Origin of the sequence: Amycolatopsis sp. NPDC051061 (genome assembly GCF_040682935.1) — a bacterium.
Lineage (GTDB): Bacteria > Actinomycetota > Actinomycetes > Mycobacteriales > Pseudonocardiaceae > Amycolatopsis.
This window is the reverse complement of the sequence record NZ_JBFBBZ010000020.1, coordinates 108119-163543: the sequence shown is the minus strand read 5'-3', so window position 1 is coordinate 163543 and position 55425 is coordinate 108119. Positions and strand designations below refer to the sequence as shown.

Annotated in this window: 57 protein-coding genes and 1 pseudogene (2 of these 58 only partly in view); 38 read left to right on the top strand and 20 right to left on the bottom strand. The window is 72.0% G+C overall.

Annotated elements, in window-relative coordinates:
• The 3 genes in view from AB0N03_RS26555 to AB0N03_RS26545 are tightly spaced (each overlapping or abutting the next) and all read left to right on the top strand, a layout consistent with a single transcriptional unit that may run on beyond the window.
• Positions 1-1209 carry the 3' portion of an extracellular solute-binding protein gene (locus AB0N03_RS26555; protein ID WP_364377050.1) on the top strand. It extends 216 nt beyond the left edge of the window, so only the last 1209 of its 1425 coding nucleotides appear in the window; its start codon lies off the left edge, out of view; it ends in the stop codon at positions 1207-1209.
• Positions 1206-3218 (top strand): ABC transporter permease subunit, encoded by a 2013-nt coding sequence (locus AB0N03_RS26550; protein WP_364377048.1) that lies wholly within the window; start codon positions 1206-1208, stop codon positions 3216-3218. The genes AB0N03_RS26555 and AB0N03_RS26550 overlap by 4 nt, the downstream gene beginning before the upstream one ends.
• Positions 3215-4483 (top strand): mandelate racemase/muconate lactonizing enzyme family protein, encoded by a 1269-nt coding sequence (locus tag AB0N03_RS26545; RefSeq protein WP_364377046.1) that lies wholly within the window; start codon positions 3215-3217, stop codon positions 4481-4483. Before AB0N03_RS26550 ends, AB0N03_RS26545 begins: the two co-directional genes overlap by 4 nt.
• Here AB0N03_RS26545 and AB0N03_RS26540 read toward each other — a convergent pair.
• Positions 4480-5220, bottom strand: coding sequence for a ribonuclease activity regulator RraA (locus tag AB0N03_RS26540; RefSeq protein WP_364377044.1), 741 nt, complete (start codon positions 5218-5220; stop codon positions 4480-4482). The two genes, AB0N03_RS26545 and AB0N03_RS26540, sit on opposite strands and share 4 nt — an antisense overlap.
• 291 nt (positions 5221-5511) lie before the next feature.
• On the opposite strand from AB0N03_RS26540, the gene AB0N03_RS26535 reads away from it, so the two are divergent.
• The 11 genes from AB0N03_RS26535 to pqqE all read left to right on the top strand — a co-directional run bounded on the left by AB0N03_RS26535 (position 5512) and on the right by pqqE (position 16626).
• On the top strand, positions 5512-6138 hold the full coding sequence (locus tag AB0N03_RS26535; protein ID WP_364377042.1) for a TetR/AcrR family transcriptional regulator: 627 nt from the start codon (positions 5512-5514) through the stop codon (positions 6136-6138).
• Between the two features lie 239 nt (positions 6139-6377).
• A complete protein-coding gene (locus AB0N03_RS26530) occupies positions 6378-6941 on the top strand; it encodes a hypothetical protein (protein WP_364377081.1) in 564 nt (187 codons plus the stop codon).
• A 1-nt stretch (position 6942) separates the two neighbouring features.
• Complete coding sequence (locus tag AB0N03_RS26525; RefSeq protein ID WP_364377040.1) at positions 6943-8361, top strand: NAD(P)/FAD-dependent oxidoreductase; 1419 nt, start codon at positions 6943-6945, stop codon at positions 8359-8361.
• Positions 8362-8604: 243 nt separating this feature from the next.
• A complete protein-coding gene (locus AB0N03_RS26520) occupies positions 8605-9978 on the top strand; it encodes a LytTR family transcriptional regulator DNA-binding domain-containing protein (RefSeq protein WP_364377038.1) in 1374 nt (457 codons plus the stop codon).
• A 16-nt stretch (positions 9979-9994) separates the two neighbouring features.
• Positions 9995-12073: a catalase/peroxidase HPI gene (katG, locus tag AB0N03_RS26515; protein ID WP_364377036.1), complete on the top strand. Its 2079-nt coding sequence runs from the start codon at positions 9995-9997 to the stop codon at positions 12071-12073.
• Positions 12074-12196: 123 nt separating this feature from the next.
• Positions 12197-12658, top strand: coding sequence for an MSMEG_3727 family PQQ-associated protein (locus AB0N03_RS26510; protein WP_364377035.1), 462 nt, complete (start codon positions 12197-12199; stop codon positions 12656-12658).
• 13 nt (positions 12659-12671) lie between these two features.
• On the top strand, positions 12672-14372 hold the full coding sequence (locus AB0N03_RS26505; protein WP_364377033.1) for a PQQ-dependent dehydrogenase, methanol/ethanol family: 1701 nt from the start codon (positions 12672-12674) through the stop codon (positions 14370-14372).
• A 37-nt stretch (positions 14373-14409) separates the two neighbouring features.
• Positions 14410-14505 (top strand): pyrroloquinoline quinone precursor peptide PqqA, encoded by a 96-nt coding sequence (pqqA, locus tag AB0N03_RS26500; RefSeq protein WP_364377031.1) that lies wholly within the window; start codon positions 14410-14412, stop codon positions 14503-14505.
• A 69-nt stretch (positions 14506-14574) separates the two neighbouring features.
• On the top strand, positions 14575-15261 hold the full coding sequence (gene pqqC, locus AB0N03_RS26495) for a pyrroloquinoline-quinone synthase PqqC (RefSeq protein WP_364377029.1): 687 nt from the start codon (positions 14575-14577) through the stop codon (positions 15259-15261).
• A 2-nt stretch (positions 15262-15263) separates the two neighbouring features.
• Positions 15264-15551, top strand: coding sequence for a pyrroloquinoline quinone biosynthesis peptide chaperone PqqD (pqqD, locus tag AB0N03_RS26490; RefSeq protein WP_364377027.1), 288 nt, complete (start codon positions 15264-15266; stop codon positions 15549-15551).
• Positions 15544-16626, top strand: coding sequence for a pyrroloquinoline quinone biosynthesis protein PqqE (pqqE, locus tag AB0N03_RS26485; protein WP_364377025.1), 1083 nt, complete (start codon positions 15544-15546; stop codon positions 16624-16626). The genes pqqD and pqqE overlap by 8 nt, the downstream gene beginning before the upstream one ends.
• On the opposite strand, the gene AB0N03_RS26480 is transcribed toward pqqE, so the two are convergent.
• Positions 16583-17629, bottom strand: coding sequence for a sodium:proton exchanger (locus AB0N03_RS26480; RefSeq protein WP_364377023.1), 1047 nt, complete (start codon positions 17627-17629; stop codon positions 16583-16585). The two genes, pqqE and AB0N03_RS26480, sit on opposite strands and share 44 nt — an antisense overlap.
• A gap of 168 nt (positions 17630-17797) precedes the next feature.
• Here AB0N03_RS26480 and AB0N03_RS26475 point away from each other — a divergent pair, with 168 nt between their 5' ends.
• From AB0N03_RS26475 to AB0N03_RS26465, 3 genes are all read left to right on the top strand, one after another.
• Positions 17798-18217: a DUF1232 domain-containing protein gene (locus AB0N03_RS26475; RefSeq protein WP_364377021.1), complete on the top strand. Its 420-nt coding sequence runs from the start codon at positions 17798-17800 to the stop codon at positions 18215-18217.
• Between the two features lie 398 nt (positions 18218-18615).
• The gene (locus AB0N03_RS26470; protein ID WP_364377019.1) at positions 18616-19191 is read left to right on the top strand and encodes an SDR family oxidoreductase; all 576 of its coding nucleotides are present in this window, start codon (positions 18616-18618) and stop codon (positions 19189-19191) included.
• A gap of 65 nt (positions 19192-19256) precedes the next feature.
• On the top strand, positions 19257-19808 hold the full coding sequence (locus tag AB0N03_RS26465; protein ID WP_364377017.1) for an isochorismatase family cysteine hydrolase: 552 nt from the start codon (positions 19257-19259) through the stop codon (positions 19806-19808).
• A 1-nt stretch (position 19809) separates the two neighbouring features.
• Here AB0N03_RS26465 and AB0N03_RS26460 read toward each other — a convergent pair whose 3' ends face one another.
• Complete coding sequence (locus AB0N03_RS26460; protein ID WP_364377015.1) at positions 19810-20907, bottom strand: ROK family transcriptional regulator; 1098 nt, start codon at positions 20905-20907, stop codon at positions 19810-19812.
• A 59-nt stretch (positions 20908-20966) separates the two neighbouring features.
• Here AB0N03_RS26460 and AB0N03_RS26455 point away from each other — a divergent pair, with 59 nt between their 5' ends.
• Complete coding sequence (locus tag AB0N03_RS26455) at positions 20967-22202, top strand: MFS transporter (RefSeq protein WP_364377013.1); 1236 nt, start codon at positions 20967-20969, stop codon at positions 22200-22202.
• Between the two features lie 13 nt (positions 22203-22215).
• Here the strand turns inward: AB0N03_RS26455 and AB0N03_RS26450 are convergent, their stop codons facing one another.
• Positions 22216-22476 carry a hypothetical protein gene (locus AB0N03_RS26450; RefSeq protein WP_364377011.1) on the bottom strand — a complete coding sequence of 87 codons (261 nt, stop codon included), beginning with the start codon at positions 22474-22476 and terminating at the stop codon, positions 22216-22218.
• Positions 22477-22492: 16 nt separating this feature from the next.
• Here AB0N03_RS26450 and AB0N03_RS26445 point away from each other — a divergent pair, with 16 nt between their 5' ends.
• Positions 22493-24655: a DUF6351 family protein gene (locus AB0N03_RS26445; RefSeq protein WP_364377009.1), complete on the top strand. Its 2163-nt coding sequence runs from the start codon at positions 22493-22495 to the stop codon at positions 24653-24655.
• A gap of 43 nt (positions 24656-24698) precedes the next feature.
• On the opposite strand, the gene AB0N03_RS26440 is transcribed toward AB0N03_RS26445, so the two are convergent.
• Positions 24699-25019, bottom strand: coding sequence for a DUF6223 family protein (locus AB0N03_RS26440; protein WP_364377007.1), 321 nt, complete (start codon positions 25017-25019; stop codon positions 24699-24701).
• Between the two features lie 201 nt (positions 25020-25220).
• Here AB0N03_RS26440 and AB0N03_RS26435 point away from each other — a divergent pair, with 201 nt between their 5' ends.
• The 5 genes from AB0N03_RS26435 to chrA are packed head-to-tail and all read left to right on the top strand — an operon-like array spanning position 25221 to position 29366.
• Positions 25221-26330: a histidine kinase gene (locus AB0N03_RS26435; protein ID WP_364377005.1), complete on the top strand. Its 1110-nt coding sequence runs from the start codon at positions 25221-25223 to the stop codon at positions 26328-26330.
• Positions 26327-26989 (top strand): response regulator transcription factor, encoded by a 663-nt coding sequence (locus tag AB0N03_RS26430; RefSeq protein ID WP_364377003.1) that lies wholly within the window; start codon positions 26327-26329, stop codon positions 26987-26989. The genes AB0N03_RS26435 and AB0N03_RS26430 overlap by 4 nt, the downstream gene beginning before the upstream one ends.
• A gap of 46 nt (positions 26990-27035) precedes the next feature.
• Positions 27036-27800, top strand: coding sequence for a MarR family transcriptional regulator (locus AB0N03_RS26425; protein WP_364377001.1), 765 nt, complete (start codon positions 27036-27038; stop codon positions 27798-27800).
• A 7-nt stretch (positions 27801-27807) separates the two neighbouring features.
• On the top strand, positions 27808-28200 hold the full coding sequence (locus AB0N03_RS26420) for a VOC family protein (RefSeq protein ID WP_364376999.1): 393 nt from the start codon (positions 27808-27810) through the stop codon (positions 28198-28200).
• The gene (chrA, locus tag AB0N03_RS26415) at positions 28197-29366 is read left to right on the top strand and encodes a chromate efflux transporter (protein WP_364376997.1); all 1170 of its coding nucleotides are present in this window, start codon (positions 28197-28199) and stop codon (positions 29364-29366) included. The genes AB0N03_RS26420 and chrA overlap by 4 nt, the downstream gene beginning before the upstream one ends.
• A gap of 8 nt (positions 29367-29374) precedes the next feature.
• Here the strand turns inward: chrA and AB0N03_RS26410 are convergent, their stop codons facing one another.
• The 5 genes from AB0N03_RS26410 to AB0N03_RS26390 are packed head-to-tail and all read right to left on the bottom strand — an operon-like array spanning position 29375 to position 32319.
• Entirely contained in the window at positions 29375-30100 is a 726-nt protein-coding gene (locus AB0N03_RS26410) for a methyltransferase domain-containing protein (RefSeq protein ID WP_364376995.1), read from the bottom strand.
• Positions 30097-30450: a metalloregulator ArsR/SmtB family transcription factor gene (locus AB0N03_RS26405; protein ID WP_364376993.1), complete on the bottom strand. Its 354-nt coding sequence runs from the start codon at positions 30448-30450 to the stop codon at positions 30097-30099. Before AB0N03_RS26405 ends, AB0N03_RS26410 begins: the two co-directional genes overlap by 4 nt.
• Before the next feature lie 41 nt (positions 30451-30491).
• Positions 30492-30899 (bottom strand): arsenate reductase ArsC, encoded by a 408-nt coding sequence (locus AB0N03_RS26400; RefSeq protein ID WP_364376991.1) that lies wholly within the window; start codon positions 30897-30899, stop codon positions 30492-30494.
• On the bottom strand, positions 30896-31960 hold the full coding sequence (arsB, locus tag AB0N03_RS26395; protein ID WP_364376990.1) for an ACR3 family arsenite efflux transporter: 1065 nt from the start codon (positions 31958-31960) through the stop codon (positions 30896-30898). The genes AB0N03_RS26400 and arsB overlap by 4 nt, the downstream gene beginning before the upstream one ends.
• Entirely contained in the window at positions 31957-32319 is a 363-nt protein-coding gene (locus AB0N03_RS26390; RefSeq protein WP_364376988.1) for a metalloregulator ArsR/SmtB family transcription factor, read from the bottom strand. Before AB0N03_RS26390 ends, arsB begins: the two co-directional genes overlap by 4 nt.
• Before the next feature lie 84 nt (positions 32320-32403).
• Here AB0N03_RS26390 and AB0N03_RS26385 point away from each other — a divergent pair, with 84 nt between their 5' ends.
• Positions 32404-32883, top strand: a complete 480-nt coding sequence (locus tag AB0N03_RS26385; protein WP_364376986.1) for an ArsI/CadI family heavy metal resistance metalloenzyme — start codon at positions 32404-32406, stop codon at positions 32881-32883.
• A gap of 56 nt (positions 32884-32939) precedes the next feature.
• Here AB0N03_RS26385 and AB0N03_RS26380 read toward each other — a convergent pair whose 3' ends face one another.
• Entirely contained in the window at positions 32940-34133 is a 1194-nt protein-coding gene (locus AB0N03_RS26380) for an oxygenase MpaB family protein (RefSeq protein WP_364376984.1), read from the bottom strand.
• A gap of 217 nt (positions 34134-34350) precedes the next feature.
• Between AB0N03_RS26380 and AB0N03_RS26375 the strand changes: the two genes are divergently transcribed.
• The gene (locus AB0N03_RS26375) at positions 34351-35508 is read left to right on the top strand and encodes a TetR/AcrR family transcriptional regulator (protein ID WP_364377079.1); all 1158 of its coding nucleotides are present in this window, start codon (positions 34351-34353) and stop codon (positions 35506-35508) included.
• 47 nt (positions 35509-35555) lie between these two features.
• A pseudogene (locus AB0N03_RS26370) lies at positions 35556-35726 on the top strand (LysR family transcriptional regulator); the annotation flags it as partial.
• Between the two features lie 76 nt (positions 35727-35802).
• Here AB0N03_RS26370 and AB0N03_RS26365 read toward each other — a convergent pair.
• On the bottom strand, positions 35803-37260 hold the full coding sequence (locus AB0N03_RS26365) for a PLP-dependent aminotransferase family protein (RefSeq protein WP_364376982.1): 1458 nt from the start codon (positions 37258-37260) through the stop codon (positions 35803-35805).
• Between the two features lie 46 nt (positions 37261-37306).
• Here AB0N03_RS26365 and AB0N03_RS26360 point away from each other — a divergent pair, with 46 nt between their 5' ends.
• The 4 genes from AB0N03_RS26360 (at position 37307) to AB0N03_RS26345 (ending at position 40429) form a co-directional block, all read left to right on the top strand.
• On the top strand, positions 37307-38524 hold the full coding sequence (locus AB0N03_RS26360) for an MFS transporter (protein WP_364376980.1): 1218 nt from the start codon (positions 37307-37309) through the stop codon (positions 38522-38524).
• 11 nt (positions 38525-38535) lie between these two features.
• Positions 38536-39117 (top strand): NAD(P)H-binding protein, encoded by a 582-nt coding sequence (locus tag AB0N03_RS26355; RefSeq protein ID WP_364376978.1) that lies wholly within the window; start codon positions 38536-38538, stop codon positions 39115-39117.
• A 61-nt stretch (positions 39118-39178) separates the two neighbouring features.
• Positions 39179-39862, top strand: coding sequence for an alpha/beta fold hydrolase (locus AB0N03_RS26350; protein ID WP_364376976.1), 684 nt, complete (start codon positions 39179-39181; stop codon positions 39860-39862).
• Between the two features lie 9 nt (positions 39863-39871).
• On the top strand, positions 39872-40429 hold the full coding sequence (locus AB0N03_RS26345; RefSeq protein ID WP_364376974.1) for a helix-turn-helix domain-containing protein: 558 nt from the start codon (positions 39872-39874) through the stop codon (positions 40427-40429).
• 19 nt (positions 40430-40448) lie between these two features.
• Here the strand turns inward: AB0N03_RS26345 and AB0N03_RS26340 are convergent, their stop codons facing one another.
• The 7 genes from AB0N03_RS26340 to AB0N03_RS26310 all read right to left on the bottom strand — a co-directional run bounded on the left by AB0N03_RS26340 (position 40449) and on the right by AB0N03_RS26310 (position 47454).
• Complete coding sequence (locus AB0N03_RS26340; protein ID WP_364376972.1) at positions 40449-42026, bottom strand: long-chain-fatty-acid--CoA ligase; 1578 nt, start codon at positions 42024-42026, stop codon at positions 40449-40451.
• Between the two features lie 89 nt (positions 42027-42115).
• Positions 42116-42556: a hypothetical protein gene (locus AB0N03_RS26335; protein WP_364376970.1), complete on the bottom strand. Its 441-nt coding sequence runs from the start codon at positions 42554-42556 to the stop codon at positions 42116-42118.
• Positions 42557-42779: 223 nt separating this feature from the next.
• On the bottom strand, positions 42780-43685 hold the full coding sequence (locus AB0N03_RS26330) for an acetamidase/formamidase family protein (RefSeq protein ID WP_364376968.1): 906 nt from the start codon (positions 43683-43685) through the stop codon (positions 42780-42782).
• A gap of 69 nt (positions 43686-43754) precedes the next feature.
• Complete coding sequence (locus AB0N03_RS26325) at positions 43755-44072, bottom strand: NIPSNAP family protein (protein WP_364376966.1); 318 nt, start codon at positions 44070-44072, stop codon at positions 43755-43757.
• 24 nt (positions 44073-44096) lie between these two features.
• A complete protein-coding gene (locus AB0N03_RS26320) occupies positions 44097-44582 on the bottom strand; it encodes a nuclear transport factor 2 family protein (protein ID WP_364376964.1) in 486 nt (161 codons plus the stop codon).
• Positions 44579-46351, bottom strand: coding sequence for a CocE/NonD family hydrolase (locus AB0N03_RS26315; protein ID WP_364376962.1), 1773 nt, complete (start codon positions 46349-46351; stop codon positions 44579-44581). Before AB0N03_RS26315 ends, AB0N03_RS26320 begins: the two co-directional genes overlap by 4 nt.
• Positions 46348-47454: an FAD-dependent monooxygenase gene (locus AB0N03_RS26310; protein ID WP_364376960.1), complete on the bottom strand. Its 1107-nt coding sequence runs from the start codon at positions 47452-47454 to the stop codon at positions 46348-46350. Before AB0N03_RS26310 ends, AB0N03_RS26315 begins: the two co-directional genes overlap by 4 nt.
• Before the next feature lie 104 nt (positions 47455-47558).
• Between AB0N03_RS26310 and AB0N03_RS26305 the strand changes: the two genes are divergently transcribed.
• The 5 genes from AB0N03_RS26305 to AB0N03_RS26285 all read left to right on the top strand — a co-directional run bounded on the left by AB0N03_RS26305 (position 47559) and on the right by AB0N03_RS26285 (position 51120).
• Positions 47559-48470 (top strand): LysR family transcriptional regulator, encoded by a 912-nt coding sequence (locus AB0N03_RS26305; protein WP_364376958.1) that lies wholly within the window; start codon positions 47559-47561, stop codon positions 48468-48470.
• Between the two features lie 61 nt (positions 48471-48531).
• On the top strand, positions 48532-49305 hold the full coding sequence (locus AB0N03_RS26300; protein WP_364376956.1) for a maleylpyruvate isomerase family mycothiol-dependent enzyme: 774 nt from the start codon (positions 48532-48534) through the stop codon (positions 49303-49305).
• Positions 49306-49504: 199 nt separating this feature from the next.
• Positions 49505-49972, top strand: coding sequence for a hypothetical protein (locus AB0N03_RS26295; protein ID WP_364376954.1), 468 nt, complete (start codon positions 49505-49507; stop codon positions 49970-49972).
• Between the two features lie 42 nt (positions 49973-50014).
• Positions 50015-50461 (top strand): peptidase inhibitor family I36 protein, encoded by a 447-nt coding sequence (locus tag AB0N03_RS26290; protein ID WP_364376952.1) that lies wholly within the window; start codon positions 50015-50017, stop codon positions 50459-50461.
• Between the two features lie 320 nt (positions 50462-50781).
• Complete coding sequence (locus tag AB0N03_RS26285; RefSeq protein ID WP_364377077.1) at positions 50782-51120, top strand: UBP-type zinc finger domain-containing protein; 339 nt, start codon at positions 50782-50784, stop codon at positions 51118-51120.
• A gap of 65 nt (positions 51121-51185) precedes the next feature.
• Here AB0N03_RS26285 and AB0N03_RS26280 read toward each other — a convergent pair whose 3' ends face one another.
• Entirely contained in the window at positions 51186-54074 is a 2889-nt protein-coding gene (locus AB0N03_RS26280; protein WP_364376950.1) for a BTAD domain-containing putative transcriptional regulator, read from the bottom strand.
• A 125-nt stretch (positions 54075-54199) separates the two neighbouring features.
• Here AB0N03_RS26280 and AB0N03_RS26275 point away from each other — a divergent pair, with 125 nt between their 5' ends.
• Positions 54200-54952, top strand: a complete 753-nt coding sequence (locus AB0N03_RS26275; RefSeq protein ID WP_364376948.1) for a hypothetical protein — start codon at positions 54200-54202, stop codon at positions 54950-54952.
• A gap of 59 nt (positions 54953-55011) precedes the next feature.
• Positions 55012-55425: the beginning of a hypothetical protein gene (locus AB0N03_RS26270; protein WP_364376945.1), read on the top strand. The gene runs 783 nt beyond the window's last position; the window shows 414 of its 1197 coding nt (coding positions 1-414); its start codon is at positions 55012-55014; the stop codon falls past the right edge of the window.

Sequence of the window (55425 nt, the reverse complement as noted above, 5' to 3'; positions counted from 1 at the left end):
GACCAGTCGCTGCAGGTGTTCGCGCAGGCCACCGGCACCACCGTCCGCAACGACCTGGTCTCCGGCGACGCCGGCGACATGGTCGCGAAGATGGACGCCGAGGTGAAGGCGGGTACCAACCGCGACCTGGCCTTCATGAGCGACCGGCGGTTCGTCGGCCAGCTCCACAACCTCGGCGCCCTCACCGACGTCACCGATGTCGTCAACGAGATGAAAGCGCTTTACGGGGAGCCCGCGACCGAGGCGGCCGACTACTGCGTGTTCGACGGGCGCTGGTTCGCGATCCCCTACCACTTCATCGCGACCGGGATGTACCTGCGCAAGGACTGGTACCAGGAGAAGGGGCTCCCGCTCAAGCCCTACTACTCGTGGGAAGAGCTGCGCGACAACGCATTAACGGTCTCCGACCCGGCGAAGCGGCGCTTCGGCTGGGGGCTCACGGTGAACCGCTCCGGCGACGCCAACGGCTTCATCCAGAACGTCATCGACACCTACGGCGGGGCGATCGCGGACAACACCGGCACGAAGGTGGTGTTCAACTCGCCGGAGACCGTCGAAGCCGTCACGTTCATCGGTGACATCTACACGAACCCGAAGTACCAGCCGATGCTGCCGCCCGGGATCGGCAGCTGGACCGACTCGAGCAACAACGAGAACTGGCTGGCCCAGATCCTGGGGCTCACGCTCAACCAGTTCAGCGTCTACGCCGACTCGAAGACCAAGAAGAACCCGGTCTACGCCAACACGCACGTGTTCAACGGCGCGACCGGGCCGGCGCTCGACCGGCCGCTCGCGTACGGCGAGTCCAACTCGTTCGTCGTGTTCAAGGGGGCGAAGAACCCCGACCTCGCCAAGCTGGTGGCGAAGTTCATGGTCGGCGGGACCGCGCTGCTCGGGGTCGCGAAGGGAGCACCGTGCCTGGTCAATCCCTCATGGGACAAGGTGTGGGACTCCGACCCGTACTACACGAGCGGTGACCCGGCCTTCCCCGCGTTGCGGGAGCAGACCCGCGCGCAGCTCCCGGTGACCACCAAGACCGGCTACGCGTTCCCCCAGGCCCCGAGCCCCGGCGAGCAGGCCGCCCTCGCCGCCTACCTGCTGACCGACATGATGCAGTCGGTCATCCAGGGCACCCGGCCGGCCGACGCCGTCGCCGCGACCCACGGCCGGATCGTCCAGATCTTCGAGCAGCAGGGCTATCGGCAGTGACCCTCCTCCGTCCGCGCTCGGCGCCGCCCCGTCCGGCGCCGGGCGCGTCCTCCTCGCTGACGCGAACGCAGCGGCGGCTCGGCCGGGACTGGCGTCTCGCCGCGCTGTTCATCGGGCCGACACTGGTGCTGGTCGCCGGCCTGATCCTGGTCCCGATCGTCAGCTCGATCTTCACCAGTGCCACGGAACGCCACGGCGCCGAGACGGTTTTCGTCGGGCTGGACAACTACACCGCGCTCATCCACGACGCCTTGTTCCACCAGGGTGTGCTCAACTCGTTCGTCTTCACCGCGTACGCCGAGATCTTCAAGGTGACCTTCGGCCTGATCGCGGCGTTGATGCTGCACCACCTGCGCCGCGGCAAGGCGATCATCGCCGGGGTGATCCTGCTGCCGTGGGTGATCCCGACGGTCGTCACGGCCTTCACCTGGCGGTCGTTGCTCGACCCGATCTTCGGCAGCGTCAACGTCCTGCTCACCGACTCCGGCATCGGGCCCGCACTGGCTTCGCTGGGGCTCGTCGACAAGTGGCCCGCGGAATGGCTGTCCGATCCCGCGCTCGCGATGCCGGCGGTCATCCTGGTCAACGTCTGGAAGGGCATCCCGTTCTTCACGGTGACGTTCCTCGCCGGGCTCAAGGCCATCGACCGCGGTCTCCACGAGGCGGCGATGGTGGACGGCGCCTCGCCGTGGCAGCGCTTCGTGCACATCACGCTGCCGGGACTGCGCCCCGTCATGATCGTGACGGTGCTGCTGTCGTCGATCTGGACGTTCAACAACTTCGACCTGATCTGGCTGATGACCCAGGGCGGACCGGGGGACGCCACCGCGCCGTACGTGATGGTGGCCTACTCGAAGGCCATCCAGCAGCTGCAGCTGGGCGCGGGCGCCGCGGTCACGCTGGTGATGCTGCCGATCATCGCCATCCTCGTGGTGCTCCTCGTGCGGATGATGCGCCGCAGCGACCTGCCGGGCGCGAGCGACCTGGGGCGGGGCAGATCACTGACTCCCGCTCAGCGCAAGGCGCTGCCGTGGGTGATCGTCGTGGGCTCGGTGCTCGTGCTGGTCTGGGCGTCGCCGCACATCGTCTGGAAGGCCGCGCTCGTGCTGGGCGTGTTCGTGGTGCTCACGGCCGCCGTCGGACGGGTCGTCTCCGTGCTCGCCACGCGGGGCAACCGCCTGGCCGCACGCCTGGTCGGCGGCGTCGGTTCGGGGGTCGCGCTGGTGGGCCTGCTGGGTTTCGTGCTCGCCCCGATCTACTGGATGACGATCACGGCCTTCAAGTCCGACGACCAGATCGTCGCGCGCACCGACGACCTCTGGCCGACCCCGTGGAGCACCGAGCAGTTCACCAACCTGTTCACCGGCCGGGCGTTCGGCACCTGGTACGTCAACACGATCCTGGTGTCGGTGGCGTCCACCGTGATCGCCCTGGTCTGCGCGGCGCTGGCCGGTTATGCCCTGGCGCGGTTGAAGTTCCGGGGTTCGGAGAGCTTCACGGTGACGATCCTGCTCACCTACGTGATGCCGGGCGCGTTGCTGTTCATCCCGCTGTACCAGCTGATGAGCGGGATCGGGCTCAACGACTCGTTGTGGTCGCTCGTGCTCGCCTACCCCACGTTCACCCTGCCGTTCGCGACGTGGCTGCTCGTCGGCTACTTCAAGTCGATCCCGGCCGACCTCGAGGAGGCCGCGCTGGTCGACGGCTGCACGCGGTTCGGGGCCTTCGTCCGGATCGTGCTGCCGCTGGCCAAGCCGGGCCTGCTCGCGGTCGCGCTGTTCACGCTCACCAACGCGTGGAACGAGTTCCTGTTCGCCTTCGTGTTCATCACCAAGGACGACTACAAGACGCTGCCCGTCGGCATGCAGTCGATGATCTTCGGCGACGTCGTGCCGCAGGGGCAGCTGGCCGCGGCCTCGCTGCTGGTCAGCATCCCGGTCGTGCTCATGTACGGGTTCGGGCAGCGGTTCCTGACCGAGGGCCTCACCGCGGGGGCGGTGAAGGGATGAGCGAGATCACGGAGGAGCACGTCGCGACGGCGTCGCGGCCCAGCGACCTGCGGATCACCGACCTGCGGGTGGCCAACTTGACCGGCGTGCCGTTCCGCTCGTCGATCATCCGGATCGACACCAACCAAGGGCTGGCCGGCTACGGGGAGGTGCGCGACGGGGCCAGCGCCACCTACGCGCTCGTGCTCAAGAGCCGGCTCGTCGGGGAAAATCCTTGCAACGTCGACAAGATCTTCCGCAAGATCAAGCAGTTCGGGTTCCACGGCCGCCAGGGCGGCGGGGTCTCCGGCGTCGAGATGGCGCTGATGGACCTGGCCGGCAAGGCGTACGGTGTGCCCGCGTACGCGCTGATCGGGGGCCGGTTCCGGGACGAGATCCGCTGCTACGCGGACACGCCGTCGCTGTCGGACCCGCAGGCGATGGGCGCCCGGCTGCTGGAGCGCAAGCGGCGCGGGTTCACGATGCTGAAGATGGACGTGGGCGTCGACCTGCTGTGGGACGTGCCGGGAGCGCTGATCGCGCCGCCGGGTGCCCGCGCGGACGTGACGACGATGCATCCGTTCACCGGCATCCAGGTCACCGCGAAGGGCGTCGACCATCTGGCGTCCTATGTGGACGTAGTCCGCTCTGTCGTCGGCTACGACATCGCGCTCGCCGCTGACCACTTCGGACACATCGCGCTCGACTCCGGCATCCGGATCGGCCGCGCGCTGGAGCCGTTCACCCTGGCGTGGATCGAGGACCTGATCCCGTGGCAGCTGACCGGCCAGTGGCGCCGGCTCACCGAGGCCGTCGCCGTCCCGACGTGCACGGGGGAGGACATCTACCTGCTCGACGGCTTCCGGCCGCTGCTGGACGCCGGCGCCATCCGCGTCGTGCACCCCGACCCCGCGACGGCGGGCGGGATCGCGGAGACCAAGCGGCTCGGCGACTACGCGCAGGAGCGCGGGATCGCGATGGCGCTGCACCTGGCGGCGTCGCCGATCGCGACGATGGCGTGCGTGCACCTGGCCGCCGCCACGGAGAACTTCCTCGCCCTCGAACACCACGCGGCCGAGGTGGAGTTCTGGAGCGACCTCGTCACCGACCTGCCGCGCCCGCTGATCCAGGGCGGCCACATCACGGTGCCGGACACGCCGGGACTGGGGTTCGGCGACCTCGACGAGGAGCTGCTGCGCCGCCACCTCGACCCGCGCGATCCGGTGTTCTTCGCCGAGACGACGCACTGGGACTCCGAATCGAGCCACGACCGGCTGTGGAGCTAGGCGCGGCCCCGCCCGGCGCGCCACCGCTCGTACTCGGGCCGGGCCTCGTCCGACAGCGGGTAATACAGCCGCATGTCGCCGCCCTCGGCCAGCCGGATCCGGGAGAACTCTTCCCATTCCGCGTGCTCCTGAGCGTGGGCAACCAGGGCGGGTGCGAGCTTGACCGGCACCACGACCGCCCCGTCGTCGTCGGCGACGACGATGTCGCCCGGCTCGACGAGCGTGCCACCGCACGCCACCGGCACGTTGACGGCGGCGGGGACGATGCCGGTCTGGGTGTGGAAGTTCGGGGTGGCGCCCCGGATCCACAGCCCGAGGCCGAGCTGCTTGGCCTCGCCGGTGTCGCGCAGGCATCCGTCGACCACGACACCGGCACCGCCTCGGCCCTTGAAGAAGGTCAGCATCATCTCGCCGAACACGCCGCTCTCCATGTCGCCGCGCGCGTCGACGACGATCATGTCGCCGGGCTGGGCGTGGTACATGACGTGCCGGTGCAGCTGTTTCTCCGGTTCTTCGTACTCGTCGACGGGGTAGAGGTCCTCCCGCTTCGGCAGGAACTGCAGCGTCAGCGCCGGGCCGGCCACGCGCACGCCGGGGGTCACCGAAACCGGGCCGCGGATGAACGCGCTGCGGATGCCCATGCGGCTGAGCTCGCCGCTGGCGGTCGCGCTGCCGATGGCCGCGAGGGCCGCGCTGAGCTCGGCGGGCGGGCGAACGATGTCGTGCGTCTCGACCACGTCGGTGGCTCCCTCGGGTCCGCGCTGAGTGACTGTCGGAGAGTCTCGATGAGACTTAGATCCGAGCGTAGCCCGGCGAAGAAACGTGCAACAAGGTCTACCCGGACAGGCGCGCACCGAGCGCCAGGTGAACCGATGAGCACGGCTGAGCGGTGAACACGCGCTGTCGAGCCGCCGGCCACGAACCCGCTCTCCGTCGATTCCACTGTGGACAGGGCGCCGCATCGAGCGGCAAGGACCGATGAGCGCTCCGCCGAGATACCGACCGTTCTCTCTGCTAGACTCGAGCGGATGGTGCACAACACTCGCGGCCAGGTGTCCGAAGCGCGGTCGAGGCTGCTCGCGACGGCCACCCGGATTTTCTACGCGGAGGGTCTGCATTCCGTCGGGATCGACCGGATCGTCGCGGAGGCGAAGGTCACCCGCGCCACGCTGTACCGGCACTTTCCCAGTAAGGAAGACCTCGTCGTCGCCTATCTCCAGAGTGTCTCCGAGATGGAGCGCGAAGGGTTCGACGAGGTCCTCGCCGGTGACCTGCCCGCGGCCGAGGCCCTGCGCGCCATCGCCCGGTCGATCGCCGACAGTATCCGGTCGGCGCACTTCCGCGGCTGCGCCTTCCTCAACGCGGTGGCCGAGTACGCGGATCCCGCGCACCCCGTGCACCAGGCCGTGCTCGCTCACCGCGAGTGGTTCCTCCGCACTGTCACGGACTTGCTCGCGCAGGTGGGCGAAACGCCGCCGGAGCTCGCGGGGCGGCACTTCGTGATGCTGCGCGACGGCGCGATGGCGTCGGGCTGCCTGTCGGACCCCGCTGAGGTCTGCGACACGTTCCTCCAGGGCGTCGACGGAATCCTGCGGTTCCGCCTCGGCTCGGCGGCCGAGAAGAAGCTGCCCGCGGCGCGGGCGACAGCCGGATAGAACGTTCGTCCGTCGACGCGGAGATCGTCTTCCGGCCGACGGGTACCGGAGCTGGGCCTGAGCTGACCCACGATCCGCGCGCGGCCGCCGAACCACGCCCGCGCAGCGCCGCCCTCTCCCGCGCGTAAGACTTTGGATAGAACGTTCTGTCTTGACAACTCGAGGCGACCCCACCATGCTGAATTGAGATAGAACGTTCGGTCTTGTTGGGGGAGTTCCCCCGCAGCCTTGAGAGGATCATCGTGACTACTGTCGACTCGCCCGCCGTAGGTGGGTTCGCCCCGGCGCTGCGCCGGTTGTACTTCGTGCGGTTCGCGTTCGCCATCGTGTGGGCGGTCCTGGTGTTCCTGACGACCAAGTCGGGCTTGGGGGCCGTCGGCGTCGCCCTGGTCGTCGTGTACCCGCTGTTCGACGTGGGTTCGGCCGTGGTGGACGCTCGATCGTCGAAGGAGGCCGGGTCGGCCCGCGGGTTGTACGTGAACATGGCGATCAGCCTGCTCGCGGCCATCGGGATCGCCGTCGCTTCCGCGTCCGGTGTGCCGGGAGTGCTGCGGGTGTGGGGCGCCTGGGCGATCGTGGCCGGGCTGGTCCAGCTGATCGTCGCCATCGGCAGGCGCAAGATGGGCGGCCAGTGGCCGATGATCCTCAGCGGCGGCATTTCCGTGCTGGCCGGCGCCAACTTCGTCATCGGCGCCTCCGCGGCGAACCCGTCACTGTCCACTGTAGCCGGTTATGCCGTGCTCGGCGGCGTCTTCTTCCTCGTCTCGGCGATCCGGCTCGGCCGCGCCGCGAAAGAGAACTGACATGACCACCTACGACGTCATCGTCATCGGGGCCGGCCCGGTCGGGGAGAACGCGGCCGACCGGGTGGTGCGGGGCGGCCTGACCGCCGCGATCGTCGAGCGGGAACTGGTCGGCGGCGAATGCTCCTACTGGGCCTGCATGCCGACCAAGGCGCTGCTGCGCAGCGGTGCGGCACTGCGGGCCGCGCGCCAGGTGCCCGGCGCGCGCGAAGCGGTGACCGGTGAGCTCGACGTGGCGGCCGTGCTGCGCCGCCGCGACTCCTTCGCCTCGAACTGGAACGACGAGGGCCAGGTGTCCTGGCTCGAATCGGCAGGCATCCCGCTGTTCCGCGGGCACGGCCGGATCAGCGCCGACCGGGTCGTTGAGGTGACCGGCGCCGACGGCACCACCACGACGCTGACCGCGCGGCACGCGGTCATCGTCGCCACCGGCAGTGGCGCGCTGGTCCCGGACATCGAAGGACTCCGCGACGCGAAGCCGTGGACGAGCCGGGAAACGGTCGCGGCGAAGGAAGTTCCGGGCCGGCTCGCCGTCATCGGCGGTGGGGTGGTCGCCTCGGAAATGGCGACCGCGTTCTCCGAGCTGGGCTCGTCGGTGACGATGCTGGCCCGGGACGGGCTGCTGCACCTGAACGAGCCGTTCGTCGGCGAGCAGGTCGCGGAGTCCCTGCGGGACAAGGGCGTCTCGGTGCGCATCGGCGCCGAAGCGGGGTCCGTCATGCGCAGCGACGACGGCACGGTGTCCATCACGCTCACCGACGGCGAGCAGATCGAAGCCGACGAACTGCTCGTCGCGATCGGCCGGACCCCGAACACTCAGGACATCGGCCTGGACAACGTCGGCCTGAAGCCGGGCGCCTGGCTCACGGTCGACGGCACGATGCGCGTCGAGGGTGTCGACGGCGGCTGGCTCTTCGCCGCCGGCGACGTCAACCGGCGCGTCCTGCTGACGCACCAGGGCAAGTACCAGGCCCGGCAGGTCGGCGACGTCATCGTGGCCCGCGCCAAGGGCGAAGCGGTCGACGACGGCGAGTGGGGCCGGCACGCGGCGACCGCCGACGAGCGCGCGGTGCCGCAGGTCGTCTTCACCGAACCGGAGATCGCCTCGGTCGGCCTCACCGCGGCCAACGCCGAGGCCGCCGGGCTGCGGATCCGGGTCGTCGACCACGACCTGGCGGCTACCGCCGGATCCGCTGTGCACGCCGAGGGCTACCGGGGCCACGCCCGGATGGTCGTCGACGAGGACCGCAAGGTGATCGTCGGCTTCACCCTCGTCGGCCCGGACGTCGCGGAAATGCTGCACGCCGCGACGATCGCCGTGGCCGGCGAGGTTCCCCTGGACCGGCTCTGGCACGCGGTCCCGGCTTTTCCCACCGTCAGCGAAGTCTGGCTGCGGCTGCTCGAGGCCTACGGCCGCTGACGGGCGGAGCCGGGCTGCCGACGGGAACTGTGGCGATCGGCGGTACGGGTTCCGCTGGTCGAGGGACATGCGCGGCCCGGCAACGGTCCTTAGAGTGGTAGTGGCGATCGTGACGCAGTGACGAAGCCAGAGACGCGCGCGAGGCAATGCCCGGTCCGCGCCGGGCCTGGACGAGCGGGAACCGGTGCGGGGCCGTGCGCCTGCCGCCGGGCGTCGGTGATGGGCCGAAGGTGGATCTCCACCATGATCGATGCAGACCGATTCGAAGGACAAGCGGCGGGCGCCGTGTTCGAGGCATGGGAACGGTTCGTGCGGGGCGAGGATCAGGTCCCCGGCGTCCGGCCCGTCGTGGCGATCTCCTGGCACCGCTGCCGGGAGCGGTACCGGGTCGACCCCCACCTCAGGGAAGCTCCGGTGGCGGCCTCCGGGCGCGACCACACTCCCGAACACGATGTCGTCTTCGCCGAGCTGGGTTTTCGCGCCGCCTCCGTCGCGCACGAAATGGGCGCCCTGCACGGCGTCGTCATCGTCACCGACGCCGCCGGCCGGATCCTGGGCGAGTGGGGCGACCCGGCCACGCTCGCCCGGGCCACCGACTTCAACCTGGCGCCCTGGTTCTGCTGGTCGGAGTGCGCGGCGGGGACGAACGGCATGGGCACGGCGCTCGAGGCGCACGGCCCGGTGCTGATCAGCGGTGCGGAACACTGGTGCCAGGCGTTCCACAACTGGGTCAGCGCGGGCATCGCGGTGCGCGACGTGGTGACGGGGGAGCCGATCGGGGGACTGAACCTCTGCTGCTGGCGCAGCCGGCTTCCCCCGTCCGCGGGCGGGTGGCTGGCTAACGCGGTCGCCAAGACCCAGCGTGCGCTGAAGAGCCGGGCCCGCGACAGCGGCGCCGAGCTGGTCGCGGCCTACACCCAGGCCGGCGCCCGCTCCGGCACGCCGTTGGCCGCGGTGGACCCGGCGGGCAAGGCCGTCATCGCGGACGACAAGGCGAGTGTGCTCATGGGCGTTCCGGCGTCGACCCCGGCGATCGACGCCACCCTGCGGTGGAACCCCGGGCTGCCGGAGCTGATCGCCGCCGCCCGCCACGCCAGCGAGCAGGCCGCGCACAACCCCGACTGGGTCGGCTCGACGCGGATCTTCACCCACCTCGCCGACGAGCCGACCGCGATCAGCATCCGGCCCGTCTTCTCCTCCGCGCACCTGATCGGGCACCTGGTCTCGTTCGGGGTCTCCGAGGGAGCGCCGTTGCCCCAGGCCGAAGAGTCTGGCGTGCCGCCGCGCCGGCTGGTCGGGGTGCGCGAGAACCGGATGGTGCTGCTGCGGCTGCCGGAAGTCTCCCTCGCGGAATCGGAGGGCAACGACGTGTGGCTCTCGACCGCGCAAGGGCGCCTGCGAGCCGCGTCGCCGAGCCTGGACAAGCTCGACACCGAGCTGGCCGGGGCCGGCTTCCTGCGGGTGCACCGCCGGTACGTGGTCAACCTCAGCCGCATCCGGGAGATCGAGCGCGGAGGCAAGGGCGAGCTCCTGCTCATCATGGACGGCGCGGCGGACGAGCTGGTGCCGGTCTCCCGGCGCAACGCTCCGGCCGTGCGCCGCGCGCTGAACATCTGAGCCGCGGAGGACCGCCGTGCGAGACAGCAACCGAGAGTGGTGGCCGGACCGGCTCGACCTGGGGGTCCTCCGGAGGCACCCCGCCGCGGCCGACCCCATGGGGCCGGACTTCGACTACGCCGCGGCGTTCCGGACCCTCGACCTCGACGCCCTGGCGAGCGACGTCGACGACGTGCTGACGACCTCGCAGGAGTGGTGGCCCGCCGACTTCGGCCACTACGGGCCGCTCGTGCTCCGGATGGTCTGGCACGGCGCCGGGACCTACCGGATCGGCGACGGCCGGGGCGGTCCGGCCGCGGGCATGCAGCGCTTCGCGCCGCAGAACAGCTGGCCGGACAACCGCAACCTCGACAAAGCGCGCCGGCTGCTCTGGCCCGTGAAGCGGAAGTACGGCCGCAAGATCTCGTGGGCCGACCTGATGGTCTTCGCGGGCAACCGCGCACTGGAGACGATGGGCTTCACGACCTTCGGCTTCGCTGGTGGGCGCCAGGACGTCTGGGAACCCGACGACGTCGACTGGGGACCCGAGCACGCCTGGCTGAGCGACGAGCGGCACGGCGGCGTCCGGGAACTGCGGCATCCCCTGGCCGCCGACCAGATGGGCCTCATCTACGTCAACCCGGAAGGACCGAACACCGTCCCGGACCCGCTCGCCTCGGCCCGGGACATCCGCCAGACGTTCCGCCGGATGGGGATGAACGACGAGGAGACCGTCGCGCTGATCGCGGGCGGGCACACGTTCGGCAAGACCCACGGCGCCGCCGATCCGGATTCCTTCCTCGGGCCCGGTCCCGAGGGTGCCGCGCTCGAAGAGCAGGGCCTCGGCTGGCGCAGCGGCTACGGCACCGGCACGGGCGCGGACGCGATCACCAGCGGCCTGGCGGGCACCTGGACCCCCACGCCGACGAGCTGGGACAACAGCTTCTTCGAGACCCTGTTCGGCTACGAGTGGGACCTGGCGCTGAGCCCGGCCGGCCTGTGGCAGTGGATCCCGCGCGGCGGTGCGGGCGCCGGCACCGTGCCCGACGCCCACGATCCCGCGAAGACGCACGCCCCGACGATCCTGACGACGGACCTCGCGCTGCGGATGGACCCGGGCTACGAGCCGATCGCCCGGGGTTTCCTGGCCCACCCGGACCGGCTGGCAAGCGCTTTCGCGCGGGTCTGGTTCAAGCTGACGCACCTCGACCTGGGGCCGATCCACCGCTACCTCGGACCGCTGGTTCCACGGGAGCGCCTGCTCTGGCAGGACCCGGTTCCCGCGGTGGACCACGAGCTCGTTTCCGCGCCGGACATCGCGGCGCTCAAGCGGGAGATCCTCGCTTCCGGGTTGTCGGTCGCCGAGCTCGTTTCCACGGCCTGGGCGTCGGCCTCGACGTTCCGCGTCAGCGACCAGCGAGGGGGTGCGAACGGTGCTCGCATCCGCCTGGAACCCCAGCGCGGCTGGGAGGTCAACGAGCCCGATCGGCTCGCGCGGGTGCTGAGCGTCCTGGACGGAGTCCGGGAAGCCGCCGGCGCCAGGATTTCGCTGGCCGACCTGATCGTGCTCGGTGGCGCGGCCGCCATCGAGCACGCGGCCGGCTACGACGTCGAAGTCCCGTTCACGCCGGGACGCACGGACGCGACGCAGGAGTGGACCGACCCGGAGTCTTTCGCCGTGCTCGAACCGGTCGCCGACGGATTCCGCAACTACCCGGGGAAAGGCCCGGAGCGGCAGCTGGTCGACCGAGCGGACCTGCTGGGCCTGAGCGCGCCCGAGATGACGGTGCTCGTGGGCGGCCTGCGCGTCCTCGGCGCGAACCACCGCCGGTCGACGCTGGGCGTGTTCACGTCCCGCCCCGGCGTGCTGACCAACGACTTCTTCGTGAACCTGCTCGACCCGGGCGTGCGGTGGCAGCCGGCCGGGGCGGTCTTCGAGGGCCGCGATCGGGTCACCTCTGAGGTCAGGTGGACCGGCAGCCGCGTCGATCTCGTCTTCGGCGCGCACGCCGAACTGCGCGCGCTGGCGGAGGTCTACGCGTGCGACGACGCGAGGGAGAAGTTCGTGCGCGACTTCGTCGCCGCGTGGGCCAAGGTCATGGACCTCGATCGCTGACGGGCCTGATCGCGGGTGAACGGTAGCCGGTGGCGGATGAACGGCGCGAAGCCCGCTCGGCCGCCTTGCCCGGCGTAGCTTGATTCTCGCCCACGGAGATCCGGGCGAGGAGGACGAAGGCCGATGACGAGCATCCAAGAGCGCGCCGACCTGCTGAACAAGATCGGGTTGGACGCGCAGAACAAAGCATCGCTGGGCGCGGTGCTGGGAACCGGGAACATCGGGCAAGCCGTCGAGGGGCCGGACGGCCGCTTGCAGGCGACCGTCCGCATCAACCCGGACGAGCTGACCTGGGATCCGTCCATTGTGGTCATGCCCCACGAGGGTGATCTCGAACTCGAACTCATCAACGACGACCGGAACACGCACTGCGCCCTGCTGCCGAGCAACGGCGACCGGAAGTTCATCTGGCTGGTCAACCATTCCCGGGGCCGCGCGACGCTCAACCTCGACGGGCCGGGCTACTACTGGTTCAGCTCGCCCACGGGCAACGACGAGGGCCGGGGGCTGACCGGCGCGATCGTCGTCCTCGGGGACGCGCCGCCGGAGGCCCGCCTCGACCGACCCCCGCAGCCGCGGCCCTAGTGAGGAGGACGACATGACTGTCGAGTACGTGGACGCGGGCGAGGCCATCGACCAGGCGAAGCTGAGCGGCAAGGTCGCGGGCGGCGAGATCGCGCCGCCGGTGGTGGCCCGGCTCGGGTACGAGCGCATCCTCAACGCCGGCCAGGAGCCCCACAACTGGCTCACCTACTACGGTTCCTACAACGGGCACCGCTACAGCCCGCTGGACCAGATCAACACCGAGACCGTCAAGCGGCTCGTCCCCGCGTGGATCTTCCAGGCCGGGACGACCGGGCTGATCGCGGGCGCGTCGACCTATTCGTTCGAGGCCGCCCCGATCGTCGTCGACGGGATCATGTTCCTCTCCGGCTGGGACGGCTGGGTGTGGGCCCTCGACGCGAAGACGGGGGTGGAGATCTGGCGGTACAAGCACGCCGTGCCCTTCGACGTTTCGCTGTGCTGCGGGAACGTCAACCGCGGGGTGGCGGTGGCCGCGGGCAAGGTCTTCTTCGTCTCGGCGAACGCGCGGCTGATCGCGCTCGACGCCACCACCGGCAAGCGGGTCTGGGTCAAGACCTACGGCGACGTGCGTGCCGGGGAGAGTGCCACGGTCGCGCCGCTGATCGTGAAGAACCTGGTCATCGTCGGCAGCTCCGGCGGCGAGTTCGGCGTGCGGGGTCACCTCGACGCGTTCGATCTCGAGACCGGTGACCACCAGTGGCGCCTCTACATGGTGCCGAAGCCCGGCGAGCCCGGCTCGGAGACCTGGCCGGCCGAGGGCGAGGCCTGGGCGCGGGGCGGCGCGAACTGCTGGCTCACCGGCACGTTCGACCCGGAGACGAACCTGCTCTACGTGGGCACCGGCAACCCGGCGCCCGACTTCGACGGCGAAGTCCGGGAAGGGGACAACCTCTACACCGACAGCATCGTCGCCGTCGACGTCGACAGCGGCCGGATCCGCTGGCACTACCAGTGCACGCCGCACGATCTGTGGGACTACGACAGCATCGCCGAATGCATCCTGTTCGAGCACGAAGGGCGCAAGCTGCTCGGGCACTTCGACAAGAACGGCTACTTCTTCGTCCTCGACCGCACGGACGGCTCGCTGGTGCGGATCACCCCCTTCGTGGACCGCATCACCTGGGGCGCGATCACGCGCGACGGGAAGGTCACGGCCAAGGTGTACCCGGAGAAGGAGGGCGAGCCGGTCCACTTCTACCCGGGTCCGGCGGGCGCCAAGGAATGGACCCACGCGTCCTACAGCCCGAAGACGGGGCTGTTCTACGTCCCGGTGCAGGACACCGGGGCCACGGCCACCCGGCGGCGCCGGGAGTTCCGGGAGAGCATCCCGTACTGGGGCGCGGGCGTCGCGGTCGACATCGACGACATGGCCGGCTCGGTAAGCGCTTTCGACGCCGACGGCGAGGAGAAGTGGCGCTGGCGCAACGAACTTCCCATGTGCGCGTCGACGCTGGCCACGGGCGGCGACCTGGTGTTCGCCGGCGAACCGTCCGGGGAGTTCAACGCGCTGGACGCGCGGACCGGGGAACTGCTCTGGCAGTTCCAGTGCGGCAGCGGTCACCACAGCAGCCCGACGACGTATGCGATCGACGGACGGCAGTACGTCGCCGTGCCGGTCGGCTGGGGCGGCTGGGCCGAGGGATTCCTCCCCGGCATGCTCGGCGCGGGCCACGGCAGCGCCCTGATCGTCTTCGCCCTGCCGGAAACGTCCTGACCCACCGCCTGCGAAACCCCGCGGAGGAGGTGAAGCCATGGAACATCGAGTCGTTGTGTGGGAGACGCCCGAGTTCGACGAGATCGCCGTCGCGCCCGAGGTGACGATGTACGTCGCCCAGCTGGCCGACTAGCGGACGTGGGACGGCGCCGGGCCAGGGGGTCCGGCGCCGGACCCGCACGGACGGAACGGATGTGATGCGGTGACGACGACAGCCGAGGCGACCTTCGTCGAGACGTTGCGGGCCCACTCGCGCCGCTACCACGACCAGCACCCGTTCCACGTGCGGATGAACGCCGGCCTGCTGAGCCGCGCGCAGATCCGCGGCTGGGTGGCCAATCGCTTCTACTACCAGGAGAACATCCCCCGCAAGGACGCGGCGATCCTCGCCGGCTGCCCCGACGTCGAGGTCCGCCGCCGCTGGATCCGCCGGATCACCGACCACGACGGCCGGCACGCCGGAGAGGGCGGGATCGAGGCGTGGCTGCGCCTCGGCGAGGCCGCCGGGCTGACCCGCGAAGAGGTCCAGGACCACCGGCACCTGGTCCCCGGGGTGCGGTTCGCGGTCGACGCGTACGTGACCTTCGCCCGGACCCGCCCGTGGGTGGAGGCGGTCGCGTCGTCGCTCACCGAGCTGTTCGCGCCCGATCTGATGGCGCAGCGGCTGGCCGCGTTCGAGCGGTGGTACCCGTGGATCGACCCCGCGGGGCTCGCTTACTTCCGGAACCGCCTCCAGCAGGCCCCGCGCGACTGCGAGCACGCACTCGAGGTGGTCACCGAGCACTGCCGGTCCGTCGAGGCCCAGGCGCTCGCCGTCGACGCGTTGTCGTTCAAGTGCGATGTCCTGTGGAGCCTGATGGACGCCATCGACCGCACGTATCCGGAGTGACGGTGTCCGAAGTGCCCACAGTGTCCACAGTGGATCGTCCCCGCCTGGCCCGCCACGTCCGGCTGAGTTTCGACCGGTCCCGGCAGCGCCACGTCCTGCTGCTCCCGGAGACGGTCGTGGTGCTGAACGGCAGCGGAGCGGACATCCTCGAGCTGTGCGACGGGCGGCGCACCGTGGCCGAGGTCGTGGCCGAGCTGGGGGCGCGGTACGGGAGCGTCCCCGAGGACGAGGTGCGGCGGTTCCTGACGCGGCTCGTCGCCCGGCGCTGGGTGGAGTTCGCCGATGGATAGCCCGTTCGGACTGCTGGCCGAGCTCACCTACCGCTGCCCGCTGGCCTGCGCGTACTGCTCCAACCCCGTCAACCTGGCCGACTACTCCGACGAGCTGACCACCGGCGAATGGCGGCGCGTGCTGGCCGAGGCCCGTGAGCTGGGGGTGCTGCAGTGCCACCTGTCCGGCGGCGAACCGCTGCTGCGGCGCGACCTCGTCGAGATCGTCGCGGAAGCCCACGATCTCGGCCTGTACACCAACCTCGTGACCAGCGCCCTCGGGCTTTCGCCGCCGTTGGCGGAGCGGCTGCGCGCCGCCGGCCTGGACCACGTGCAGGTCAGCATCCAGTCCGACGAACCCGTGCTGTCCGACCGGATCGCCGGGACCACCTCCTTCCGGCGCAAGGTCGAGGCCATGCGCGTGGTCAAGGAGCTGGGCTGGCCGCTGACCCTGAACGTGGTGCTGCACCGGCAGAACATCGGCCGCGTCGCCGAACTGCTCGGGCTGGCCGAGGAGGCCGGCGCCGACCGGGTCGAGCTGGCGAACACCCAGTACTACGGCTGGGCGTGGCGAAACCGTGCCGCGCTGCTGCCGAGCCGGGCCCAGCTCGACGCCGCCGAAACCGTCGTCCGGGACGCGCGCGAGCGGCTGCGGGATCGGATGGACGTCCTCTACGTCCTGCCCGACTACTACAGCCGCTACCCGAAGCCCTGCATGGGCGGCTGGGCCTCCCGGCAGCTGACCGTGACGCCGAACGGCGACGTCCTGCCGTGCCCGGCGGCGCAGGCCCTGCCGTTGCCGCGAGCCACCGTGCGGGAGGACTCGCTGGCCCGGATCTGGGCCGAGGCGCCGGTCATGACGGCGTTCCGGGGGACGGACTGGCTGCCGGACCCCTGCCGGAGCTGCGCTCGGCGGGAACTCGACTTCGGGGGATGCCGGTGCCAGGCGTTCGAGCTCACCGGCGACGCTGCGCGCACCGACCCGGTCTGTCACCTCTCGCCCGACCACGACCTCGTCGCGCGGGCCGTCGAAGCGGCGAACGCCGGCTCCGTCAGTCCGCCTCCACCGGTGCCCCGCCGAAGAACGCGAAGCTGAGGGCCCAGTAGGCGATGTAGAGCGCGAGCAGCAGGAAGCCGTGCCAGCGCCGCAACCGGCGGGTGTAGAGGAAGTACGCCGCGAGGGCCGTCATGCCGACGAGCACCGGCAGGTGCCAGGAGAGGACGTCGTCGTCGACGACGATGCTGCCCCCCGCGAGCAGGATGATGCCGAGCTTCGCGGTCACGCCGAAGACGACACTGCCGATGACGTTTCCGACGCCCAGTTCGGGCGCGCCCTTGCGGGTGGGTTCGACGGTCAGGAACAGATCCTCGAGGGTGAGCACGAGGGTGGCGATCGTGGCGCCGAACAAGGCGCCCTGGAGGTGGTAGTCCTCGAGGATCCCTTGGGTGCCGTAACTGGTGATGGCGGCGCCGGCGACGAGCCCGGCCAGCGTGGCGACGGCGAACCCGAGCGCGGCCCAGCCGGGGAGCGGGCGGTTCTTGCCGAACGGCATCGTCACGGCGAAGGGTGGCTTGTCGGTGGGGGCGTCGCTCGTCGGCGGCGGGCCGGGCCGCGCGCCGACCGCCAGCTTTTCGAGGACTTCCGCGTTGCGGAAGACCGGTGTGGTGCGCTTGAGCTCCCGGGCGGTCACGTAGCCGATGAAGGCCACGAAAAGCAGTACGAGCACCACGCCGTAGAGCGGTGTGAGGGGTTGGAAGACGACGAACGGGATCAGCACCACCGGCGCGGCGGCGAACAGTGCGAGGTACGGGCGCGGGAGGTCCACTTTCGTCGGCGAAATGATCGCGGCGAGGGCGAGCACGATTCCGATCATCGAGATCGCCGTGCCGAAGACGGTTCCCAGCGCGACATCGCTGAGATCTTCGACGTTCAGCGCGACGCCGAGCGCGACGTCGTCGAATTCGATTCCGGTGAAGACGATCGCGAGCAGGAACACCGAGACCCGCAGCCCGGCCGCCGCGCCCACGAGGTAGACGATCAGCTTCTCCGCGCTGTAGATCAGCAAAGCCGCGCCGACGACGAACATCACGATCGACATCGCACCGGAGTTCCTTTCCGAGAAGGCCCCCGTATCCGATCGTCGCAGATCGATGTCGTTCCGGCCATGCTTTCTCGCCCGGGTGAAAACAAGAGCGAGAAAACTTTCCATTCACGGGCGGAGTCCTACGATTTCCGCTGCGGTCGGTACCGGCATTACGATCCGGGGGTGACCGGCTCGTTCTGGTGGGATCTCCTGATCGGTGTTGCTTCGGCCTTGCTGGTGGCCTGGCTCGCGCTGGTCGTGGTCCTGATCGTGGTGCGGCCCCGGGGCGGCCTGCTGCGCGAGGCGTTGCGGCTGCTGCCCGACGTGCTGCGCCTGGTCCGCGCGCTCGCCGCGGACCCCGCCCTCCCACGCGGCATCCGGATCCGGCTGGGACTCCTGCTGGCCTACCTGGCCTTCCCGATCGACCTGATCCCCGACGTGATCCCGGTCCTCGGTTATGCCGACGACGCGATCGTCGTCATCGCGGTGCTCCGCGGTGTCATCCGCCGCGCCGGGCTCGAGGCCGTGCGGGCGCGCTGGCCCGGCACGGACGACGGTTTCGCCGTTCTCACCCGCCTGGCCGGGCTGGACCGTTCCGCGTGAAGACCGGGTGCCGCGGGCTCCTCGCCTTCTATCACGGCCTGGCACAGGGGGATACCGTCGGTGCCGCGATGATGTCGGCGCGGCTCGCTGCGCGCCAAAACCGGCCCGACGATCCGTCCTGGTCGGCCTATACCATCTACGCACACCCACGCACCCGGGTGATGCTCGGCAGCTAGGGCTCCTGCCTGCGGTTTCATCGAGCTGCTCGCCCCGAACCGACCGGGGACGCCCACGGCGACCATCGGTCGCCCCGGCGCCGTTGATGCTGGGACCGGATCCGTGTGCGCCGGCGGCCCGGCAACGAAGCGCACGATGCCGAGCAGGGCACGGTGCCCGACCAGCATCCTTGTCCCGATGTACTTCCGTTCGGCTGACTTGGAAGTGCAGGCTTCCAGCGGTTGGCGCGACGAAGGTTCGCCGGGCCTCGCGGACAGCTGTCCTGCTCTGACCCCCACGGCTACCGGCCCGATCCTGTCGGGTTCGGGCTCGTCAACAACGCCGGCATCTTCCGGTTCGCCGGCACCGTCGAGACCGATCAGGCGACCTTCGACGCGCACATCGACGTGAACCTGCGCGCCCCGTTCCTCCTCGTCCAAGCCCTCGCGCCCGCGATGGCGACACGAGGTCGGGGCGCGGTGATCAACATCAGCAGTGGCGCCGCGGCCGCACCCGGATTCGGCACCGGCATCTACGGCGCCTCGAAGGCGGCCCTGGAGTCCCTCACTCGCGTGTGGGCGGCGGAGTTCGGATCGGCCGGTGTCCGCGTCAACGCCGTGGCCGCGGGACCGACCCGCACCGAGGGCACCGCGGCCTACGGTGCTGCTTTCCAAGCAGCGGCCAAGTCGGTGGCCCTGCAGCGCTTGGCCGAGGCCGAGGAGATCGCCGGCGCCGTGGCGTTCCTCGCCTCCGACGCCGCCAGCTACGTCAACGGAACGACCCTCGACGCCATCGGTGGCCTCCCCGCCGTCGGCTGAACAGCGGGACGGATCGAAGCCACGGTGGGCCGCCGGATGGAGCGCCTCGACGGTAGCCTCGTCCCGTGAAGACGGCTCTCATCGTCGGTGACCTCCAGCGGGGCATCACCGACCACTACGACTTCGCCGCAGCCGCCGTACCCCGCGTCGCGGACCTGCTACCGAGGGCGCGCGCCGCCGGGGTGCTCGTGGTGTTCATCCGGACCGCTTTCCGCGTCAACCGCGCCGACCTCCCGGACGACGATCCGTTGTTCGCGGGGTTCTTCGACGCCGGCGACTCGTTCCACGAGGGCTCGGCGGGCACCGAGCCGGCGCTGCCCGTGCACGAGGAGGACGTCGTGGTGGTCAAGCGCCGCGCGAGCGCGTTCGCGGGCACGGACCTGGACGTCGTGCTGCGGGCGCGGGGGATCGGCGCGGTCGTGGTCACCGGGGTGGCCACCAGCGCGATGGTCGCCGCCACCTGCTACGACGCCGCCGACCGCGGCTACCGCGTGGCGGTGTTGTCGGACGGGTGCGGCGACGTCGACCCGGAGGTGCACGACCTGCTGGTGCGCAAGGTCTTCCCGGGCCGCGGCTTCACCATCGGCACCTGCGCGAACTGGTCTCCGCGGGCGTGAGTCAACGACTCGCCGCCACGGGCTCGCGCGGCCGGGTCGGGGCGGGGAGGCCGTAGCGGGCGTCGAGCACCTGCATGGCCGCGCCGGCGGCCACGACGTCCGGGCCCAGCGAGGTCAGGGAAACCTCCACGGTGAGCCAGTCGGCGCCCGGCAGCTGGGTGCGCACGGCGTGTTCGACGGCCTCCCGGTAGAGGTCGCCGTGGGGGAGCAGGTCCGCCCCGCCGAGGACGATGTGGCCGAGGTCGAGGGTCTGCAGGAGGTTGACCACGCCGGTCGCGAGCACGGCGGCGGCCGCCGCGGGGTCGGGGGCCTGCTCGTGGACGGCTTCCAGGCAGCCGTGCCGGCCGCAGGCGCAGAGCGGTCCGTCGAGCTGGACGACGGCGTGGCCGAACTCGCTGGCGTTGGTGTGCGAACCGCGGTGGGCGCTGCCGCCGAGCCACAGGCCGGCGCCCACTCCGGCGTCGACCACGACCAGGGCCGCGTCGCGGAAGGTGGTTCCGCGGCGCCAGGCTTCGGCCGTGACGCCGGCGGTGACGTCCTTGTCGACGACCACGGGCAGTCCCAGCCGCGCCTCGGCGAGCTCGGCCAGCGGGACGTCTCGCCAGTGCCGTAGCCGGTGGGCGCCGCGGACGGTGCCGGTCGACTGGTCGAGCGGCCCGATCATGCCGATGCCGACCCCGGCGAGCTCCGGGGCGGCCAGGCGGTGCTCGGTGATCATCGTCGTGACGCCGGACGCCAGTTCGTCCAGCAGCTGGTCCGGCGTGAAGTCGGCGGGCAGTGGCGTCGCCGTCGAAGCGTGGACGGTGCCGGCCAGGTCGGCGAGGACCAGGCGCAGCGCGCGGCGGCTGACGTGCGCGCCGATCGCCCAGCGGCTGCCGGGGACGAGCCGGTAGACCGCGGCCGGTTTGCCTCGCGGCGGGCGCCGCACGCCGGCCGGCTCGAGCAACCCTTCGTCGACCAGCCGGGCCAGCACCTTCGACACGGCCTGCGGGGTCAGCCCGGTGACCTCGGCGACGGTGCCGCGCTCGAGCGTGGGCACGGTCCGGGCCAGCGCGATCACCAGCGCTTCGTGGTAGTCCCGCAGGAAAGCCAGGTGCACGGCGTCACCCTACCGCCGGGCTCTGGTATTAACGCAACAGCGTTGCTAAAGTCGCCGGAATGGACGACCTCACCCGTCGGCGCCGCTGGTCGGCGCTGCTCGCGCTGGCCCTCGGTTCGGTCGGGATCGGGCTGACCGAGTTCGTGCCGGCCGGGCTGCTGCCGGACATCGCGCGCAGCGTGCTCGGGAACGCCGAACCGGATTCGGTCGCGCGGGCCGGGTGGATGATCACCGCGTACGCGCTGGGCGTGGTCGTCGGCGCGCCCGTGCTCGCCACGATCACCGCGCGGATGCGGCGCAAATGGCTGGTGCTCGGGCTGCTGGTGCTGTTCGTGCTCGGCACCGTCGCGTCCGCGCTGGCGTCGACGTTCGGTCTGGTGCTGGTGGCCCGGTTCGCCGCGGGCTTGCCGCACGGCGCGTACTTCGGGGCCGCCGGGCTGCTGGCGGCGACGCTGATGGGGCCGGGCAGCGAGGGGCGCGGTTTCGCCGTGGTGCTCAGCGGGCTGACGGTGGCGAACGTGGCCGGTGTCCCGGTGATCACCCGGCTGGGGCAGGCCGCGGGCTGGCGGACGGCGTACCTGGTCATCGCCGGGGTCTTCCTGCTCGCGCTGGTGGCGGTGGCGGCCACGGTGCCGGACGCGCCGGCCGCGGGTGGGTCGCCGGCCGACGAGTTGCGCGCGCTGCGCCGGCCGCAGGTGTGGCTGGTCGCGGTGACCGCGTCGATCGGGATCGCCGGGTTCTTCGCCGTCGACAGCTACCTCGCGCCGATCACGACGTCGGTCACCGGGCTGTCGCCGGGTGCGGTCCCGTGGGCCCTCGTCGCGGTCGGGCTCGGCATGACGGTGGGCAATTTCCTGGGTGGCTGGCAGGCCGACCGGAACCTGCGCCGCGCCATGGTGGTGGGCTTCGCCGCGGTGATCGTCGCGAACGTCTACTTCGGACTGACCGTGGGCTCGGCGTTCGGCCTGTTCACCGGCGCGTTCCTGATCGGCGGGACGATCCTGTTCCTCGGACCGGTGCTGCAGGCCCGGCTGATCGCGGTGGCGCCGGGCGCCCAGCTGATGGGTGCGGCGCTGAACCAGTCGGCGTTCAACACGGCCAACAGCCTCGGCGCGGCACTGGGCAGCGTCGTCATCGCCGTGGGCCTGGGGTACCGCGCGACGGCGTGGGCCGGGGTGGTGGTGAGCGCAGTCGGGCTCGCGCTGGCCGTGGTGGGGTTCGTGGTGGACCGCCGCGGCGCCACCGGGACAGCGGCGGATGAGCTCGTGCCGGCACGTGGCCGGCGGCGACCGTGAGAAACGGGACCGGCTATCGGCCGGCCTCGGTCACCCGGCTGGTGTACTCGGCCAAGAGCGCTTCGAGCTGTTCGGTCATGAAGACGTAGTAGTCGCGCATCTGCCGCAACCGCGCCCGTTGCTCGGCGGGCGGCGCCATCGCGATGGCCTGGACCGCCGCCGACCTCGCCGGCGGGGCGGCCTGAACGCGGAAGCGCGCGCCGGACGTTGTTCCGGTCGGGCCGCAGGTGCTATACCGGCAGCTGCCCGGTGTCGCGACGACGCGATGCCCCATGCGAGCGGAGTGTCTGGTGGCGAACCGTGCTTTGCGCTCATCGGTCGTGGTGGCGGCTCTGACCGCGCCCGTCCTCCTGCTGGGGACCGCGACCGCGGTGGCCGCTCCCGACTCGCCGCGGGGGCGGCAGCTGACGATCGAGACGGTGTCGAACCCGCGCCCGGCGCTCGTCAGCGGGGGACAGGTCCTGGTCAAGGTCGTCCCGCCGGAGAGAACGCCGGCCGGCCGCGTCAACGTCAGCGCCAACGGCCACGACGTCACGTCGAGTTTCCGCGCTCAGCCGGACGGCAGCCTGCTCGGCCTGGTCACCGGCCTGCGCGACGGCGCCAACGACGTGAGCGCCAGGACGAACGGACACGGCCCGGACCAGCGGGCGAACCTGCGCGTCACCAACCACCCGAGCACCGGGCCCGTCTTCTCCGGCTCGCAGCAGCACCCGTTCTACTGCGAGACCCAGGCGTTCGGCCTCCCCGCGGCGTCGCCGCCGCTCTGCAGCGCGCCGACCCAGGTGAGCTACCAGTACAAGACCACCGCCGGGGCGTTCGCGCCGCTGGCGGACCCGGCGAGCCGGCCCGCGGACCTCGCGACGACCACGGTCGGCGGGCACGCGGTGCCGTACGTGGTCCGCGTCGAGCGCGGCACGATCGACCGCGCCGTCTACGAGATGGCGGCGCTCTACGCCGGGGCGCCGTCGCCCGTCGCGCCGGACAGCAGCTGGAACGGGAAGCTGGTCTACACCTTCGGCGGCGGCTGCAACGCGGGCTACCACCAAGGCAACTCGACCGGCGGAGTCGTCAACGACCTGTTCCTGGCCCAGGGCTACGCGGTCGCGTCGTCGAGCCTGAACGTGCTCGACAACAACTGCAGCCCGATCATCTCGGCCGAAGCGGCGATGATGGTCAAGGAGCACTTCGTCGAGACCTACGGCCCGGTCGCCCACACCATCGGCTGGGGTGGCTCGGGCGGGGCGATCCAGCAGTACGACATCGCCGAGAACTACCCCGGCATCGTCGACGGCATCATCCCCGGCGTCTCGTTCCCGGACCCGCTGAGCACGGGCGGCCCGGTGTCGGACTGCCGCTTGCTGGAGCAGTACTTCGCCGGGCCGGGTGCGTCGTTCACCGCGGCGCAGAAGCAGGCTGTCGCGGGCTTCGCCAGCTATGACACCTGCGTGTCCTGGAACCTGACCTTCGCCAGCCGCGCCACCGCGACCGGCAGCTGCAACGCGGCCATCCCGGTCCCGGCGCGGTGGGATCCGGTCACCAACCCGCGCGGGGTGAAGTGCAACTCCAACGAGCAGCTGGCCAACCAGATCGGGCGGGACCCGAAGACCGGGTTCGTGCGCAGCCCGCTGGACACCACCGGCGTGCAGTACGGCTTGGCCGCGCTGAAGGCCGGGACGATCACCGCGGCGCAGTTCGTGGATCTCAACGCCGCCATCGGCGGCCTCGACTACACCGGAAAGCCCGTGGCGCAGCGGATCGCAGCCGATCCGAAGGCACTCGACACGGTGTACGCCGAGGACATCGTGAACTCGGCGTCGCAGGGGTTGCGGGAAACGCCGATCATCGACCAGCGGACCGACCTCGACCTCGCCGGGTTCGGCAACGACATCCACACCACCGAGTGGTCTTACGTGATGCGGCAACGGCTTCTGCGCGCCAACGGCACGGCGGGCAACCAGGTCATCATCGAAAACCACGCGACCGCGGCCGAAGCGGCGGCTGCCAGCGTCTACGAGCTCGACGCGATGGACCGCTGGCTCACCGCGATCGACGCCGACGGTTCGCACCGGAGCCTCCAGCAGAAGGTGCTGGCGAACCGGCCGCGCGATCTCGGCGACGGTTGCTACCTCTCGGCCGCGTCGCGCATCAACGAAAAGCTGACGTACCCGGCGACCGGCCGGTGCGGCGCGCAGTACCCGGTGGCGGCCAACACCCGGATGGTCGCGGGGGAGGGCCTGTCCCTCGACGTGCTGAAGTGCCGGCTCCAGCCGCTGAACTTCCGCGACTACCCGGTCACCTTCACCACGGCGGACCAGAAGCGGCTGCGGGCGACGTTCCCCGGCGGAGTGTGCGACTACCGCCGCCCGGGCGTCGGGCAGCGCGCGCCGATCGGAACCTGGCTGAGCTACGGCGACGAACGGACGGGCACCACCCCGCCGAAGAAGCTGCGGTGACGCACGACGGTGGCGCCGGTGGCTCGAGTCGTGTTCGTCAGGCTCACGCGGTGTGGCGGGAGCGGGCCAGGGCCAGCCCGCCGAGGACCGCGGCGACGAGCCCGATCGCGAGAGCCGCGAAGCCGCCGACGATGCCGTAGCCCGTGCCGGGACCACCCTCGGCGGCCGCGACGACCGCCCCGCCGGTGGCCATGCCGGCCACCCCCGCGAACAGAGCCGCGAAGGCGCTCTGTCTGCCGTGGCGAACCAGGGCCCGCAGGCCGATGACCACTCCGGCCAGCGCCACCAAGGCGGCCACGGAGCCTACGAGCCGTCCGGGGGTGATCGCGTAGGTGGCGGTCGTGAGCAAGTGATGTACAGACATGGGTTTCTCCTTCTCCTTTTGGGTCTTCCCCAGAGCATGTCCGTCGGACCCCCTCCGGTCGTCTGGCGAACACAGGCATTTCGCGCTGCCGCCGCGGCCGCATCCGGCTACCGCGGACGCGGCAAGCGTCGCGCGAGTACCGCGGATGCAGTACTCCGTGCGTAGGAGGTGCCCGGGCGAACATCCGGTTAGGGTTCGCGCATGAGGCGGATCGGTGCGGTGGACGGGCTGGTCGCCGTCGGCGTGGCGGCGATCCTGCTGGTCACCGGGCTGTCCGGGCAGCACGCGGCGACCGCTCTCGACCTGCTCGGCTACGCCTCGCTGACGGCCGGCGGCTTGGCGCTGGCCGCGCGCCGTCGGGCTCCGGTCGCCGTCCTCGCCGTCACCGGGCTGTGTGCGGTGGGGTACCTGGGGGCCGGTTTCGACGTGCCCGCCGTCGCGTACCTGTTCGCCGTGTACGCCGCCGTGCGAGCCGGCCGTCGCACGAGCACGGTGGTCGCGAGCGTGCTGATGCTGGTCGCGCTGCCCCTCGCGGCCCTGGCTTCGGGCCTGCACGACACCGGCGAGGCGTTCGCGCAGGCCCGGGGCGCCCTCGAGCTGGCCTGGCTGATCGCCGCCGGCGCGGCGGGTGAAGCGTTGCGGCAGGCCGAGCGCCGGGCGGACGAGGCCGAGCGCACCCGCGAGGAGACCGCGCGGCGCCGCGCCGACGAGGAGCGGCTGCACATCGCGCGCGAGCTGCACGACTCGCTCACCCACCAGATCTCCGTGATCAAGGTGCACGCCGAGGCCGCCGTCCACGTCGCCCGCAAGCGGGGTGAGGACGTGCCGGAGGCGCTGCTGGCGATCCGGGACGCCGGTCGTGAGGCGGCCCGGGAACTGCGGGCGACGCTGGAGGCGCTGCGCGACGACGACACGGCCCCGCCGCACGGGCTCGACCACGTCCCGGACCTGGTGACGCAGGCCCGGACGACCGGCTTGGACGCCCGGCTGACGATCGAGGGGCAGCGCACCGACGTGCCGGCGGCGGTGGACCGGACCGCGTACCGGATCGTCCAGGAGTCGCTGACCAACATCGCCCGGCACGCCGGTGCCGCCACCGCGGCGATCCGGATCGGTTACCAGCCCGAAGCCCTGGTCATCCAGGTGGACGACGACGGCACGGCCACCCCGGACGTCGCGCCGGTGCCCGGCACCGGGCTGCTCGGGATGCGGGAACGGGTCACCGCCCTCGGCGGCCGGCTGAACGCGGCGCCGCGCGGCGAAGGCGGCTTCACCGTCCAAGCCGAGCTTCCCGTGGCTCCGGCGTCGTGATCCGGGTCCTGCTGGCCGACGACCAGCCGCTCATCCGCAGCGGGTTCCGCGCGCTGCTCGACATCGAGGACGACATCGAGGTGGTGGCCGAGGCCGCCGACGGCCGCGAATGTCTCGCGCTGGCCCGGGAACTCCGGCCCGACATCGCTCTCGTCGACATCCGGATGCCGGTCCTCGACGGCATCGAAGCGACCCGGCGCATCGCCGCGGATCCGGCGCTCGCTCCGGTGCACGTCGTCATCCTGACCAACTACGGCCTGGACGAATACGTCTTCGACGCGCTGCGCGCCGGCGCGGCCGGGTTCCTCGTCAAGGACATCCGGCCGGAGGACTTCCTGCACGCCATCCGCGTCGCCGCGCGGGGCGACGCCCTGCTCGCGCCGTCGATCACCCGCAAGCTGATCGACCGCTACGTCACCCAGCCGCCCGCCCCCCGGACCGGAACCGGGCTGACGGAACTGACCAACCGGGAACGCGAAGCCGTCGCGCTCGTCGCGCGGGGTCTGTCCACCGACGAGATCGCCGGCCGCATGGGGATCAGCCCGCTGACCGCGAAGACCCACGTCAACCGGGCCATGACCAAGCTGCACGCCCGCGACCGCGCCCAGCTCGTGATCCTCGCCTACGAATCCGGCCTCGTCACTCCCGGTAGCTCCTGAACCCAGGGGGATTTACATCAATCCAGATTGATGTATCGTCCTTCTCGTGTCGCAAGCCGAAGCGTCGCCGTCGTTCGTGCGGCTGGCGGGCCACCCCGTGCGGTGGCGGCTGCTGCGCGAGCTGTCCCACAGCGATCGCCGGGTGCGGGAGCTGGTGGAACGGCTCGGGCAGCCGCAGAACCTGCTGTCCTACCACCTGAGCAAGCTGCGGGCGGCCGAGCTCGTGGTGGCGCGGCGCAGCAGCTACGACGGGCGCGACACCTACTACCACCTCGACCTGGAGCAGTGCGCGGGGTTGCTGGCCGACGCGGGCGCGGCCCTGCACCCGGGCCTGCGGCTCGACCCCGTCGCGCCGCCGGCTCCGGCAGCCGTTCGTCGCCGGGTGTTGTTCCTCTGCACGGGAAACAGCGCGCGCTCGCCGATGGCCGCCGCGCTGCTGAGCCACCGCGGCGGGGGCGTGGTCGACGTCGCCAGCGCCGGCAGCCGCCCGAAACCGGTGCACCCCAACGCCGTGCGCGTGCTCCGCGGCTACGGCATCACCCTGTCCCCCGAGCCGACCCACCTGGACACGGTGCGGGACCGGCACTTCGACGCGGTGATCAGCCTCTGCGACCGGGTCCGCGAAGTCTGCCCGGAGTTCCCCGGCCACCCCGAGACGATCCACTGGAGCGTGCCCGACCCGGCACTCGAAGGCGACACCGACCCCGAGACCTACCCCGCCTTCGAGCGCACCGCCGCCGAACTCGACGGCCGGGCCCGGTTCCTGCTGCACCACCTCGCCACATTGGCCGACACCGAAAGGAAGAGGTGATCCGAAGATGTCCACCGACCTGACCGGCCTGGTCCACGTGCGCTACCTCGTCGACGACGTCGAGGCCGCCGTCGCCTTCTACACCGAGCACCTCGGCTTCACGCTGCGGACCGACGCGGCCCCGGCGTTCGCCGACGTCGTGCGCGGAAACCTGCGCCTGCTGCTGAGCGGGCCGGCCAGCTCGGCCGGCCGCCCGATGCCCGACGGCCGGACTCCGGAACCCGGTGGCTGGAATCGCATCCACCTGCTCGTCGAGGACATCGACGCCGAGGTGGCGCGCCTGCGCGCCGCCGGGATCGGGTTCCGCAACGACGTGGTCACCGGCCCCGGTGGCCGCCAGATCCTGCTCGACGACCCCGCCGGGAACCCCGTCGAACTGTTCCAGCCGGCCACCCGGTGACGCAGGGGTCCGCGCCCGGGCTGCTGACCGTGGTCCGGGAGTGGGGCCGGATCGGCTGCATCGGCTTCGGCGGTCCGCCCACCCACATCGCGTTGCTGCGCGCCCTGTGCGTGGACCGGCGGAAGTGGCTGTCGGCGCGGGAGTTCGAGGACGCGGTCGCGGCGTGCAACCTGCTCCCGGGACCGGCGTCCACCCAGCTGTCGATCTTCTGCGCCTGGCGGGTCCGCGGCCGCTGGGGTGCGCTGGCCGGCGGTGTCGCGTTCATCGTGCCCGGTCTCGTCGTCATCCTCGTCCTGGCCGCGCTGTTCCTCACCGGTACGCCACCGGCCTGGGTGACCGGCGCCGGAGCCGGCGCGGGCGCGGCGGTGGCCGCGGTGGCCGTGCACGCCGGGGTCGGCCTGATCCCGGCGAGCCGGCGCCGATCGGCGGCGGCGAACCGGCTGCGCTGGGGTGCCTATCTCGGCGCCGGGCTCGCCGCCGCGGCGATCCTCGGCCCCTGGCTCGTCCTGGTGCTGCTGGGCTGCGGCATCGTCGAGTGGACGGTGCACCGCTCCCGCGACGCCGGCGCGTCACCCGCCGCATTGCTGGTCCCCGCCGGGAAAAGCGTGCTCGCCGGCGCCGCGAGTGCCGGTGTCCTGCTGTCGGTGGCGTGGGTGGCGCTGAAGGTCGGCGCGTTGTCCTACGGCGGCGGGTTCGTGATCATCCCGCTCATGCAGGCCGACGCCGTGGACCATTACCACTGGATGACCGGCGGCCAGTTCCTCAACGCCGTCGCGCTCGGTCAGATCACGCCCGGGCCAGTGGTGCAGACCGTCGCCGTGGTCGGCTACGCGGCCGCCGGTCTCGGCGGCGGACTGCTGGCTTCGGCCATCGCGTTCTCGCCGTCCTTCGTGTTCGTCCTGCTCGGCGCCCGGCACTTCGACCGGCTGCGCGGGAACCTGGCCGTCCGCGCGTTCCTCGACGGCGCCGGACCGGCCGCGATCGGCGCGATCCTCGGCTCGGCCATCCCCTTGACCCTGGCTCTCACCCAGGCCTGGCAGTACGGCGTGCTCGCCGGGGCCGCCGTCCTGCTCTTGCTCCTGCGGCGGGGGGTGGTGCTGACCCTGCTCGCCGCCGGTGGGGCCGGCGTCCTGCTCGCGGTGCTCGGCGCGCCGTTGCCGCACTGATACGCGGGTTATACCGGCGTGGCGGCACGGATGATCGCCGAGTGCAGCTTGTCGCCGACTTCGTGGGTGAGCCGGACGTCGACACCGACGAACCCGGCGTCGCGCAGGAGCGCCCGGTAGCGGTCGGCGGTGAGCGCGCCGCCGAGGCACTCGACCGCGCCGGTGCGGGCCGCGCGTTCGGCGTCGGTGAGCGTGTCGCCGGCGAGGATGTCGGTGATGCCGAGCCGGCCGCCGGGACGCAGGACGCGCGCGATTTCGGCGAACACGGCCGGCTTGTCGGGGGAGAGGGCGATGACGCAGTTGGAGATGACGACGTCGACCGAGGCGTCCGGCAGCGGGATCCGTTCGATCGTGCCCCGGACGAACTCGGCGTTGCTCACCCCGGCCCGCTCGGCGTGCCGGCGGGCGAGGGTGAGCATGTCGTCGGTCATGTCGAGGCCGATGGCCCGGCCGGCCGGGCCGACCCGGCGGGCGGAGAGCAGAACGTCGAGGCCGCCCCCGGAACCGAGGTCGAGCACGGTCTCGCCGGGGCGCAGTTCGGCGACGGCGAGCGGGTTGCCGCAGCCGAGGCTGGTCGCGCCCACCTCGGCCGGGATCTCCTCCCCGGCGTAGTGCACGGCGCCCAGCCGTTCGGCGTCCCCGTCGCCGCTGAGCAGGCCGGTTCCCTCCCCGGCGAGGGCTCGCCGCGCGGCGGCGGCGTAGCGATCGTGCACGGCGTCGCGGTCGGGGTTCATCGGCCGGCCTCGCAGGCGACGTCGGCGAACCTGGGGGCGGCCCGGCCCATGACGACGTCGGCGGCGGTCGGGAAGCAGGACACGCAGCGCTGGTTGACCTGGTAGAGCCGGGCGGTGCCGCGGGGTTCGACGAGCACGAACCGGGCTTCGGTGAGGATCTTGAGGTGCGCGGACACGGTGGACTGGCCCACGTCGACCTGTTCGACGATCTCGCCGACCGTCATCGGGCGGCTGGTGGACGCCAGCAGGTTCAGGACCTGCACCCGGGTCGGGTCGGCCAGCGCGCGGAACCAGCCCGCGTAGGTCTCGGCGATGTCGCGATCGAGCACGGCGCTCCTTCCATCGTCCATCGACGATAGACGATGAAAGGCGCGCGCGGAAGCCGCCGGGTTCAAGCGGTGGCGGGGACCAGCTCGGCCAGCAGCGCCCGGACGCGGCGGTCGATCTCGTCGCGGATCGGGCGTACCCGCTCGACCGGGAGTCCCGCGGGATCGTCGAGCTGCCAGTCGAGATAGCGCTTGCCCGGGAAGATCGGGCACGCGTCACCGCACCCCATGGTGATGACGACGTCGGCGGCTTCGACCGCGTCGGTGGTCAACCGCTGGGGAAACTCGCGTGAGACGTCGATCCCGAGTTCGGCCATGACCGCGACCACGGCCGGGTTCACCTCACTCGCGGGAGCCGAGCCCGCGGACCGGACGGCAACGCGACCGGCGGCGTGGCGGTGCAGCAGCGCGGCGGCCATCTGGGACCGGCCGGCGTTGTGGACGCAGACGAAGAGGACTTGCGGCGTGTTCACGGGGCGACCTCCAGGGGAGCGGCGGTGAAGCGGCGGCGCAAGGCGAGAGAGACGTACACGAGGGCGACGAGCACCGGCACTTCGATCAGCGGGCCGACGACGCCGGCCAGCGCCTGCCCGCTGGTGGCCCCGAACGTCGCGATGGCCACGGCGATGGCGAGTTCGAAGTTGTTGCCCGCGGCGGTGAACGCCAGGGTCGTGGTGCGTTCGTAGGACAGGCCCACGGCTTTGCCGAACGCGAAGGAACCGGCCCACATCAGTCCGAAGTAGACCAGCAGCGGCACAGCGATCCGGACGACGTCCCACGGCCGGCCGGTGATCTGCTCGCCCTGCAAGGCGAAGAGCACGACGATGGTGAACAGCAGCCCGTAGAGCGCGGCCGGGCCGATCTTGGGCAGGAACCGCGTCTCGTACCAAGCCCGACCTCGGGCACGCTCGCCGAGGCGCCGGGTCAGGTAGCCGGCGACCAGCGGGATGCCGAGGAAGATCAGCACGCTTTTCGCGATCTGCCACCCGGACACCGCGAGGTCGGCTTGCGGAAGTCCGAGCCGGGCGGGCAGGACCGAGAGGTAGAACCAGCCCAGCAGCCCGAACGCGATCACCTGGAAGACCGAGTTCAGCGCGACCAGCACGGCGGCGGCTTCGCGATCGCCGCAGGCCAGGTCGTTCCAGATGATCACCATGGCGATGCAGCGGGCCAGGCCGACGATGATCAGCCCGGTCCGGTACTCCGGCAGGTCCGGCAGCAGCAGCCACGCGAGGGCGAACATCAGCGCGGGGCCGACGACCCAGTTCAGCACCAGCGACGGCCACAGCAGCCGCCGGTCGCGGGTGACCGTGGCGAGCCGGTCGTAGCGGACCTTCGCCAGCACCGGGTACATCATCACCAGCAGCCCGAGGGCGATCGGGAGCGAGATCCCGTCCACCTCGACGGCGGAGAGGGCGGTGTTCAGGCCAGGGACCCCGCGTCCGGCCAGGACACCGGCGGCCATCGCGGCCGCGATCCACCCGGGCAGGAACCGGTCCAAAGTGGACAGCTTGCCGACGACCTTGTCCGTCACGCCGGGACGATCGCGTCGCCGGGAACCAGAACGGCCGACAGTCGGGCCAGCACCTCGGGGTGGACGCGGTAGTACACCCACGTTCCGCGCCGTTCACCGGTGATCAGGCCGGACTCGCGGAGCACCTTGAGGTGGTGGGAGATGGTCGGGCCGGTGAGGTCGAACGCGTCGGTCAGGTCGCAGACGCACGCCTCGCCGCCCGCGTGGGAGGCGATCAGCGACAGCAGGCGCAGCCGGACCGGGTCGGCCATGGCCTTGAACAACTTCGACAACTCGATCGCCTGCCCGGCGGACAGGGGCTCGCGCGCGAGCGGGGAGCAGCACGTGTCCATCGCGACGACCGGCAGCTGTTTCGGCATGCGTCTATCTTGACAGACATCTATCTAGAGAGCAATCTAAGTCGCGTCCACTGTTTTGATGAACATCTATCCAAGGAGGACGAGATGTCACGGGTACAGCTAGCTTTGCGGGTCGGCGACCTCGAAGGCTCGATCGACTTCTACTCGAAGCTGTTCGGCACCGAGCCCGCCAAGCTCCGTCCCGGCTACGCCAACTTCGCCATCGCCGAACCCGCGCTCAAGCTGGTACTGCTGGAAGGAGAGCCGGGCCAGGCCACCGTCATGGACCACCTCGGCGTCGAGGTCGAGTCGACCGACCAGGTCGGCGAAGCCACCAAACGCCTCACCGGCGAAGGACTGGAGACCCTGACCGAGGACGACACCACCTGCTGCTACGCCGTGCAGGACAAGGTGTGGGTGCACGGCCCCGGCCAGGAGCCGTGGGAGGTCTACACGGTCAAGGGCGACTCGCAAACCTACGGCGCCGACAGCGCCGCACTGGTCACCCCGGCCACCTGCTGCACGCCGGACGCCGAGACAGGCCGGCCCGACGAGGCCACCCAGCCCGAAGGCTGCTGTTCCTGAAAGCGGAGGCTTCCCGGTGCCGGCCGGAGCCGTTGTGCGCGCAGGCAAAACAGGATTCAGGCTCCAGGCCGGTTGCCGGTGGGAATCGTGATGGGCGTGCTCGTCGGGGAAGTGACCTTGTTGAGGAAGAGCATCGCGATCGCGCGCACGAACTGGTCGAACACGGAGAACCCCGCCGGGGCGATGGGCAACAGCCCCTCGCGGAACGCGATGTACGCGGGCCATCCGGTACGGACGAGGGCCGCTGCCGCGTAATCGCGGGGCAGGCCGAGCCAGTCGCCCACCGCGTCGCTCAGCACGTAGCGCACGAACTCGTTGAGGAACCCGCGGGTGACGCCCAGGTCGATCTGCGCGGTCAGTCCGAGCAGGTCCTCGGCCAGCTCCTTGCCCTCGGTCGTGGGGGACAGGAGCGGGGTGAGGACCTGCGTCGACTGCGCGTCCGCTTCGGCCCACGTCTGGGGGATGAACTCGTCGCGCACGCCGAGCAGATGGATGGCGACCTGCCACTGGTGCAGGAAAGCCTCCTCGTCCGCGGCCGACATCGGGACGCGCCATTCGAGCAGCTTGCGGTGCGCGAAGGTGCCGAGGCTGTGGAAGGTCACCAGGATGTCGCCGTTGCTGATCGGCACCTGCTCGTCGGCCACCGCCCGCCAATGCGATGACTGCGGCAGCAGGTGGCGCACCGCGGCGTGCACCAGCCGGGTCTTGGTGGCCGTCACCACGAACTGGCCCGTGGGCCGGAACGCGTTCAGGTCGCTCAGGTCGTAGCCGAAGGTGAACGTCTTGGCCGCGCGGTCCTGCATGTTCGCCCCGCCCGCGGACCAGTAGACCGACTTGGCCTCCCGCGGGATCACCGTGCTCATGATGCCGCTGCCCAGGCCGTACAGCATGAACAGGTAGGTGTCCTTGCGCCGGTTGAAGTCGGCGGCGCGGCGCAGCTTGGCGGCGTCGGCCCAGGAGGGCAGCCGGTTGACCTGCCCGAGGTAGGTGGCCAGGTCGGCGGGGAGGCCGGTGGGGAGCGGGTCGGCGTTGTTCACCCACGGCCGCAGCGCGGTGTTGACCGCGGGCACCTGGCCGGTGTCGACGATGCCCGCCATCAGGCGGTCCACCTCGTCGTCCCAGACCCACCAGGGGTCCGTGCCCGCGGTGGCGCCGCCGGCCGACGCCCAGGCGGGGACGACGCCGGTCGCGCTCGCCAAGCCCAGTGCGACGCCCAGGGAGAGGATGTTCCTTCGGCTGAGATTGCTCATTTACTTACCTAGCTTCCTCGGTAGGCAGTAACTGCGTCGAGCGGCGGCTACGGGGAGATTCTCCATTAACATAGCGAGGCCGGACGCTGGTCGGCAAGAGCCTCACCGCCCGAATCGGTCCCGCCATGGCGGCCACGAGGCGCGAGTCTCCCGGTTCACTTCGTGGTTGACTGGCACGCATGGCCCCGTTCTCGCGCACCGCTGCCCGGCGGCCTCGGTGACCGCCGAGCCGGCGGCGGCCGTCCGGCCGCGCAACCGCAAGCAGCTCATCGTCGAAGCGGGCGCCACCGTCTTCAGCGAGCGCGGCTACCACGCCGCCTCCATGGAGGAGATCGCGGCCGGGGTGGGCATCACCGCGGCCGCGCTGTACCGGCACTTCCCGAACAAGTACGCCCTGTTCGCCGAGTGCGCGAACGTCATGGTGGACCGCCTCGTCGCGGCCCTCGGCGAGGTGCCTTCGGACGCGCCGCTCGCGGACGTCCTCGCCTCCGTCACCCGGGTCACCGTCGCGCACCGCGGGTCCGGTGGGGTGCACCGGTGGGAGGCCCGGTACCTCGATCGCGAAGACCGCCGGGTGCTCAAGGGGAAGTTCGCCCACGTCGTCGAGCGGGTCGCGGACGTGGTGGGGCGCGAGTACCCGGGACCCGGCGAGCGCCTGCGCACCGTGGCGGCCCTGGGGGCGATCGGTTCGATCACGATGCACCACAACTCGCTCGGCCGGCGCCGGGTCGAAGACCTGCTGCAGGCGTCCGCGCTCCGCGTGGCCGCGACCGATCCCGCCGCGGCGGACACCCGTCTCGTCGAACTGCCCGCCCGGCCCGTGCCCCGCACCCGGCGTTCGGAGATCCTCGCGGCCGCCATCCCGCTGTTCGAGCGGGACGGGTTCACCGCCGTCACCAACGGCATGATCGCCGAGGCGGTGGGGATGGTGTCGTCGGGGTTGTACCGGTACTTCCCGGGCAAGGCCGACATCTTGGCGGCGGCGTGCCTGCAGGCAGCCGACCTGCTGGCCCAGGCGGTCGAGCACAACCTCCGCGGGGTCACCGATCCGCACGAGGCCCTGACGGCGCTGTCCGCGACCTACGTGGCGTACAGCTTCGAGCACAACGCCCTCAACAGCGTGGCCAACGCGGAGATCGTGGGCTTGCCGGCCGGCCTGCGCCGGCCCTTGGTCGCCGCGCAGCGCGAGCACATCGCCGTGTGGGAGCAGCATCTGCGCCACGCGCGGCCCGATCTCGATGCGCGCCAGGCGCGGGTGCTGGTGCACGCCGGTTTCGGCGTGGTGGTCGAGACCGGACGCCACCTGCGGTGGAAGGACGGTCCCGAGCACCGGGCCGCGCTCGCCGCGTTGCTCGTCAGTGCTCTGGACCTGTAAGGGAACTTCTTCCCAGCGCCGGATGAGGCCGGCGGTTAGGGTGCGTTGTGAATCTTCGGACCCTGCGTTACTTCGTGGTGCTCGCGGAGGAGCTGAACTTCACCCGCGCCGCCGAGCGGCTGCACCTCGCGCAGCCCGCGCTGAGCCAGCAGATCCGCGGGCTGGAGAAGGAGCTCGGCGCGCAGCTCGTCGACCGGGGCGTGCGGCCGCTGCGGCTGGACCGAAGCCGGATCGTCGCCGGAGGGGATGGCGGCGGTCCTGGGCGGGTGGTTTCACCCGGGCCGCCGTGCCGGATCAGGGAAACCGCGGCAGCACCTCGCACAACGCGGCCAGCGCACCCGACCACGCGCTGTCCGACGGAGTCGCGTACCCGACGACCAGCCCGTCACGACACGGCTCCCCGGGCGACGGGTGCGCGAAGTCCCCGAGGCCGTTCAGCGCCAAGCCCGCCTTCGCCGCCGCCGCGATCACCGGCCGCTCGGTGCCCGGTGGGAGGTCCAGCACCGCGTGCAGTCCCGCCGCGATGCCCGACACGCGGATCCCCGGCGCCCGCTCGGCGACCGCCGCCACCAGCTGGTCGCGGCGGCGTCGATACCGCAGCCGCATCGCGCGGACGTGCCGGTCGTAGTCGCCGGACGTCAGGAACTCCGCGAGCGTCAGCTGGTCGAACGAGCCGGGCGCCCAGTCCACGTGCCCCTTGGCCGCGATCACCTCGCGCGTCAGCGACCGGGGGAGCACCATCCAGCCCAGGCGCAGCCCGGGCGCGAGTGACTTGCTCGCCGTGCCGAAGTACACGACCCGCTCGGGATCGAGGCCCTGCAGCGCGCCGACCGGCTGGCGGTCGTAGCGGAACTCGCCGTCGTAGTCGTCCTCGAGCACCAGCCCGCCCGTGGCGCGCGCCCAGTCGACGACGCCGGCGCGGCGGTCCGGGCTCAGCGCGCCGCCGGTCGGGTACTGGTGGGCCGGCGTCAGCAGGACCGCGCCGGCGTCGGTGAGTTCTTCCGTGCGCGTGCCGTGGTCGTCGAGGGGGAGGGCGGGGGTGCGCAGGCCGGCGTCGGTCAGCAGGTCGTAGTACTGCGGCACGCCGTACGCCTCGACCGCGACCGTCCGCACGCCGCGGCCGTGCAGCACGGCGCCGATCAGGCGCAGCGCGTGGACGAACCCGGCGCAGACCACGATGCGGTCGGGCGTCGCGTGCACCCCGCGGGCCCGGGCGAGGTAGCCGGCGAGGGCGGTGCGCAGTTCGACGCGGCCTCGCGCGTCGCCGTAGCCGAGCGCTTCGTGCGGCGCGGCCGTGAGCGCCCGCCGGGCCGCCGCGAGCCAGTGCGCGCGCGGGAAGCTCGACAGGTCGGGGTTGCCGGGCAGCAGGCTGTACCGGGTGCCGGGCGCGCGGATCGGCGTCGGCCGCGCGAGGGGGACGCGCTCGGAGCCGGCCTTCGGTGGCCGGCCGGGTTCCGCACGCGGGGCGACGCGGGTGCCCGAACCCTGCCGCGCGGTGAGCCAGCCTTCCGCGACGAGCTCCGCGTAGGCCTCGGCGACGGTGTTGCGCGCGATCCCCAGGTCGGTGGCCAAGGTCCGCGACGGCGGCAGCCGCGCGCCGGGCTGGAGACGGCCGGTGCGCACGGCCTCGCGCAGCGCGGCCATCAGCGAATCGCGCAGGCCGTGGCGGCCACGCAGACCGACGTGGTCCAGGTGCAGGTCGGCGCCGAGGCCGCCGTCGTCCGCCGGAGAATTGGCCCGTGTTCCCGCCATGAAAATGGACCATACTCCTGATCCATTTCGGCCTAGCGTCGAAAGCGTGACTTCGACCGAAGTCCGGGAGTCCCCCGGACCACCCACCATCAGCACGCGGTTCGCCCTCCTGTTGGCCGTCGCCTGCGGGATCGCGGTCGCGAACATCTACTACGCCCAGCCGCTGCTCGAGGAGATCGGGCGCGACCTCGGCATCAGGCCCGCCGGCCTCGGGTTCGTGACGACGGTGACCCAGCTCGGCTACTTCCTCGGCCTGCTCCTGATCGTGCCGCTCGGCGACCTGCTCGACCGGCGGGTGCTCATCCCGGCGGGGTCGGTGATCGCCGCCCTCGCGCTGGTCGCCGTGGCCGTTTCGCCGAGCCCGGTGCTGTTCTTCGTCGCCAGCGGTGTCGTCGGGCTCGCGACCGTCGTGCAGCAGGTGATCATCGCCTACTCGGCCGTGCTGAGCGGTCCCGGCTCCCGCGGCCGGGTCCTCGGTATCGTGACCAGCGGCGTCGTGCTCGGCATCCTGCTCGCCCGCACGGTGTCCGGGTTGCTCTCCGACGCGTTCGGCTGGCGCTCGGTGTACGTCGTCTCGGCGCTGCTCATGCTCGGTGTCGCGGTCGTCCTCGGCCTGCGGCTGCCGCCGGAGCGGCCGGGCCGGCCGGCCGTGTCCTACCGACGGCTGATCACGTCGGTGGTCACGCTGACGGTGCACGAGCGGGTGTTCCGCGTCCGCAGCCTGATCACGCTGTTCATGTTCGCCGGCTTCGGCGCTCTGTGGGGTTCGATGGCGCTGCCGCTGTCCGCGCGGCCGTGGCAGCTGTCGACGTCGGAGGTGGGGCTGTTCGGCCTCGTCGGCGCCGCGGGTGCGATCGGCGCGGCCCGGGCGGGCGCGCTGGCCGACCGCGGCCGGGCCCAGTGGGTCACCGGGAGCACGCTGACGCTGTTCGCGGTGTCCTGGCTGCCGATCGCGTGGCTGCCGCACTCGTTGATCCCCTTGCTCATCGGGATCGTCGTAATCGACTTCGCCGGGCAGGCCGTGCACGTCACCAACCAGCACCTGATCGTGGGGGTCGATCCCAGCTCAAGCAGCCGGCTCATCGGCAGCAACATGGCGTACTACTCCGTCGGGTTCGGCGGCGGCGCCGTCGCCGCGACGGCCACCTACAGCGCGTGGGGCTGGGGCGCGGTCTGCGTCCTCGGCGCCGGGTTCAGCGTCGCGGCCCTGCTGGTGTGGGGCGTCGACCGAATCGTCCCCCATGGACAGTCCACATCGGAATGAAGGAGATAGTGATGAAGGTGTTCCTCGCCGGCGCCACGGGTGTGCTCGGGCAGCGGCTCGTTCCGCTCCTGGTCGCGGCCGGCCACGAAGTCGGCGCGATGACGCGCTCGGCCGCCAAGGTCGAGCCGCTGGTCCACCTCGGCGCGGTGGCGATCCGGTGCGACGTCTTCGACCGCGACGAGCTCGTCCAGGCGGTGCGCGACTTCAAGCCGGACGTCATCCTCAACGAGCTCACCGACCTGCCCGACGACGTCACGAAGATCGGCGACCACGCCGAGCGCAACGCCCGCATCCGCACCGAGGGCAACCACAACCTGATCGAGGCGGCCCGCCGGAGCGGCTCGCCGAAGATCCTGGCCCAGAGCGTGGCCTGGCCGCTGCCCGACGGCCCGGACGCGCGCGCGGTCGCGGACCTCGAGAGCTCGGTCCTGGCCGAGGGGGGAGTCGTCCTGAGCTACGGCCAGTTCTACGGCCCGGGCACTTACCACGAGGGTGGGAAGCCGGCCGAGCCGCGAGTCCACCTCGACCGCGCGGCCGAGCTGACGGTCGAGGCCCTCGACGCGCCTTCGGGCGTCGTCACCATCGTCGACTGACGTCGGCGGCCAGGGTTTCGCGGCGTGGCGGAAACAGTTGGCGGACGCGGGATTCCGGGTCGTGGTGCCGGACCTGCTCGGCTACGGCTACTCCGAGCGGCCGGACGTGCCGTACACGCGCGAGTTCTACACCCGCCAGCTGCGCGAGCTGCTCGACGGGCTCGGTGTCCGCACGCCCGTCCACGTCGTCGGTGCCTCGCTGGGCGGGGCGATCGCGACGGCGTTCACCGCGGAGAACCCCGGCCGGGCGGGTGGCCTCCCTCGCGCTCATGGCGCCCAGCGGCGGCGGCCGCTCGGACGTCGTCGCGCCGGTGCTGACCTGGCCGGTGGTCGGCGACTGGCTCTTCCGCGTCGCCGGGCCGTCGCAGGTGCGAAGCATGATCGCCGACGCCTGCCCGCCCGGCCCCGCGCGTGCCGAGATGGTCGCGTGGATGGCCGAGCAGACCCGCTTCGGCGGGATCGCCGAAGGCATCCTCGACACCGTCCGCAACTACGACTCCACCTGGCAGCCGGACGTCTACCAGGCGGTCGGGCGCTCCGGCATCCCGGTGTTCGCGGCCTGGGGGACCGCCGACACGGTCAACCCGTACCCGCAGTCGGACCAGGTCCGGCGGTGGATCCCGCGCCTGGACCTGTTCTCCTTGCCGGGGCAGGGGCACGCCATCACCTACGGGCAGGCCGCCGCGGTGCTCGACCGGGTCGTGCCGTTCCTGCGCGGTGCCGCGGCGCGGTCGTGAACGATTAGCATGACGGGATGGCGGTGACCAGGGCGGCCCAGGCCGAGAAGACCAGGCAAGCCGTGCTCGACACGGCACGGCGCCTCTTCCTCGAGCACGGCTTCGACGCGACCTCGCTGCAGCTCATCGCCGACACCATGGGCGTGACCAAGGCCAACGTCTACTACTACTTCCGCACGAAGATCGCGATCCTCGAAGCCCTGCTCGCGCCCACCGTGGAGGCGCTCGCCGAGCGGCTCGACGCGGCCGAGCGCATCACCGACCGGGACGAACGCGTCGAGCACCTGATCACGACGTGGGTCGACCAGGTCGTCACCGCCTACCGCACGCTCGCCCCCATGAGCAGGCACGACCCGATCGTGCGCCGGCACGAGAAGATCAGCCGTGCACTCGCCGAGCTGAGCGAACGCGGCCTGCGCCTGATGTTCGGGTCCGATCCCACGGTGAGCCAGCAGGCCGCCTACTGGCTCATCAGCGACCTCGGCGTGGTGAACCGCCGGCTGGACACCCTCTCCGACGACGACCTCCGCACCACCCTCGTCGAGCTGTGCCGCCGGGTGATCCGGGGAGCTTGAGCCGGGGGTCCGCGTCCTCTCAGGCGGGCTCGTCCACCGAGGACGAAGTGGTGTAGGCGATCTCCTGTCCCGCGCGCTCCCAGAGCACGTCGGCGCAGTTCAGGCCTTCGGCGGAAAGCCGCCGTTTGACGACCTTGAACGTCGATGTCCGCGGCAGTTCCCGCACCGTGCGCACGTACCGGGGCACCTGTTTGGGCCCGAGATCCGGCTGGCCGGCGAGGAAACGGCCGAACTCCGCGGGATCCAAGGGAGTGCCGCCGGTGACGATGGCGGCCATCACCTGGTCCCCGGTCACCGGATCGGGCACCGCGTAGACGGCCGTGTCGGTGATCGCCGGGTGCCGCAGCAGGATTCGCTCGATCGGCGCGGTGCCGAGGTTCTCCCCGTCGACGCGGAGCCAGTCGCCGAGCCGTCCGGCGAAGTAGCAGAATCCGCCGCTGTCGGCGTAGGCGAGATCGCCGGTGTGGAACCGGCCGTCGCGCAGCCGGTCCGCGTCGGCTTCGGAGTCGCGGTAGTAGCCGGCGAACCACCCGGCGCCCGCGGTGTTGACCAGTTCGCCGACGGCCTCCTCGGCGTTGGTCAGCCGGCCGTCGGGAGCGAACTCGGCCGGTGGGCACGGGAGGCCGGTGTGCGGGTGCAGGATGGCCACGTCATCGGTCGGCCTGCCGAGCGAGCCGGGCGGCGTGTCGTCGGTGCGGGCGAAACCCACGCCGCCTTCGGTGGAGCCGAACGCGTCGATCACCTTGCAGCCGAAGCGTTTCTCGAACGCGGCCAGGTCGGCGCTCGCTCCTTCGTTCCCGTAGACGAGGCGCAGGGGGTTGTCCGCGTCATCGGTGCGTGCGGGAGTGGCGACCACGTAGGACAATGGCTTGCCGACGTAGCTGGCGTAGGTCGCGCCGAACTTCCGCACGTCGGGCAGGAAGCCGGACGCGGAGAACCTGCGGCGCAGGGCCAGGCCGGCGCCCGCCGCGAGCCCGACCGCCCAGCCGGCCATGATGGCGTTGGAGTGGAACATCGGCATCGTGACGTAGACCGTGTCCGCTGTGGACAGTCCGAAGCGCTGGGCGAGCATCGCGCCGGGGAACGCGATCTTGCCGTGGGTGCAGCGCACGGCCTTCGGGTCGCCGCTGGTGCCGGAGGTGAAGATCAGCATGAGCAGGTCGTCCGCCGACGCGGGAACCGGATCGAGCGCGTCGTTCGCCGACGGCCACGATTCCAGTTCCCGCACGCGGATCCCGCCGAGGTCCAGTCCCTCGAGCAAGGGCTGGTACTTCCGCTCGGCGAGCACGAACTGACAGTCGGCGAGCCGGACGTCCCGCGCCAGGGCCGCACCGCGCCGGGTGGGGTTGAGGCCGACCAGCACCGCCCCGGCGAACGCGCAGGCGCCCAAGAGGACGGAGAAGGCCGGTACGTTGTCGGCCAGGATGCCCACGTGGGGCGGAACGTCCCAGCGCAACGTCGCCCGGAGGTCGGCCGCGCGGCGTGCCGAAGCCCGGACGTGCTCGGCCCACGACCACGTCTCGTCTTCGAACCGCAGGCCTGGACGCTCGTCCTGCGCGCGGGCCAGCAGCAGCTCGGTCACGGTCGGAACGCTCATCCGCGCACCTCCAGCCGGTGGTCAGAAGTGGAACAGGTTCTACTTCTACCACGGTGACCACCGGAGGGTCTACGAGCGCGCGCCGCGGCTCAGCGGCGGCCGGTCGCCAGGAGGACGAGGAACTGGCCGCCGCCCGGCTCGACGGCGGCGGTCACCGGCAGCCCCGGCACCAGCCGGGAGAACCGGTCCACCAGCCACTCGGCTGCCTCCTGGGCGTCTCGCTTCGTCGGGCAACGGGCCACCATCTCGCGGCCCCCCTTGCGTTCCAGCCGGCCGGCCACGGTGATCAGCGGGGCGGGTTCGACCACGTGCAGGCGGTCCGGCCAGGCGATGACCACCTTGACCGCGCCCTTGCGCGTGTTGCACCCGCGGTGCGCGAGCCGCTCGGCGACCTTGGCCTTCCGGTCGGCGGTCCGGCTGTCGACGCTGGGTCCCCGCGGGTCGTTCACCGACATCTCGGGGTCGACCGGTTCGTCGCACACCCAGCACCGCCAGCCGTCGCGTTCGGCCACGTCGTCGAGGAGACTCATCCGAGCAAACTAGCCTGGCGGGCAGGCGTCCCGCACTCGGGCCGGTCGGTCACCGGGCGGCCTTCGAGCGGTGCCGGTCCAGGAGCCCCCGAAGCAGGGCGCCGATACCTGACTACGAGAGTGGTGTCCGGCACAGTGGTCCCGCCGGTGCCCCGCCCGATCCGGCCACTACGTGCCGAGGACCGAGCCGGAGATCGTCATCGGGAGGTCGTCCGCACGGCGGTCAGCGGAGCGATCCGTGCGGCAGGACGGCGTGCACCCCCCACGTCTCGTTGGCGACCTGCGTGATCCGCAGGTCCACGACCGGGCTGGCGAGGGCGAGCGCGGTCGGCCGGTCCACGTCGAAGAGCCGCTGCAGCCACGTTGTCATCGCGGCCAGCGCGTCCGCCGCCGCCTCGTTGAGGTCCGCGGCGAACCCGAACGTCACCCGGCCTTCCGGTGTCTCCGCGTGGATGCCCGGGAGCGCGGGATCCGCCGACAGCGTGAGGGCCACCTCGGTCGTCATCGAGCACTCGATCGCCGTTCCGCCGACTTCGCCGTGGCCCTGGGCCGCGTGGCCGTCGCCCAGGTGGAGCCGCGCGCCGGGCACTGTCACCGGCAGGTACAACGTGGACCCGGCGACCAGGTCGCGGCAGTCGATGTTGCCGCCGCCGACCGCTCTCGGCGGGATCGTCGAGTGCGGGCCCGGCTCGGCGGGCGGCACGCCGACGACGCCGAGGAAGGGCGCGACGGCGACGGTGTGGCCGAGGTTGCTGGTGGCCGTGTCGCCGTCGATGTCCCACGTCAGCCGCGAGGCCGGTCCGCCCGCCACGCCCAGCCTGCGGTTGAGCGCGTTGTCCTTCACGCCGGCGGTGGTCCAGCCCCAGTCTCCGGGCGTGATCGCCGTGAAGTGCACCCGCAGGACCATGCCCGGCTCGGCGCCGCGGACCTCGATCGGGCCCGTCAGGCAGTGCCCGCGCCGGCCGGGGAACATCGTGGGGCCGTCGATCCGGCGCTCCAGGTACCCCGCGGCGTCGAGCGAACCGGCCACGAGGGAATCGCCGGGGTCGATCGTGAGCACCGGCGGGGTGTCCCGGTCGAACACGTCCACGGTGGTCTCGCGCGTCGCCGGAAGGTGGTGTCGAGCCACGAATCGTCTCCTGCCGTGTGCCGCGGTTCGGTCCGCATCGGTCGTTTCCGGGCTCGGTCGTTTTCGGGCTCAGCGGAGCATGGACCCGGCGGTCGGCTCGAGGCGGCTGGCGGTGGCCTCGCTTCCGCCGGTCAGCGCGGAAACGGTGTCGGCCATGGCCGCGCACCGGGGATGCCGGTGGACGGCGGTCAGGACGCGTTCGCGGTCGGCGGCGTCCTCGAACCGCCGGATCCAGACGAACGTGTCCTCGTCACCGGCCACGGTGAACGATCCCACCACCCGCATGCCCATTTCCTGGTGCAGGGGGATGACGGTTTCGTCCAGGTAGCGGGCCAGTTCGGCGCCGCGTCCGGGGCGGGCGTGCTCGGTGCGGATCTCGTAGAACATCGATGCTCCTCCTCGGGACGGCGGTCAGGGCCGGGCCGCGACGCGGGCGGCGGCGAGTGCGTAGACGTCCGGAGATCCTTCCCACGGGGCGGTGCGCAGCACGGTCCAGTGGCGGATGAGCCAGCGTCCGCCGAGCCTGCGGAGCTCCAGCTGCCAGCAGCCGCGCATCGTGCAGTGGTCGACGACGCCGGGCGCGGCGGGGACGTGGTGGTAGGCGACCACGTGGGCGCGGCACCCGGCCTCGTCCCCGGACCGCCGGACGACGAGGTCGGTGGCGGTGTGGTGGGTGCAGTCGAATCCGGCCAACGTCGTGCGGGCCAGCTCGACCAGGTCGGCGGCCGGCACGGTCGTCGGTGGCCGGCCGTGGTGGTGGGTCGACAGGTCCAACGTCACCTCGTCGGCGAACAGCCGCCGCAGGGCGGCCCAGTCCCGGTCGTCCTGGGCGTGGGCGAGACCGGCGACGACGTCGGCGATGGCCGCCCGGTCGGCCAGCTCCTGCAGCGCGTTCACGCTCGAACCTCCTCGGCCGTGGGGCGCTCGATCAGCGGCAGGACCAGCCGGCTGGGGTGGGCCGGCCCGTGGTGGACGTGGTTGACGGCGACGGCCAGGTCGTCCTCGCCGGCGGTGGCGATCGCGGCGCCCGTGTTGGGGTTGCGGTCGTAGCGGGGGAAGTTGCTGCTGGAAACCTCGAGCCGGACGCGGTGCCCGGGCCGGAACACGTTCGCGGTGACGCCCAGGTCGATGGTGAGTTCGGCGACGGTTCCCGGTGCCAGGAGCGTGGGCTCGGTGAGCGACTCGCGGTAGCGGACGCGCTGGATGCCCTCGCACAGCAGGATCGCCCGGCCGTCCGGGTGCACGTCGACGAGCTTGCCGGTGAAGTCGGTGTCCGGCGCCGACGACGACGCGTGCAGCACCAGGGTGACGTGGCCGGTGACCTCGACGGGCCGCTCGAGCACGGCGGTGGTGTAGCACAGCACGTCCTCGCGGGCTTCGGCCGCCGTCTGGTCGGCCGGGCCGGGGTAGGCGCCGGACGCGGCGGCGAGCACGGTGCCGCCCAGGCTCGGAACCGGGTCGCGAGGGTCGTAGCGGAAGGTGTCTACCGCTTCCTCCGACGGGGCGTCGCGGGTCAGGAAGCCGTCGCCGGTGGCGGTGTCGGCCCGGCCGTCGCCGGTGAGGAAGAAGCCGGTGTAGCGGGTGTCCGGCAGCGGCCAGTCGGGCTCGTCGCGCCACTCGTCGGCGCCCATGACGAAGAGCCGGACCCGGCCGGTGTCGCCGGGGGTGTCCGGCCGGCCGCGGACCCAGCGGTCGAAGAACCGCAAGTGGGCTTCGGTGACGCCGGCGGCCTTGATGCTGCCGGCGAGCCCGAAGGACCGGTCGGGGTAGGTGCCGAGGTCGGTGCCGTCGGCGTGGGACCAGGGCCCGATGAGCAGCCGTTGCCCGTCGCGGGCCGCGGCGCTGCCGCCGTGCCGGCGCATCGTCGTGAAGGACCGCACGGTCTCGCCGGCGAACACGTCGTACCACCCTCCGATGTGGAGCGCCGGGACGGTGATGCGGTCGCAGTGGTCGATCGCGGCGATGTCCTGCCAGAAGCCGTCCCGTTCCGGGTGGTCGAGCACCTGGCCGAGCCAGGGCAGCGAGCGGGTCAGCGCGCCGCGGCCGGCGATCGGCAGCGGTTCGTGCAGCAGCCGCGGATCGGACAGACCGGCCAGCAGCGCTCCGGCGTCGGCGGGATCGCCGTGTCCGCCGGCGAGACCGCGGCGCAGATTGCGCAGGGCCGAGAGCGTGCCCCAGGTCAGCACGGCGTCCTGGGACAACGCGCCACCGGGGGAGCGCCACGGTGCCGCGTACGGATCGGCGGAGCTCAGCACGGGGGCGATCGCCCGCAAGGCCGGAACGTCCTGGGAGGCCGCCTGCCACTGCGCGAAACCCATGTAGGACCCGCCCCACATGCCGACCGCGCCGTCGCACCACGGCTGCGCGGCCAGCCACGTGAGGGTGTCGAGACCGTCCGGGCCTTCGTGGGTGTGGGGCACGAACGTCCCGGGGGAGCGGGACGTGCCGCGGACGTCCTGGGCCACCACCGCGTACCCGGCTTCGACGAGGGCGAACACGTCCGGGAGCTTCGGATTGCCGTACAGCCCGGCGTCGTCCTTGCCGTACGGCGTCCGCACCAGCAGGGCGGGGAACGGTCCCGGCCCGTCCGGGAGCCACACGTTGGTGGCGAGCGCGACACCGTCGCGCATCGGCACCGGCACGTCCACTTCCACCGTGAAAGTCATGTGCGCACCCGGTTCGCCGGCGGCGTGATCATCCAGTGGCTGAACGCCGCGTAGTGGCGCGCGAACTCCCGCGGCGTGGGTGCGTGTTCCACCGCCGCCGACAGTTCCGCGGCGTGGGCGTACCGCGGGATCCGGTCCGCTTCGTAGGCGGCCAGCGCCGCGGGCACGTCCCCGGCCGGGGTGAGCAGGCGGCCGAGCAGCGCGGCGTCCTCGATGCCCAGCGTCGCGCCGGCGGTGATGTGCGGCGACATCGCGTGGGCCGCGTCCCCGGCGAGCACGACGCGCCCGGAAGCCCAGCGCGGCAACGGTGGTACCAGCATGATCCGGTTGTGCAGGATGCGGTCTTCGGGCGTCGCGGCGATCAGTTCGGTGAGGACGCCGTGGTTCCCGGCCGCTTCCAGGTGCGCGGCGCGCTCCAGCGCCTGCTGCTTCAGGGTTCCGGTCGGTTCGGGCGCGGTGAACTGGTTCACCAGCCAGTAGACGCTGCCGTCGTAGGTGCGCACGTACCCGCCGCGGCAGCCGTGGGCGCCCAGGATCAGGCGGTCTTCGGTCAGCGTGGGACCGGGGTCCGGGATGACCGCGCGCCAGGCGTGGTGGCCGGCGTGTTCCTCCGCGGGGGTGCCCGGCACCAGCTGCGCGCGCACCGCCGAGTACGCGCCGTCCGCCCCGACGAGCACGTCGGCGTTGTCCTCGCCGCCCTCGGCCGACCGGACCGTGACGTGGTCCGCGTGCTCCTCGTACGCGGCGAACCCGGTGGCCAGGCGGATGTTGTCCCGGCCGACGGCGTCGGCGAGCAGGTCGGTGAGCTTCGCCCGGTGCACCAGCAGGAACCGGTGGTCCTCGACCCCGAACTCCGGAGTCTCGAGCAACCGCCCGGCCGCGTCGTGGAAGTACATTTCGCCGGGCTTGCCGATGGCGCGCACCTGCTCGCCGACGCCGAGGTCGTCGAAGACCGCCAGCGCGTTGGCCCAGAGCCCCAGCCCGGCCCCGGCGGCGCGGAGTTCCGGGGCGTGCTCGTGGATCGCGACCTCGATCCCGGCGCGGCGCAGGGCAAGGCCGGTCGTCAAGCCGACGATCCCGCCGCCGATCACCACAGCTCGCATGAGCGTCCTCCTTGGTAGTCCTTCGATTCCGACGATAAGGAGGGACGCCGTTTCACTCCAGTGCAACCTTGGTGCACAGTCATTTCATCTGTGATAATCGGGTCGTGGACTACGACCTCAACCTCGTCGAGGCGCTGGACGCGCTGCTCACCGAGAGCAGCGTGACCAAGGCGGCGGCCCGCCTGCACACCTCGGCACCGGCGATGAGCCGTGCGCTGGCCCGGTTGCGGCGCGCCTTCGACGATCCGCTCCTCGTCCGGGCCGGCCGCGACCTCGTGCCGACACCCCGGGCGCTGGAGCTGCGCGGTGAGGTGCACGCGGTCGCCACCCGGGCCCGGGCGCTGTTCGCCCCGTCGGACGCGGCCGATCCGCGGACCGTGGTGCGCACGTTCGACCTGCAGGTCACCGACATGCTGTCCACGACGTTCATCCCGTCCCTCGTGGACGACCTGAGGGGCCGCGCGCCGGGAATCTCCCTGCGGCTGCGGCCGGAAAACCTCGAGGACACCCCGGCCCTGCGCGAAGGGCTCGTGGACCTGGAGATCGGGATCATCCGCGCGGGCGACCCGGAGATCCACTCGGAAACGCTCGTCACGGAGACGCTGGTCGGCGCGGTACGGCCGGACCACCCGCTGGCGAAGGCGAAGACGGTCACAGCGAGGCGGTTCGCCGCGGCCGACCACATCGTCGTCTCGCGACGAGGCCGGGCCCACGGCCCGATCGACGAGCGGCTCGCCGAGCTGGGCCTGAGCCGGCGGGTGATCGCCGTGCTCCCCAGCTTCGCGGGCGCGCTGTACCTGGCCCGCGGAACCGACGTCGTCTGCGTCGCCCCGGCCGGCCTGGGCCGCTCGATGCTGGACACGCTCGGGCTGCGGACGTTCCCGATTCCCGTGGCCCTGCCGGACATCGCGCTCGGCATGGCCTGGCATCCGCGCAACCAGCACGACCGCACGCACCAGCTGCTGCGCGAGCGCGTCCGGCACATCATGGCGTCGACGAGCGCGGTGGCGTCTTGAACGACTCGTTCAAGACCTCGATCGGCGGAACACCCGCGTCCGTTCCGGAGTTGAGCGTGGCATGAATCAACTCGTCGATCGCACGATCACCGCCCTGCGCGCCGAGCACGACGTGCTCTCCGGCCTCGTCCGCACCCTCACCGACGACCAGCTGGCCGTCACCAGCGGCGCCGCGGAATGGACCGTCGCCCAGGCCCTTTCCCACCTCGGCAGCGGTGCGGAGATCGGCCGCGCGCCCATCGCGCGGGCCGCCGGCGAGACCGTGGCGGCCGAGGACAACCCGACGATCTGGGCGCGCTGGGACTCGTCGGCGCCGCGAGCGCAGGCCGAGGGCTTCCTGGAGCACAACGGCCGCTGGCTCGAAACGGTCGAGGCGCTCACACCCGAGCAGCGCTCGTCGCTGACCGTCGACCTCGGCTTCCTGCCGGAGCCGGTCCCGCTGCTGACCGCGGTGGGCATGCGGCTGAGCGAGGTGGCCAACCACTCGTGGGACGTGCGGGTGGCCTTCGACCCGGCCGCCGGGGTGGACGCCGGCTCGGCCGAGGTGCTCGTCGATCTCCTGACCGGGCCGGTGGGGTTCATGCTGAGCTTCCTCGCGAAGCCGGCCGAGCTCGCGAAGCCGGCGTCCGTCGCGGTGCCCGGCGCCGCCTTGGTGATCGACGACGGGGTCACCGTCGTGACCGACCTGGAGTCACCGTCCGCGACGTTCCACGGGCCGGCGGAAGCGTTCGTCCGGTTGGTCAGCGGCCGGCTCAAGGCGCCGTACGACCAGGGCGTCACCGTCGAGGGCAGCGTCACGCTCGACGACCTGCGCCGGGTGTTCCCCGGGTTCTGACGGCCACCACGCGGCCCGGGGGTGCGGTAGCGCCGACCGGGCCGTGTGGAGTCCGTGAACGCGCGAGCGGCCGCGGTGGTTTAGCCCCGGCCCGCAAGAGCGTGCCTTCGAGTGGAATACCGCGGGGGAACCTGGTGCTCCCGCCGCCGCGCGGCTTCACTGTGCGGCGGCGGAAACCACCGCGGACCGAGGGGGGACCATGCTGCGTAGATTCGCGAGAACCCTGTGCGCCCTTTTCCTGGCGGCGGCCGGAACCGTGACGCTCACCGGCGTCGCGCAGGCCGACGTCATCGTCGGGCCGGGCGCCACCGGCCACGTCTGCACCGGCTACAGCTACATCCAGGTCAACCCGACGGCCGTGTACTGGCAGACCTGCGCCTGGGCCGACGACGACGAGGTCTGGTTCACGGTCCACTTCGGCAACACCGGCTCGAGCCAGTACACGATCCAGCACGTGTTCTCCGACTACTACAAGTCCGGGTCGTTCCACGCCTGCCAGATCCCGGTCGCGCCGAACCTGGTGATCCCGGCGCACAGCGTCATCGGCACCTCGACCAGCCGGTGCGCCCAGAAGCGCCGCACCCCGGCCGCCTGGGCCGCCACCACCCGGGTCCTCACCGGCAATTACGACGTCACCCTGAACAGCGACACCCTGCAGGTCCAGTAGCCCCGGTTCGGCCGGACGCCGTCACCGACGATGAGGAGATCCATGCGCGCGAAACGGGTACTGACCGGGCTCGCGGCCTTCGCCGCCGCGATCGCCGGAACCGCCATCGCGGCTCCGGCCGCATCCGCGGCGACCCAGCACGGCTGCCCAGATCTGTACTTCTGCTTCTACTTCAACAGCAACTACGGCGGTGCTTTCGCCAACTACGCCTATTCGGACGGCAACCTCGACAACGAGTTGTTCCGGTGGGGCGGCTCCAACGGCCGCGGCGTCGTGGTGAAGAACAACGCCGCTTCGGTCTTCAACAACGCGGAGTGGGCCGCGACGGTCTACTACAACAGCGGCTGCAACGGCAGCGTCGCGTCGCAGTCGTTCGGCGCGTACAGCGGCGGCAACTTCACCGCGACCATGAAGAACAACAACGCGAGCTTCAAGTGGCCCGCCGGACCGGTGCTCTTCGGCGACTGCGCCAACCGCGACCAGGACTAGCCGGAAGGACCGGGGTTCGGCCGTGGTGACGTTCGACCGAGGGCGGCGCGCCTTCGCCGCGGCCGTGGCGGTGGCCGCGCTCGACGGCGCCCGCCGCCACGTCCGGCTTCGATCTCGGCGCGGCGCTCGGGAAGGTGCCTGCCGACGTCTCGACGGTGCACGGCGTCGACCTGCCCCTCGACCGGTCGCTGCGACGCCGGTCGAGGAGCTGGAGGTCATCGGCGCGGGGGATCAACGGCTGACGAGCGGCCGCGCCCGGCCTCCGAGGCGCCGTTGGTGCGTGCCGCCCGCCTTCGGGGCAGACTGTCGGCATGGCTGAGATCGAGGGAATCGACGTCACCGCTCCGCCGAGCGGGACGGGCTGCGCGGAGTGCCTGGCCGTGGACGGCTGGTGGGTGCACCTGCGCCGCTGTGCGCAGTGCGGCCACGTCGGCTGCTGCGACAGCTCGCCGGCCCAGCACGCGACGGCGCACTACAAGGCGAGCGGGCACCCGCTGATCCGCAGCTTCGAGCCGGGCGAGGACTGGTTCTACAGCTTCGAGACGGGCGAGGCCTACGACGGCCCGGCGCTGGCGCCCCCGGAGCACCGGCCGGTCACGCAGCCGGTGCCGGGTCCGGAGGGCCGGGTGCCCGCCGACTGGCAGTCGCACGTGCACTGACGCGGTCGGCTCGTACGCGCCGGCCGGGCCCCGGCGATGAGGACGCCGATCGCGCCCGTACGCGATCAGGGGCGGCGATCCCCGGTCACGTGCTCGCCGACGGCGGCGATGCCCAGGTCCGCCGAGCGTTTCTCGATCTCGTCGGCGGCCGGGTGCAGGTTGCGGGCCCGGTACAGGTCGATGGCCTGCTGCCAGGCTTCGCGGGCCTGGTCGTGGTGGTCGAGCGCGCGGTGGGCGTCGCCCATCGAGGCGAGCGTGCCCGCCTGGCGGTAGGTGTTGTCGAGGTGGCGCCAGAGGGCGAGCGCTTGCCGGGACCGGCCCAGTGCGTCGTCGTGGTGGCCGGTTTCGTGGGCGATCGTGGCGAGGCTGTCGAGGGCGTCGGCTTCGCCGTAGACGTCGTAGCGCTCCCGGCACAGGGCCAGTCCCGCTTCGGCGTGGCGGCGCGCTTCCTCGTGTCGTCCGAGCCGGCTCTGGCACGCGCCGATCAGGCTGAGCGCGCGTGCCTCCCATTTCGGGTCGCCGAGGGCGCGGTACTGCTCGAGCGCGCTGGTGGCGTGCTCGAGCGCCTGCTCGTCGTCCTTTTCGTGCGTCCAGTGCAGCGCCAGGACGAAGTGGACTCCCGCCTGGCCGAGGGTGTCGCCGATCTCCCTGGCCAGGGTCAGGGACCGGTTCAGGTGGTGCAGCGCTTCGGCGGGCTTCCCGAACGGGCCGTAGACGAGGCCGAGCCGGCGGTGCGCGCGGGCCTGCACGGCGAGGTCGTGCAGGCGTTCGGCGGCGGCCAGGCCGGCCAGCCACGAAAGGATGTTGGCCTGCAGGTAGCCGCGGCGGTAGTGGAAGTTGTCGAGCGTCCAGGCCAGCTGCCAGACGCAGGTGTTCCACCCGGCGTCCTCGGCGGCCTGCCGCGCCGCGAGCACGCACTCGTGGTTGAGGTCGAACCACGTCATCGCGGCCGCGTCGTCGGGCAGCGGGGCCGGCGTGCAGCCGGCGGGAGGCTCGCCGACGTCGATCGGCGGGTGCTGCTGGTCGAGCAGGCGGCTGCCGCGGTGACCGGTGTGCAGGTGGAAACCCACCAGCCGGCGCAGCGCCGCGCGCCGGGCGGGTTCGGGCTCCTCGGCCGACGCGGTGCTCCGCGCGTGCTGGCGGACCAGGTCGTGGAAGCGGAACCGGCCGGCGACCGGCTGCTGCAGCAGGTGATCGTCGACCAGGCTCTCCAGCAGCCGCTCGGCCTCACCGCGGGTGACGGCGGCGAGCGCCGCGGCGGCGGGCACGTCGATGTCCGGGCCCGGGTTCAGGCCGAGCAGCCGGAACATGCGCTGCCGGGCCGGGTCCAGCTGCCGGTAGGACAACGCGAACGCCGCGGCGACGCTGCGATCTCCCGCGGAGAACTCGGCCAGGGGCCGGGCGGCCTGGCGCAGCCGGTCGGCCAGGTGAGCCACGGTCCACGCGGGGCGGGTGCGCAGCCGCGCCGCCGCGATGCGGATGGCCAGGGGCAGGTGACCGCACAGCTCGACGACGTCGCGGACGTGCCCGGCTTCGGTGGTGGGCCGGTCGTCGCCCACGATGCCGGTGAACAGCGCGATCGCGGCCGCCTCCGGCAGCACGTCCAAGGACAGGATGTGCGTCGGCTCCAGGTCGACCAGGCGCCGCCGGCTGGTGATCAGCACCAGGGTCGCCGCGCTCCCCGGCAGCAGCGGCCGGACCTGCGCGGCGTCCGCGGCGTTGTCCAGCACGATGAGCGCCGAGCGGCCGGCGAGTTCGGCTCGCCAGAGCGCGGCGCGGGCGTCCGGGTCGTGGGGGATCCGGTCCGCCGGGACGCCCAGCGCGCGCAGCAGGGTGTCCAGTGCGGCCGGTGGGGCGACCGGTGGCTGGCCGGAGGTGTGGCCGTGCAGGTCGAGGAACAGCCGGCCGTCGGGGTAGTGCTCGGCGAGCCGGTGCGCGGCGTGGATCGCCAGGGTCGTCTTGCCGATGCCGGCCATCCCGTCGATCGCCTCGATCACGACGGCCGTCGGCGCGTGGTGCGTGACGCCGGCCCGGGCGGCGAGCAGCCGGGCGAGTTCGCTTTCGCGGCCGGTGAAGTCGGCGATGTCGCCGGGCAGGTCGTTGCGGACCGCGCCGGCCGGATCGCGGTGCGCGACCCCGGACGAAGGCCGCGCCGGGCCGGCGCCGGCGGGGAACAGCCGGGGGTCGTTGTCGAGGACCCGGCGGTGGATCTCGGTGAGGCGGGGCGAGGGGTCCAGGCCGAACCGGTCGACGAGGGCGGCCCGGGCGCGGGTGAACGCGTCCAGCGCGTCCGCCTGCCGGCCCGCGCGGTACAGCGCCGTCATCAGCTGTCCCCACAGCCGCTCGTGGCCGGGGTGCTGTTCGCTCAGCACCGTCAGTTCGTCGATCAGCGCCTCACCCGCACCGGTGGCGAGCTCCGCGTCGACGTGGTCTTCGAGGGCCCCGAGCCGCAACGCGTGCAGCCGCCTCGTCTCGGCCCGCAACGCCGCGGTGCCGGAGAAGTCCTCGTAGGCGTCACCGCGCCACAGCGTCAAAGCCTGTGACAGCAGGGTCGCGGCCGTCACCGGATCGGCGGCCGCCGAAGCGGTTCGCCCGGCGGTCACCAGCCGCTCGAATTCGCCGGCGTCGACGAACGCCGGCGACAGCCGCAAGGCGTAGCCGGCCGCGCGGGTCTCGATCAGGTCGGCCGCGCCGAGGGCGGCGGCGGCCGGGGCCAGCGAGCGGCGCACCCGTGACATGTAGGTCCGCACCGTCCGGTCGGTGCCGGGCGTGGCGTCGACGTCCCACAACGCGTCCGCCATGGTGGTGACCCCGGTGACCCGGCCGGCGTTCGCGATCAGCAGCGCGAGCAGGGTACGGATGCGGGGACCGCCCACGTCGAGCGGCCGGCCGTGCACGCGGACCTCGAACGGGCCGAGCACGCGGAACTCCGGTCGTCCGTCCGGATCGTCCATCCCCACCTCTCTCAGGTGGACAGTTCGCCCGGTCTGGATACGGTCCGTTCGGACCAATTCGCCGGCGTCCGGCGCTGTCGACGGTTTGTCGACGGGCTGTCGACGAGCGCTGCGACGGTGAGCCCATGGACGTCGCCAGTGAGATCGTGCTGCGGCTCGCCGATCCGGTGGCCCGCGCTTCCGTGCTGACCGCCGACGCGCTGCTCGCGATCGGTTCCGTGGTCTACGAACTCGACCCGGCGCTCGTGACCGATCCGGTGACGGCGACGTTCGACCGGATGGACCTCGCGGTGTCGCTCGATCCCCGGGCGTCCGCGATGGCCCAGTTCCGCCGCACCGGGGAGCCGGTGCCGTGGGAGGTCGCGGCGTCCTGGGAGACCGGGCAGGCGCCGCCCGCCGCGGCCGACGCGGTCTGGACCGGGGCCGTCGTGGTCCGGACGGCGGTCCTGGACGACACCATTGTGGACGTCGCCACGCGGCAGTCCGGCGTGGACGGTCCCGTCGCGCTCGACGCCACCTTGCGGATGAGCCCGCCGGGGCAAGACCCGGACCCGGTGCCGGTTTCGCTGCCCGTGCTCGTGGCGTTCCTCGCCGCGGGTGCGGACACGAGCCCCCGCGACCTGTTGCGGGCGACACCGGCGGCCCGGCTCGGCGCGGCCCGGTACGGCGTCGCCGCCGTTCCGGCGGGAGCGCCGGCCCGGCGGTTCGACCGCGTCGTCTGCTGGGTGGTGCCCGACACGACGTTCGACGACCCGGGCTGGCCGGGGGCGCGGACCGACACGACGCCGGAGCAGCGCCGCGCGGACCGGCTGCGAGCCGCGCGGAGCTGGCTCGCCGGCCAAGGCGTAGCCGTCATCACCACCACGGAGCCCACATGACGACCAAGTCCCGCGCCAAGCGCGCATCGACCACGTCAGAACCACCTACGGAGATCGGTATGGCCACCCTCGTGCAACCGGCTTTTCCCTTTGTCGACGTCATCATCGACACCAGCGCGCTGGTGCCGGCGGCCCGGCGTTCGCCGGGTGTGGTCGCGGTCGTCGGCAACGCCGACGGCGCCACCGCGCCCGTGTCGACGCCGCTGGCGGTCACCGGCCACGCCGACGTGCTCGGCTTGTTCGGCAAGAACAACGGGCCGACGCCGCTGAGCCGCAGCCTCGACCTGGTGCTCGCGCAGGACCCGCGGCCGAGCAAGATCTACGGCGTCCGCACCCCGGCCGCCGGGAACTACGCCGCCGCGCTCGCCGGGCTCGAGGCCGCGGACGACGTCACGTTCGTCTGCCTGGCCGAGGAGACGAACGTCGGCGCGGCGACCAACGGCGGCACCCCCGCGACCGGGCTGCGCGCCCTG

Bases quoted from the DNA above. Each gene is read 5' to 3' on its own strand.
- AB0N03_RS26380 (WP_364376984.1), bottom strand. From the start codon at position 34,133: ATGAGCAATCTCAGCCGAAGGAACATCCTCTCCCTGGGCGTCGCACTG.
- AB0N03_RS26435 (WP_364377005.1), top strand. From the start codon at position 25,221: ATGAGGCGGATCGGTGCGGTGGACGGGCTGGTCGCCGTCGGCGTGGCG.
- AB0N03_RS26510 (WP_364377035.1), top strand. From the start codon at position 12,197: ATGACGAGCATCCAAGAGCGCGCCGACCTGCTGAACAAGATCGGGTTG.
- AB0N03_RS26315 (WP_364376962.1), bottom strand. From the start codon at position 46,351: ATGACTTTCACGGTGGAAGTGGACGTGCCGGTGCCGATGCGCGACGGT.
- AB0N03_RS26310 (WP_364376960.1), bottom strand. From the start codon at position 47,454: ATGCGAGCTGTGGTGATCGGCGGCGGGATCGTCGGCTTGACGACCGGC.
- AB0N03_RS26275 (WP_364376948.1), top strand. From the start codon at position 54,200: ATGGACGTCGCCAGTGAGATCGTGCTGCGGCTCGCCGATCCGGTGGCC.
- AB0N03_RS26325 (WP_364376966.1), bottom strand. From the start codon at position 44,072: ATGTTCTACGAGATCCGCACCGAGCACGCCCGCCCCGGACGCGGCGCC.
- AB0N03_RS26365 (WP_364376982.1), bottom strand. From the start codon at position 37,260: ATGGCGGGAACACGGGCCAATTCTCCGGCGGACGACGGCGGCCTCGGC.
- AB0N03_RS26420 (WP_364376999.1), top strand. From the start codon at position 27,808: ATGTCCACCGACCTGACCGGCCTGGTCCACGTGCGCTACCTCGTCGAC.
- AB0N03_RS26355 (WP_364376978.1), top strand. From the start codon at position 38,536: ATGAAGGTGTTCCTCGCCGGCGCCACGGGTGTGCTCGGGCAGCGGCTC.
- AB0N03_RS26455 (WP_364377013.1), top strand. From the start codon at position 20,967: ATGGACGACCTCACCCGTCGGCGCCGCTGGTCGGCGCTGCTCGCGCTG.
- AB0N03_RS26520 (WP_364377038.1), top strand. From the start codon at position 8,605: ATGATCGATGCAGACCGATTCGAAGGACAAGCGGCGGGCGCCGTGTTC.
- AB0N03_RS26450 (WP_364377011.1), bottom strand. From the start codon at position 22,476: ATGGGGCATCGCGTCGTCGCGACACCGGGCAGCTGCCGGTATAGCACC.
- AB0N03_RS26295 (WP_364376954.1), top strand. From the start codon at position 49,505: ATGCTGCGTAGATTCGCGAGAACCCTGTGCGCCCTTTTCCTGGCGGCG.
- AB0N03_RS26535 (WP_364377042.1), top strand. From the start codon at position 5,512: ATGGTGCACAACACTCGCGGCCAGGTGTCCGAAGCGCGGTCGAGGCTG.
- AB0N03_RS26335 (WP_364376970.1), bottom strand. From the start codon at position 42,556: ATGAGTCTCCTCGACGACGTGGCCGAACGCGACGGCTGGCGGTGCTGG.
- AB0N03_RS26410 (WP_364376995.1), bottom strand. From the start codon at position 30,100: ATGAACCCCGACCGCGACGCCGTGCACGATCGCTACGCCGCCGCCGCG.
- AB0N03_RS26525 (WP_364377040.1), top strand. From the start codon at position 6,943: ATGACCACCTACGACGTCATCGTCATCGGGGCCGGCCCGGTCGGGGAG.
- AB0N03_RS26405 (WP_364376993.1), bottom strand. From the start codon at position 30,450: ATGGACGATGGAAGGAGCGCCGTGCTCGATCGCGACATCGCCGAGACC.
- AB0N03_RS26340 (WP_364376972.1), bottom strand. From the start codon at position 42,026: ATGAGCGTTCCGACCGTGACCGAGCTGCTGCTGGCCCGCGCGCAGGAC.
- AB0N03_RS26545 (WP_364377046.1), top strand. From the start codon at position 3,215: ATGAGCGAGATCACGGAGGAGCACGTCGCGACGGCGTCGCGGCCCAGC.
- AB0N03_RS26390 (WP_364376988.1), bottom strand. From the start codon at position 32,319: ATGCCGAAACAGCTGCCGGTCGTCGCGATGGACACGTGCTGCTCCCCG.
- AB0N03_RS26505 (WP_364377033.1), top strand. From the start codon at position 12,672: ATGACTGTCGAGTACGTGGACGCGGGCGAGGCCATCGACCAGGCGAAG.
- pqqE (WP_364377025.1), top strand. From the start codon at position 15,544: ATGGATAGCCCGTTCGGACTGCTGGCCGAGCTCACCTACCGCTGCCCG.
- AB0N03_RS26440 (WP_364377007.1), bottom strand. From the start codon at position 25,019: ATGTCTGTACATCACTTGCTCACGACCGCCACCTACGCGATCACCCCC.
- AB0N03_RS26290 (WP_364376952.1), top strand. From the start codon at position 50,015: ATGCGCGCGAAACGGGTACTGACCGGGCTCGCGGCCTTCGCCGCCGCG.
- AB0N03_RS26480 (WP_364377023.1), bottom strand. From the start codon at position 17,629: ATGTCGATCGTGATGTTCGTCGTCGGCGCGGCTTTGCTGATCTACAGC.
- AB0N03_RS26300 (WP_364376956.1), top strand. From the start codon at position 48,532: ATGAATCAACTCGTCGATCGCACGATCACCGCCCTGCGCGCCGAGCAC.
- AB0N03_RS26345 (WP_364376974.1), top strand. From the start codon at position 39,872: ATGGCGGTGACCAGGGCGGCCCAGGCCGAGAAGACCAGGCAAGCCGTG.
- pqqA (WP_364377031.1), top strand. From the start codon at position 14,410: ATGGAACATCGAGTCGTTGTGTGGGAGACGCCCGAGTTCGACGAGATC.
- AB0N03_RS26385 (WP_364376986.1), top strand. From the start codon at position 32,404: ATGTCACGGGTACAGCTAGCTTTGCGGGTCGGCGACCTCGAAGGCTCG.
- AB0N03_RS26280 (WP_364376950.1), bottom strand. From the start codon at position 54,074: ATGGACGATCCGGACGGACGACCGGAGTTCCGCGTGCTCGGCCCGTTC.